Annotated in this window: 50 protein-coding genes and 3 tRNA genes (2 of these 53 cut by a window edge); 19 read left to right on the top strand and 34 right to left on the bottom strand. The window is 49.0% G+C overall.

Features of this window, described 5'->3' with window-relative positions; translation table 11 throughout:
* Window positions 1–503 carry the 3' portion of an L-fucose operon activator gene (fucR, locus tag ACJHX7_RS08985; RefSeq protein ID WP_001308912.1) on the top strand. The gene continues 229 nt to the left of window position 1, outside the view, so the window shows 503 of its 732 coding nt (coding positions 230–732); its start codon lies off the left edge, out of view; it ends in the stop codon at window positions 501–503.
* Window positions 504–546: 43 nt separating this feature from the next.
* Here fucR and rlmM read toward each other — a convergent pair whose 3' ends face one another.
* From rlmM to ACJHX7_RS09005, 4 genes are all read right to left on the bottom strand, one after another.
* Window positions 547–1,647 carry a 23S rRNA (cytidine(2498)-2'-O)-methyltransferase RlmM gene (gene rlmM, locus ACJHX7_RS08990; protein ID WP_001045520.1) on the bottom strand — a complete coding sequence of 367 codons (1,101 nt, stop codon included), beginning with the start codon at window positions 1,645–1,647 and terminating at the stop codon, window positions 547–549.
* On the bottom strand, window positions 1,640–2,035 hold the full coding sequence (locus tag ACJHX7_RS08995) for a DUF423 domain-containing protein (RefSeq protein ID WP_000203905.1): 396 nt from the start codon (window positions 2,033–2,035) through the stop codon (window positions 1,640–1,642). The genes rlmM and ACJHX7_RS08995 overlap by 8 nt, the downstream gene beginning before the upstream one ends.
* Before the next feature lie 18 nt (window positions 2,036–2,053).
* Entirely contained in the window at window positions 2,054–2,971 is a 918-nt protein-coding gene (gcvA, locus tag ACJHX7_RS09000) for a glycine cleavage system transcriptional regulator GcvA (RefSeq protein WP_000044401.1), read from the bottom strand.
* A gap of 350 nt (window positions 2,972–3,321) precedes the next feature.
* Window positions 3,322–3,549: a YgdI/YgdR family lipoprotein gene (locus ACJHX7_RS09005; RefSeq protein ID WP_000750398.1), complete on the bottom strand. Its 228-nt coding sequence runs from the start codon at window positions 3,547–3,549 to the stop codon at window positions 3,322–3,324.
* Between the two features lie 191 nt (window positions 3,550–3,740).
* On the opposite strand from ACJHX7_RS09005, the gene csdA reads away from it, so the two are divergent.
* Window positions 3,741–4,946: a cysteine desulfurase CsdA gene (gene csdA / locus ACJHX7_RS09010; RefSeq protein WP_094030478.1), complete on the top strand. Its 1,206-nt coding sequence runs from the start codon at window positions 3,741–3,743 to the stop codon at window positions 4,944–4,946.
* Window positions 4,946–5,389, top strand: a complete 444-nt coding sequence (csdE, locus tag ACJHX7_RS09015) for a cysteine desulfurase sulfur acceptor subunit CsdE (RefSeq protein WP_410231555.1) — start codon at window positions 4,946–4,948, stop codon at window positions 5,387–5,389. The genes csdA and csdE overlap by 1 nt, the downstream gene beginning before the upstream one ends.
* 50 nt (window positions 5,390–5,439) lie before the next feature.
* Here csdE and tcdA read toward each other — a convergent pair whose 3' ends face one another.
* Both tcdA and mltA read right to left on the bottom strand, forming a co-directional pair.
* A complete protein-coding gene (gene tcdA, locus ACJHX7_RS09020) occupies window positions 5,440–6,246 on the bottom strand; it encodes a tRNA cyclic N6-threonylcarbamoyladenosine(37) synthase TcdA (RefSeq protein WP_094030480.1) in 807 nt (268 codons plus the stop codon).
* A gap of 75 nt (window positions 6,247–6,321) precedes the next feature.
* On the bottom strand, window positions 6,322–7,419 hold the full coding sequence (gene mltA / locus ACJHX7_RS09025) for a murein transglycosylase A (protein WP_000678646.1): 1,098 nt from the start codon (window positions 7,417–7,419) through the stop codon (window positions 6,322–6,324).
* A 208-nt stretch (window positions 7,420–7,627) separates the two neighbouring features.
* Here mltA and ACJHX7_RS09030 point away from each other — a divergent pair.
* From ACJHX7_RS09030 to ACJHX7_RS09040, 3 genes are all read left to right on the top strand, one after another.
* Window positions 7,628–7,704: transfer RNA gene (locus ACJHX7_RS09030), tRNA-Met, on the top strand.
* A gap of 33 nt (window positions 7,705–7,737) precedes the next feature.
* A tRNA-Met gene (locus ACJHX7_RS09035) sits at window positions 7,738–7,814 on the top strand.
* A gap of 33 nt (window positions 7,815–7,847) precedes the next feature.
* Window positions 7,848–7,924 (top strand) — tRNA-Met (locus ACJHX7_RS09040).
* Window positions 7,925–8,002: 78 nt separating this feature from the next.
* Here the strand turns inward: ACJHX7_RS09040 and ACJHX7_RS09045 are convergent.
* The 6 genes from ACJHX7_RS09045 to amiC form a co-directional block, all read right to left on the bottom strand.
* Window positions 8,003–8,950 carry a phosphoglycerate dehydrogenase gene (locus ACJHX7_RS09045; RefSeq protein WP_016237483.1) on the bottom strand — a complete coding sequence of 316 codons (948 nt, stop codon included), beginning with the start codon at window positions 8,948–8,950 and terminating at the stop codon, window positions 8,003–8,005.
* Window positions 8,951–9,021: 71 nt separating this feature from the next.
* The gene (locus ACJHX7_RS09050) at window positions 9,022–9,618 is read right to left on the bottom strand and encodes an SIS domain-containing protein (protein WP_001066236.1); all 597 of its coding nucleotides are present in this window, start codon (window positions 9,616–9,618) and stop codon (window positions 9,022–9,024) included.
* A 2-nt stretch (window positions 9,619–9,620) separates the two neighbouring features.
* On the bottom strand, window positions 9,621–10,796 hold the full coding sequence (locus tag ACJHX7_RS09055; RefSeq protein ID WP_094030015.1) for a MalY/PatB family protein: 1,176 nt from the start codon (window positions 10,794–10,796) through the stop codon (window positions 9,621–9,623).
* On the bottom strand, window positions 10,796–12,376 hold the full coding sequence (locus tag ACJHX7_RS09060) for a PTS transporter subunit EIIC (RefSeq protein WP_094030016.1): 1,581 nt from the start codon (window positions 12,374–12,376) through the stop codon (window positions 10,796–10,798). Before ACJHX7_RS09060 ends, ACJHX7_RS09055 begins: the two co-directional genes overlap by 1 nt.
* A 31-nt stretch (window positions 12,377–12,407) precedes the next feature.
* Window positions 12,408–13,232 carry a PRD domain-containing protein gene (locus ACJHX7_RS09065; protein WP_001361321.1) on the bottom strand — a complete coding sequence of 275 codons (825 nt, stop codon included), beginning with the start codon at window positions 13,230–13,232 and terminating at the stop codon, window positions 12,408–12,410.
* A 257-nt stretch (window positions 13,233–13,489) separates the two neighbouring features.
* On the bottom strand, window positions 13,490–14,743 hold the full coding sequence (gene amiC, locus ACJHX7_RS09070; protein ID WP_000016907.1) for an N-acetylmuramoyl-L-alanine amidase AmiC: 1,254 nt from the start codon (window positions 14,741–14,743) through the stop codon (window positions 13,490–13,492).
* A 231-nt stretch (window positions 14,744–14,974) separates the two neighbouring features.
* Between amiC and argA the strand changes: the two genes are divergently transcribed.
* Window positions 14,975–16,306, top strand: coding sequence for an amino-acid N-acetyltransferase (argA, locus tag ACJHX7_RS09075; protein ID WP_000237947.1), 1,332 nt, complete (start codon window positions 14,975–14,977; stop codon window positions 16,304–16,306).
* Window positions 16,307–16,367: 61 nt separating this feature from the next.
* Here argA and recD read toward each other — a convergent pair whose 3' ends face one another.
* The 13 genes from recD to ygdT all read right to left on the bottom strand — a co-directional run bounded on the left by recD (window position 16,368) and on the right by ygdT (window position 35,210).
* Window positions 16,368–18,194, bottom strand: coding sequence for an exodeoxyribonuclease V subunit alpha (gene recD / locus ACJHX7_RS09080; protein WP_094030017.1), 1,827 nt, complete (start codon window positions 18,192–18,194; stop codon window positions 16,368–16,370).
* Entirely contained in the window at window positions 18,194–21,736 is a 3,543-nt protein-coding gene (recB, locus tag ACJHX7_RS09085; RefSeq protein ID WP_094030018.1) for an exodeoxyribonuclease V subunit beta, read from the bottom strand. The genes recD and recB overlap by 1 nt, the downstream gene beginning before the upstream one ends.
* A complete protein-coding gene (ptrA, locus tag ACJHX7_RS09090) occupies window positions 21,729–24,617 on the bottom strand; it encodes a pitrilysin (protein WP_094030019.1) in 2,889 nt (962 codons plus the stop codon). The genes recB and ptrA overlap by 8 nt, the downstream gene beginning before the upstream one ends.
* 175 nt (window positions 24,618–24,792) lie before the next feature.
* Entirely contained in the window at window positions 24,793–28,161 is a 3,369-nt protein-coding gene (gene recC, locus ACJHX7_RS09095) for an exodeoxyribonuclease V subunit gamma (protein ID WP_094030020.1), read from the bottom strand.
* A gap of 12 nt (window positions 28,162–28,173) precedes the next feature.
* Window positions 28,174–28,497, bottom strand: a complete 324-nt coding sequence (locus ACJHX7_RS09100) for a prepilin-type N-terminal cleavage/methylation domain-containing protein (protein ID WP_001276460.1) — start codon at window positions 28,495–28,497, stop codon at window positions 28,174–28,176.
* Window positions 28,482–28,889: a DUF2509 family protein gene (locus ACJHX7_RS09105; protein WP_022646060.1), complete on the bottom strand. Its 408-nt coding sequence runs from the start codon at window positions 28,887–28,889 to the stop codon at window positions 28,482–28,484. Before ACJHX7_RS09105 ends, ACJHX7_RS09100 begins: the two co-directional genes overlap by 16 nt.
* Window positions 28,886–29,449, bottom strand: coding sequence for a prepilin peptidase-dependent protein (locus ACJHX7_RS09110; RefSeq protein WP_022646061.1), 564 nt, complete (start codon window positions 29,447–29,449; stop codon window positions 28,886–28,888). The genes ACJHX7_RS09105 and ACJHX7_RS09110 overlap by 4 nt, the downstream gene beginning before the upstream one ends.
* Window positions 29,440–29,910, bottom strand: a complete 471-nt coding sequence (locus ACJHX7_RS09115) for a prepilin peptidase-dependent protein (RefSeq protein WP_000857051.1) — start codon at window positions 29,908–29,910, stop codon at window positions 29,440–29,442. Before ACJHX7_RS09115 ends, ACJHX7_RS09110 begins: the two co-directional genes overlap by 10 nt.
* A gap of 184 nt (window positions 29,911–30,094) precedes the next feature.
* Complete coding sequence (gene thyA, locus ACJHX7_RS09120; RefSeq protein ID WP_000816232.1) at window positions 30,095–30,889, bottom strand: thymidylate synthase; 795 nt, start codon at window positions 30,887–30,889, stop codon at window positions 30,095–30,097.
* Window positions 30,890–30,895: 6 nt separating this feature from the next.
* Window positions 30,896–31,771 (bottom strand): prolipoprotein diacylglyceryl transferase, encoded by an 876-nt coding sequence (gene lgt / locus ACJHX7_RS09125; protein ID WP_000204658.1) that lies wholly within the window; start codon window positions 31,769–31,771, stop codon window positions 30,896–30,898.
* A gap of 150 nt (window positions 31,772–31,921) precedes the next feature.
* Window positions 31,922–34,168, bottom strand: coding sequence for a phosphoenolpyruvate--protein phosphotransferase (gene ptsP, locus ACJHX7_RS09130; protein WP_000957936.1), 2,247 nt, complete (start codon window positions 34,166–34,168; stop codon window positions 31,922–31,924).
* A 12-nt stretch (window positions 34,169–34,180) separates the two neighbouring features.
* Complete coding sequence (rppH, locus tag ACJHX7_RS09135; RefSeq protein WP_000564489.1) at window positions 34,181–34,711, bottom strand: RNA pyrophosphohydrolase; 531 nt, start codon at window positions 34,709–34,711, stop codon at window positions 34,181–34,183.
* A gap of 352 nt (window positions 34,712–35,063) precedes the next feature.
* Window positions 35,064–35,210, bottom strand: coding sequence for a protein YgdT (gene ygdT / locus ACJHX7_RS09140; protein WP_000953278.1), 147 nt, complete (start codon window positions 35,208–35,210; stop codon window positions 35,064–35,066).
* Between the two features lie 185 nt (window positions 35,211–35,395).
* Between ygdT and mutH the strand changes: the two genes are divergently transcribed.
* The 4 genes from mutH (at window position 35,396) to ACJHX7_RS09160 (ending at window position 38,371) form a co-directional block, all read left to right on the top strand.
* Window positions 35,396–36,085, top strand: a complete 690-nt coding sequence (gene mutH, locus ACJHX7_RS09145; RefSeq protein WP_000082188.1) for a DNA mismatch repair endonuclease MutH — start codon at window positions 35,396–35,398, stop codon at window positions 36,083–36,085.
* Window positions 36,086–36,153: 68 nt separating this feature from the next.
* Window positions 36,154–36,867 carry a TerC family protein gene (locus ACJHX7_RS09150; protein WP_094030021.1) on the top strand — a complete coding sequence of 238 codons (714 nt, stop codon included), beginning with the start codon at window positions 36,154–36,156 and terminating at the stop codon, window positions 36,865–36,867.
* 137 nt (window positions 36,868–37,004) lie between these two features.
* A complete protein-coding gene (ygdR, locus tag ACJHX7_RS09155) occupies window positions 37,005–37,223 on the top strand; it encodes a lipoprotein YgdR (protein WP_000758655.1) in 219 nt (72 codons plus the stop codon).
* A gap of 107 nt (window positions 37,224–37,330) precedes the next feature.
* Window positions 37,331–38,371: an NADP(H)-dependent aldo-keto reductase gene (locus tag ACJHX7_RS09160; protein ID WP_094030022.1), complete on the top strand. Its 1,041-nt coding sequence runs from the start codon at window positions 37,331–37,333 to the stop codon at window positions 38,369–38,371.
* Window positions 38,372–38,402: 31 nt separating this feature from the next.
* Here ACJHX7_RS09160 and lplT read toward each other — a convergent pair whose 3' ends face one another.
* The gene (gene lplT / locus ACJHX7_RS09165) at window positions 38,403–39,596 is read right to left on the bottom strand and encodes a lysophospholipid transporter LplT (protein ID WP_094030023.1); all 1,194 of its coding nucleotides are present in this window, start codon (window positions 39,594–39,596) and stop codon (window positions 38,403–38,405) included.
* A complete protein-coding gene (gene aas, locus ACJHX7_RS09170) occupies window positions 39,589–41,748 on the bottom strand; it encodes a bifunctional acyl-ACP--phospholipid O-acyltransferase/long-chain-fatty-acid--ACP ligase (protein WP_023141692.1) in 2,160 nt (719 codons plus the stop codon). Before aas ends, lplT begins: the two co-directional genes overlap by 8 nt.
* Window positions 41,749–42,333: 585 nt before the next feature.
* Here aas and galR point away from each other — a divergent pair.
* Entirely contained in the window at window positions 42,334–43,365 is a 1,032-nt protein-coding gene (galR, locus tag ACJHX7_RS09175; protein WP_001571839.1) for an HTH-type transcriptional regulator GalR, read from the top strand.
* A 6-nt stretch (window positions 43,366–43,371) separates the two neighbouring features.
* Here the strand turns inward: galR and lysA are convergent, their stop codons facing one another.
* Window positions 43,372–44,634 (bottom strand): diaminopimelate decarboxylase, encoded by a 1,263-nt coding sequence (gene lysA, locus ACJHX7_RS09180; protein ID WP_001120723.1) that lies wholly within the window; start codon window positions 44,632–44,634, stop codon window positions 43,372–43,374.
* A gap of 121 nt (window positions 44,635–44,755) precedes the next feature.
* On the opposite strand from lysA, the gene lysR reads away from it, so the two are divergent.
* Window positions 44,756–45,691, top strand: a complete 936-nt coding sequence (lysR, locus tag ACJHX7_RS09185) for a DNA-binding transcriptional regulator LysR (protein WP_000741810.1) — start codon at window positions 44,756–44,758, stop codon at window positions 45,689–45,691.
* Here the strand turns inward: lysR and ygeA are convergent.
* From ygeA to ACJHX7_RS09210, 5 genes are all read right to left on the bottom strand, one after another.
* Window positions 45,678–46,370, bottom strand: a complete 693-nt coding sequence (gene ygeA / locus ACJHX7_RS09190) for an amino acid racemase (RefSeq protein ID WP_000848649.1) — start codon at window positions 46,368–46,370, stop codon at window positions 45,678–45,680. The genes lysR and ygeA overlap by 14 nt on opposite strands.
* 128 nt (window positions 46,371–46,498) lie before the next feature.
* Window positions 46,499–47,917: an arabinose-proton symporter AraE gene (araE, locus tag ACJHX7_RS09195; protein ID WP_000256438.1), complete on the bottom strand. Its 1,419-nt coding sequence runs from the start codon at window positions 47,915–47,917 to the stop codon at window positions 46,499–46,501.
* 314 nt (window positions 47,918–48,231) lie between these two features.
* On the bottom strand, window positions 48,232–48,993 hold the full coding sequence (kduD, locus tag ACJHX7_RS09200; RefSeq protein ID WP_094030024.1) for a 2-dehydro-3-deoxy-D-gluconate 5-dehydrogenase KduD: 762 nt from the start codon (window positions 48,991–48,993) through the stop codon (window positions 48,232–48,234).
* Window positions 48,994–49,022: 29 nt separating this feature from the next.
* Window positions 49,023–49,859: a 5-dehydro-4-deoxy-D-glucuronate isomerase gene (kduI, locus tag ACJHX7_RS09205; protein ID WP_094030025.1), complete on the bottom strand. Its 837-nt coding sequence runs from the start codon at window positions 49,857–49,859 to the stop codon at window positions 49,023–49,025.
* Between the two features lie 286 nt (window positions 49,860–50,145).
* On the bottom strand, window positions 50,146–51,327 hold the full coding sequence (locus tag ACJHX7_RS09210; RefSeq protein WP_000656025.1) for an acetyl-CoA C-acetyltransferase: 1,182 nt from the start codon (window positions 51,325–51,327) through the stop codon (window positions 50,146–50,148).
* A gap of 254 nt (window positions 51,328–51,581) precedes the next feature.
* Here ACJHX7_RS09210 and ACJHX7_RS09215 point away from each other — a divergent pair, with 254 nt between their 5' ends.
* The 4 genes from ACJHX7_RS09215 (at window position 51,582) to yqeJ (ending at window position 55,521) form a co-directional block, all read left to right on the top strand.
* The gene (locus ACJHX7_RS09215) at window positions 51,582–52,811 is read left to right on the top strand and encodes an amino acid permease (protein WP_000065955.1); all 1,230 of its coding nucleotides are present in this window, start codon (window positions 51,582–51,584) and stop codon (window positions 52,809–52,811) included.
* A 459-nt stretch (window positions 52,812–53,270) separates the two neighbouring features.
* Window positions 53,271–53,903 (top strand): helix-turn-helix transcriptional regulator, encoded by a 633-nt coding sequence (locus ACJHX7_RS09220; RefSeq protein WP_001571840.1) that lies wholly within the window; start codon window positions 53,271–53,273, stop codon window positions 53,901–53,903.
* A 333-nt stretch (window positions 53,904–54,236) separates the two neighbouring features.
* Entirely contained in the window at window positions 54,237–55,046 is an 810-nt protein-coding gene (locus ACJHX7_RS09225; protein ID WP_001328926.1) for a transcriptional regulator, read from the top strand.
* Window positions 55,039–55,521: a protein YqeJ gene (gene yqeJ / locus ACJHX7_RS09230; protein WP_410231556.1), complete on the top strand. Its 483-nt coding sequence runs from the start codon at window positions 55,039–55,041 to the stop codon at window positions 55,519–55,521. Before ACJHX7_RS09225 ends, yqeJ begins: the two co-directional genes overlap by 8 nt.
* A 148-nt stretch (window positions 55,522–55,669) precedes the next feature.
* Here the strand turns inward: yqeJ and yqeK are convergent, their stop codons facing one another.
* Window positions 55,670–56,095, bottom strand: coding sequence for a protein YqeK (yqeK, locus tag ACJHX7_RS09235; protein WP_032171957.1), 426 nt, complete (start codon window positions 56,093–56,095; stop codon window positions 55,670–55,672).
* A gap of 429 nt (window positions 56,096–56,524) precedes the next feature.
* Here yqeK and ACJHX7_RS09240 point away from each other — a divergent pair, with 429 nt between their 5' ends.
* Window positions 56,525–57,016, top strand: a complete 492-nt coding sequence (locus ACJHX7_RS09240) for a hypothetical protein (RefSeq protein WP_077516630.1) — start codon at window positions 56,525–56,527, stop codon at window positions 57,014–57,016.
* 227 nt (window positions 57,017–57,243) lie between these two features.
* Window positions 57,244–57,671, top strand: the 5' portion of a protein-coding gene (locus tag ACJHX7_RS09245; RefSeq protein WP_094030030.1) for a tetratricopeptide repeat protein. It continues 64 nt past the right edge of the window; 428 of the gene's 492 nt are visible here — the first part of the coding sequence; the start codon lies at window positions 57,244–57,246; the stop codon falls past the right edge of the window.

Consider the following 57,671-nt stretch of genomic DNA (forward strand, 5'->3'; position numbering starts at 1 on the left):
ATGCGCATAAAGCAGATATCGCGCGCGAGGCGCTCGCGTGGATTGAAGAAGGGATGGTAATAGCATTAGACGCCAGTTCAACCTGCTGGTATCTGGCACGCCAGTTGCCTGACATCAACATCCAGGTCTTCACCAATAGCCATCCGATTTGCCATGAACTCGGTAAACGCGAACGCATTCAACTGATCAGTTCCGGCGGCACACTTGAGCGCAAATATGGTTGTTACGTCAATCCCTCGCTGATTTCCCAGCTTAAATCGCTGGAAATCGATCTGTTTATTTTTTCTTGTGAAGGGATCGATAGCAGCGGCGCACTGTGGGACTCCAATGCCATCAACGCTGATTACAAATCAATGCTATTAAAACGCGCCGCGCAATCGTTGTTATTGATTGATAAAAGTAAATTTAATCGTTCAGGGGAAGCCCGCATCGGGCATCTGGATGAGGTCACGCACATTATTTCTGATGAGCGCCAGGTTGCGGCTTCTTTGGTAACAGCCTGACGGAAAGGGTAGCAGGCCGGAGACGACGCCCCGGCCTTGCCTGTTATCGCTCGTCGCGACGACCACCCACCGCAGCCCAGATACGGCGGACGTGCACCGTCACTTCTTCGCGATCGTGATACAACTGCCGCGCCTGGATCTGAGCATTTATGCCATGTTCATCAAGCTGTGCCTGAATATACGCCAGATTGTGTGACACTTCTTCGTAGCGTTTTTTCATCGGCAGTTTGAGGTTGAAAATGGTTTCACGGCACCAGCCATTAACCAGCCACTGCGCCATCAATGCCGCAACTTTCGCCGGTTTTTCAACCATATCGCATACCATCCAGGAGATATTGCTGCGTGTCGGACGGAATTTGAAACCGTCTTCCCGCAGCCACGTTACCTGCCCGGTATCCATCAGACTTTGCGCCATCGGGCCGTTGTCGACGGAATAAACCCACATGTTGCGCTTCACCAGTTGGTAGGTCCAGCCGCCTGGGCAAGCGCCCAAATCCACCGCCCACATCCCGTTCGCCAGGCGTTCATCCCACTCATCCGCGGGAATAAACACATGAAATGCCTCTTCCAGTTTGAGCGTGGAACGACTCGGCGCATCTGCCGGAAATTTCAGGCGCGGAATGCCCATATAGAACGGCGAATTATTGTTGCTGTATGAGTAACCGGTATAGCAACAGCCTGGTGCAATAAAGAATACATGCACAACCGGACGCTTCGGCGTTTCATAGTTCGCCAGCACACCCGCATCACGCAAGGCAGCGCGTAGCGGCACGGTGAATTTACGGCAGAATTTCAGCAACTCTTTGCTTTCGTTGGTATCGGCAACTTCAACACGCAGTTCACCGCCCTTCTCTACTACGCCCTGTAACATACCGACAATGGGGGTAATACGATCTTCAGGCGGCAAATGCTGCAGGAGTTCCCCCACCACAAACCACTGGCGGGCAAAAATTAATGAACTGAACGGCAGCTCACGGATTAACTTATCGCCATCATCAGGTTGATAACATTCATAAATGACATAACCCGCATTCTCTTTCACGCGGGCAAAACCGAAAATTTCCCGCTGGCCGGCTTTATCGGTAATTTCTGCGGCGCACTCTTTTTCAAAGCCCGGACGGCACAGCAATACAACCTTATTCATGACTTACGCCCTTGCGCTTTAAACGGATAGCACCAACTAACATTAACGCCCAGCCCGCAAGGAAGCTCACACCGCCAACCGGTGTGACAAACGCCCACAAACGCAGATGGGACAGCGCCAGGCAATAAAGGCTGCCGCTGAACAGCACCGTGCCTAACGCGAGGAAAACGCTACTCCAGTAAAACCAGATACTGATGCGACGCTGCATTGCCACCGCCAGACCTAAGATCGCCAGCGTGTGGAACGCCTGGTATTCGAGACCGGTCTGGATCCAGCCCATCTCAACGGCCCCCATGGTTTTACTTAACACATGCGCGCCAAAAGCGCCCAGAGCCACAAAAATGAAGCCGCTAATGGCGGCGAAAATCAGCATAAAACGGCTGGTCATGGTCGTACCCTACGTAAATTATTGTTCATAACGAAAGCGGAATTTTTCTTGTTCAGCAGCGGCTTTCGCCAGGATCCATTGACGAAAGGCGGCTATTTTACCCAGTTCTGCCTGGCTGTCATGACAAACCAGATAAAAAGCGTTTTTACTGACCAGAACATCATTAAACGGGCAAACAAGACGTCCGGCCTCGATTTCAGATTGCGCCATCACGTTATTTGCCAGCGCCACTCCCTGCCCGTGAATAGCCGCTTGCAGCACCATGGCGCTATGGCTAAAAATTGGCCCTTGCTGAACGTTGATATGATTTAACCCCAACTGTCGGGTATATGTCTGCCAGTCACGGCGTGACGCATCATGTAATAACGTATGTTTAGCCAGATCTTCCGGGGTCTTCAAGGGTTTTTCGCCAGTCAGCAGTAGCGGCGAGCACACCGGCAATAAATATTCGGCGTACAGTTTTTCCACCCGTAGCCCCGGCCAGTTGCCCCGACCATAAAATATCGCCACATCAACATCATCCGCCAGCTTATCTTCCTGACGATCAACCGCCTGGATTCGAACGTCAATTCCCGGATAAGCTGAATTAAAGCTGGAAAGTCGCGGAACCAACCAATGAATGGCGAAACTGGGGAGTAAACTGACCGTCAACGCCCCCTTAGCGCTACGGGCCTGGAGTTTACGCGTCGCTTCGGTTAATTGCGAAAATATCTCTTTGATATCGAGGAAATAGCTTTGCCCTTCCTCGGTCAGCAGGAGTGAACGATTACGGCGGCGGAACAGTTTTAGCCCCAAAAAATCCTCAAGAGACTTGATTTGATGACTTACTGCGGCCTGGGTCACAAAAAGCTCTTCTGCTGCGCGAGTGAAACTTAAATGGCGTGCTGCGGCATCAAAAACTCGTAAGGCATTTAGCGGTGGTAATCGTTTAGACATGGCTTTTAAACTTTGATGTTAAATGAATTTAACAATTAGATCACACTGTGTAACCTATTAGTTTTTTTAATCTGAGCCATTATAAATTGTCCGTTGAGCTTCTACCAGCAAATACCTATAGTGGCGGCACTTCCTGAGCCGGAACGAAAAGTTTTATCGGAATGCGTGTTCTGGTGAACTTTTGGCTTACGGTTGTGATGTTGTGTTGTTGTGTTTGCAATTGGTCTGCGATTCAGACCATGGTAGCAAAGCTACCTTTTTTCACTTCCTGTACATTTACCCTGTCTGTCCATAGTGATTAATGTAGCACCGCCTAATTGCGGTGCTTTTTTTTACCTTGCGATCGCGAATTACTGATCCAGTTCGACCATCTCTTTCACGTCAGTACGGTTGATCTGCTGTTTGTTGCCATTAGCGTCTTTATACGAAATCATACCGGTATCGTTATCAGTCTGTGGTTTGCCGTCAGAGACGATGGTACGTCCGTCATTGGTGTGCATCACATAGTTCGAACCGGAACAGGCGCTCAGGGCAAAAGTCAGCATACAGGCAGAAATAATTGCGGCAGTCTTTTTCATCATCTTCTCCTTAAAGCGATTAATAAATCTTAATAGTATTGATTAACAGGCTAAAATTAACGCCTAACACTATTCAGCATATGTTACTGACGCGGCTTCGCCAGGATATCCAGATAATTCTGATGGTTAGCACTCTCCTTGTATCAAAGTGAATTTTGCGTCACGATCGGTGCATCAAGCCGAGGAGTACCATGAACGTTTTTAATCCCGCGCAGTTTCGCGCCCAGTTTCCCGCGCTACAGGATGCGGGCGTCTATCTCGACAGCGCCGCGACCGCGCTTAAACCTGAAGCCGTGGTTGAAGCCACCCGACAGTTTTATAGCCTGAGCGCCGGAAACGTCCATCGCAGCCAGTTTGCCGAAGCCCAACGCCTGACCGCGCGTTACGAAGCTGCGCGGGAAAAAGTGGCACAATTACTGAATGCACCGGATGATAAAACTATCGTCTGGACGCGCGGCACCACTGAATCCATCAACATGGTGGCGCAATGCTATGCCCGTCCGCGTCTGCAACCGGGCGATGTAATTATTGTCAGTGTGGCAGAACACCACGCCAACCTCGTCCCCTGGCTGATGGTCGCCCAACAAACGGGGGCCAAAGTGGTGAAATTGCCGCTTAATGCGCAGCGACTGCCGGATGTCGATTTGTTGCCAGAACTGATTACTCCCCGTAGTCGGATTCTGGCGTTGGGCCAGATGTCGAACGTCACTGGCGGTTGCCCGGATCTGGCGAGAGCGATTACTTTTGCTCATTCAGCCGGGATGGTGGTGATGGTTGATGGTGCTCAGGGGGCGGTGCATTTCCCCGCGGATGTTCAGCAACTGGATATTGATTTCTATGCTTTTTCAGGTCACAAACTGTATGGCCCGACAGGCATCGGCGTGCTGTATGGCAAACCAGAACTGCTGGAAGCGATGTCGCCCTGGCTGGGCGGCGGCAAAATGGTTCACGAAGTGAGTTTTGACGGCTTCACGACTCAATCTGCGCCGTGGAAACTGGAAGCAGGAACGCCAAATGTCGCTGGCGTCATAGGATTAAGCGCGGCGCTGGAATGGCTGACAGATTACGATATCAACCAGGCCGAAAGCTGGAGCCGTAGCTTAGCAACGCTTGCAGAAGAAGCGCTGGCGAAACGTCCAGGCTTTCGTTCATTCCGCTGCCAGGATTCCAGCCTGCTGGCCTTTGATTTTGCTGGCGTTCATCACAGCGATATGGTGACGCTGCTGGCGGAGTACGGTATTGCCCTGCGCGCCGGGCAGCATTGCGCTCAGCCGCTACTGGCAGAATTAGGCGTAACCGGCACACTGCGCGCCTCTTTTGCGCCATATAATACAAAGAGTGATGTGGATGCGCTGGTGAATGCCGTTGACCGCGCGCTGGAATTATTGGTGGATTAATGACAAACCCGCAATTCGCCGGACATCCGTTCGGCACAACCGTTACCATAGAGACGTTACGCGATACTTTCGCGCCACTGACGCAATGGGAAGACAAATATCGCCAGTTGATCATGCTGGGGAAACAGCTTCCTGCTTTGCCAGACGAATTAAAAGCACAGGCTAAAGAGATTGCCGGATGCGAAAACCGCGTCTGGCTGGGATATACCATGGCTGAAAACGGCAAGATGCATTTCTTTGGCGACAGCGAAGGACGCATTGTGCGCGGCCTGCTTGCGGTGTTGTTGACTGCCGTTGAGGGCAAAACCGCCGCCGAATTGCAGGCACAGTCGCCGCTGGCATTGTTTGATGAGCTGGGATTGCGTGCGCAACTTAGCGCCTCACGCAGCCAGGGGTTGAATGCGTTAAGCGAGGCGATTATCGCTGCGAAGAAGCAGGTTTAAGCACAGTACCAGGTCGGATAAGACGTTCGCGTCGCATCCGACCTGATTGTTTACCCCTGACGCGCCGCTTTCGCCATCATCTTCTTCAGCGCATGAGAAACCGCAACAAAACCAAAGGTGGCGGTCACCATCGTCGCGGCACCAAATCCAGATGCACAATCCATCCGCTTTGGCCCTTCCGCCGTAGCTTTCATTGCACAGACCGAGCCATCTGACTGCGGGTACACCAGCGCTTCGGTAGAGAACACGCAATCCACGCCGAGCTTACCTTTGCTGTTTTTCACTACGCCAAAATCGCTTTTCAGGCGCTCGCGCAACTTCGCCGCCAGCGGGTCCTGAATCGTTTTCGCCAGATCGGTAACCTGAATCTGCGTCGGGTCAATCTGCCCACCCGCGCCACCAGTCGTGACCAGCGGGATTTTATTGCGCCGACAATAAGCAATCAGCGCCGCTTTGGGCCGTACGCTATCAATGGCATCAATCACGTACGAATAACCGGCATTCATATATTGCGCTACGTTATCCGGCGTCACGAAATCATCCACCACCGTTACACGGCACTCCGGGTTAATCTGGCGAATACGCTCCGCCATAACTTCCGCTTTTGCCAGCCCAACGTTATCGCGCAGGGCATGAATTTGCCGATTGGTATTGGTGACGCACACATCATCCATATCGATAAGCGTGATTGCGCCAATCCCTGTGCGCGCCAGCGCTTCCGCCGCCCAGGAACCGACACCGCCAATACCAACCACACAAATATGCGCGTCAGCAAACAGTTGCAACGCTTTTTCACCATACAGACGCGCTGTGCCACCAAAACGCTGACGCCATGCATCACTAATTACCACAGACATAGCACCTCAGAATAAAAAGGGCGAGGTTATCCCTCACCCTGTCGTATCCGTCAAAACGGTATACAGAATAACACATCAGCCGCTAAAGACGTTACCTGCGCCCGGGGCGGTTTTCAGCACCCAGACACGTCCATAGTGGTTGTACCAACCTGCGCGGTGTCCGGCTTCCGGCCCGATCCCTTGATAGATATCGAAGTGTTGGCCTTTGATTGCGCCACCGACATCCAGCGCCACCATCAGACGCAATTCGTACTGACCGTTAAATTTGCCGTTATTATCCAGCAGCGGCACTTCTGCCAGCAAGGTAGTACCTGGTGGAATAATTGAACGATCGGAGGCAACAGAAGCACGGCCAACCAGCGGCACCGCACTTGCCCCTTTCACCGGTGCAAAAGATTGCGGTTTAAAGAAGACGAAAGACGGGTTCTGTTCCAGCAGCTCGCGAACCTCAGCTTCACTGTGTGTTTCGCCCCAGTGACGAATCGCCTGCATCGACATATCTTCTTTTTTCACTTCGCCACGGTCGATCAACACCTTACCAATGCTGCGATAGGCATGACCGTTTTTCCCTGCATAGCTGAAAAAGTTAAGCGGACTGCCATCACCAAAGTCGATATACCCGCTACCCTGCACATCCATAATGAAGTTATCCATCAGGGAGTTACTGTAAGCGAGAATATATTTATCACTCAGCGCTCCTGCGTAGATCTCCGCACGAGACGGCAGACGACCACGTTTTGGCGGCATACGGTAAATAGGATACTGGAACTCGCCCTGGCGGGTATGGCGCGCCTGAATTACCGGCGTGTAATAGCCTGTAAACTGCACGTTACCATAGTTGTCGGCACCTTCCATCTGCCAGGCATCAATGCCGAACTGGCGCATATTGCGGGTATCACCGCCTGCGCGCAGCCACTCTTGCACCGCGTTATAAACATTACTCTGGTTGCCATACAGACGCGGTGACGAATTACGGATATGGTTAATTTGCTCGGCAAAATCACCGGCGTTAATCGGCGCGCCAACGGCATCTGGCTGGTTCACCAGAGAGAAAGGCTGGGTAAATTTCCCGTCTTTATATTGCTGTCCGCGATCGGTTGGTTTGGAAGAGCAGGCGGCAAGCATTGCCACAACCGTGCCCATAAGAAGGTACTTTACCCAACGTCCTTTCATTGTTCTCTTCTTCAGGTTAAAAAATAAGGCGCAACGAAGATAACAAACCGCCGCGTTTAATGAAATGAGCAGCCTCTCCCTGACGCAAATTTTGCACAAAAAACAGGCTTTAGTGATTTGTTTTTGCTCAAAATCATACCAAATCCGTGATCTGGGTAAAAAAAAGGTTGCATGAAAACGCGAGCGGAGTATAGTGCGCATCCACGGACGCGGGGTGGAGCAGCCTGGTAGCTCGTCGGGCTCATAACCCGAAGGTCGTCGGTTCAAATCCGGCCCCCGCAACCAATTAAAATTTGATGAAGTAAAGCAGTACGGTGACGCGGGGTGGAGCAGCCTGGTAGCTCGTCGGGCTCATAACCCGAAGGTCGTCGGTTCAAATCCGGCCCCCGCAACCAATCAAAATTTAATGAAGTAAAGTAGTACGGTGACGCGGGGTGGAGCAGCCTGGTAGCTCGTCGGGCTCATAACCCGAAGGTCGTCGGTTCAAATCCGGCCCCCGCAACCAACACTTATGATGCTGATAAACCGCAATGTGTTTCACAGATTGCGGTTTTTTTGTATTTAAAATCTTTGTTCGCTGAACTCACAACACGTTTTTTATCTCCCTTCCTGCGAAGTAATCAATTATCGACTGGGCAACGTGTATCCCGGTTTGCTGGTATGACTCAACGGTGGCGGCCGCGATATGCGGCGTTGTAATGATATTTTTGGCATGTAGCAGTGGGCTAAATTGCGCCAACGGTTCAGAGCTAAACACATCCAGCGCCGCAAACACATTTCGTTCTTCAATCACCTGAAGTAAAGCGCCCTCATCCAGCAACTTTCCCCTTGCGGCATTGATGATCAGAGCACCATTGCGCATCATCGACAAATATTTATGACTAATAAAGTTCTCCAGCTCAGAAGAAAAAGGCAAAAGAACAATGATGACATGCGACTGCATAAAGATATCTTCAATTGATACAAACTGAACTCCAGCTTTGTCAGCAACCTGATAGTCGGGTTGTTTGTCAAAAGCTAAAAGCTCAACATCAAAACCGGATAACCTTTTCGCCAGAGTTTTACCTATATTACCGTAGCCAACCAGGCCAATCCGTTTCCCTTGTAATTCACAACCATGCGACTCACCCCAGTAGCCATTTTGCATCGCATGATAGCTGCCAGGGATATTTCTCATGCTCGCGAAGATAAGTCCAATGATAAATTCCGCAACCGCATTTGAATTAATCCCAACCGCATTATTGACAACAATACCGGATTGCTGTGCCGCACGAAGATCAATATTGTCTATCCCCGTCCCGAATCTCGATATTATTTTCACACCAGACAGCAATGATAGCGTGTCCGCCTGATAACAATCTTTTCCGGCGATGACCGCGCAAATAGATTCTCGTAATGCAGTGGATTCTGATTTAAGCAGATGCTCCACATTATTCTTAATAATAAGATTAAAATTATTCTCTCTTAGCAACTTGCTGGCGGAAACACAGCGTGCTGAAAAGCTGGGGACGGTGACCAGAACATTTTTCATAGCTGACACTCACTTCAAAGAACGCCACCCCAAAAGATGGCGTGACCGGTTACTGTATTTATATTTTGAAATTATGAATTTGCTTTAATGCCGAGTGCACCTCCTGGATGATATAAGCCGAAATCAGCACGAGTAAACTTTTTCAATTCGGAGAGCGCAAGCGCCACCGCATCACCAACAACCAGAACGACTGTTGATGAGCATGACGGCGCTAAACCTAAATTATCCGCCTCACTTTTTACGGGAATTTCAACGGATAAATCACAACTTATCGCAAGCGATGAGTGATGACTGCGTGTAAAAGAGATCAAATAATTACCCATTTTTTTCAGACTAGGCAGTGTCGCCAGGATTTCCGCCGTCTCACCACTGTTTGAAATAAGAATAACAACATCGTCTTTCGCCACCATTCCAAGGTCGCCGTGTACCGCTTCCGTACCGTGAACAAAAAACGAGGGAGTTCCGGTACTGGCAAAAGTTGCTGCGAGTTTTCTGGCAATAATACCGGACTTACCAACACCAATAAAAACAACTTTTCCCTGACAAGATTGTAATACTTTAATTAAATTAGCGAATTCAGAAAGTGGGGAATCAATAACCTCTTCTACTGCTTTAAGTTCGTTATGCATAAAATGTTTAATGAGATAGATAAGATCCGTGTTATTCATTTTTATTCTCCCTGATTAATATTTTTAATTACACTCACAAGACGCGTAAGCCCCATATATAATTTTTCTCGACCGCAGGCCAGGTTCAGACGAAGGTAGCCCTCCCCCTCCGTTCCATAGACATGCCCCGCCATAATGCCCACTTTGCCTTCATGAATTAATCGACTGTAAAATTCATCAAAAGGATAACCAATAGCAGAACAATCTATCCAGGAAAAATAGCAACCATCAGCTGGCCTTACGATCAATTCTGGAATATTTTCATTCAGATACTGCTGGGTGAATTGAATGTTAGAGGCAATATGTGCCTTTAATGACTTTAACCATCCCTCACATTCGTTATAGGCAATAATAGTTGCAATTATATTCAGTACTGATGGGGAGTTTACAAAATCGCGATACCTCGATATCGTTCTGAACTTATGATTAAAATTATCGTCAGTTGAAATCATATACGATCCTGTTAGTGCAGGAACATTAAATGTTTTCGATATCGAGTTAAATACTACTACTTTTTCTTTTTTTATTTTAAGCGCGGATGTAAAGCTACGATTAAAAACAAAATCACTATGGATTTCATCTGAACATAACCAGACATTATGCCTTGTACAGCTTGCAGCGATTTTATGCAGTTCTTCTTCCGACCAGACTGTTCCTGTCGGGTTATGAGGATTACATAATAACACCATCTTTGCGCTTTTAATCTTAAGATCAAAATCTTGCCAGTTGATAGCGTAGCCCCCCTCATTTTTTATAATCAAAGAGGCTGTCAGAATATTTCGCTCGCTATGTTTAATTACATCAAAAAATGCATTATAGACAGGTGTAAAAACGAGAATATTATCACCATGCGATGTCAATAACTCTATTGCTTTTGCAATAGAGTACATCACACTGGGGCTATAGGTTATCCATTCAGGTTTAATATCTGTTTGATATTGTTGATAATACCAGTTTACTATCGCATTCAGATATTCACCATGTTGCCAACGACTGTACCCTAAAATCGGGTGTTCCAGACGTTTTCTTAATGCCCTGATGATAACTTCCGGTATCGGAAGATCCATATCTGAAATAGAGAATGGTAATACATCTTTTACACCAAATCTGTCCTCGCAAAAGTCCCATTGGGTACAATATGTTCCTTTGCGGGAAACAGGAGTATTAAAAACATCCATCAGCATATCCCCATGTAGTTATCCATATCCCGACGCAAGGCGATGACTTTAGTACCGATAATGACTTGTAGGGTATTTTGATCAAGTTTAACAACCGCAATTCCGCCAGCTCTTTTTATTGCTGCCTCGTCAATCAATCCCATATCTGCGATTGTTAAACGTAAACGAGTTACGCAATTATCCAGGGATTTAATATTCTCTTTACCACCAAGTGCCTTAACCATCTGCTCCGCTGCTTGCAGCTCTGATTTATCAAGCGTTGGGATATCCGCTATAGCCGTATCCTCATGAGCGTTCAGCGTGACAGGACTGGACTCTTCACGGCCTACGGTCATCAGGTTAAATTTAAGAATAGTCCAACGGAACACAAAGTAATAAATAAAGAAATAGGCCACTTCGACACACACCGCTATTGGCCAACCTGTTCTTGTGCCACGCAATACGCCAAAGCTAATAAATTGAATCAGATCGCCAGTAAATCCCATCTTCACGCCCATATATGGCAAGACCATGTTGGCGAATCCATTCATAAATGCATGGAAGACAAACAGCAGTGGACTGACAAATAAGAACAGAAACTCAATCGGTTCGCTGACGCCGCCAATAATGACTGTAAGCACCCCGGAAATAAGCAATGCTTTGATAGCTTTTCTGTTTTGAGCATGAGCAGTGCGATACATCGCCAGCGCGGCACCAGCCAGACCATACTGAATCATCAGTTTGCCCTGCTCCATTTTCCCCGCCAAATCCAGCGGAATGACCGCATTCTCTTTAACGTATGCCATAAACATGTTCAGGGTGCCGTAATATTCTTCTCCGCCAATCACAGCCGAACCGCCGATTGGCGTAAAGCGGAAAACTGACGTCACCAGATGGTTTAAGCCAAAAGGAATCGTCACGCGTTCGGCAACTGCATAGAAGAAATAACCAACAGGACCGGAAGTTGATATCCAGTGGCCAATGAGCATGAAGAGATTGAAAAACGGCGGCCAGATAAAAGGAATGATCAGACCAAATCCACTCATCACAATCAGTGTAATGATAGGCACCAGACGTGGGCCGCTATAAAAACCTAATGATTCTGGAATGCGTAAATTAACGATCTTTTTATACATGCTGGCGACTAATAACCCAGCAACAATTCCCCCTAACACGCTGGTATTGTAGGACTGGATCCCCAGAATGATGGTTTGCCCATGTGTCGACATTTGGTCAGCAGCGACCAATAAGTCGTGCTGTTTAAGATAAAAGTTCGTTCCCAGATGCATCGCCATAAAACCAATTAAGCCAGAAAAAGCGCCATAGGCTTTATCCTCTTTCTCTTTTAATAATCCTAAGGGAATTGCTATCGCAAACAATACAGGTAAATTAACAAAGGCAAACAAACCAAGGCTAACAATAAAATCAAGAATGGTTTTAATTACGGGAATAGCCAGTAGTGGAATTAATTTTGCCATATCATCGCTGGCTAAACCACTTCCCAGCCCTAACATCATGCCACATACACTTAGCAGAGCGATGGGATACATAAATGCCTTCCCCAGGCTCTGAAAAAAACTCCAGGCTTTCTTTTGTTTCATGCGGGTTATCTCATATAAATGTTATATATAATTAGTCCATTAATACTTTGGTGCGAATAGAGAGATATAGTTTTTCTTCCAAAATCAATTCATATTTAAAAGTGGCGTACAAATACCTTTCGATTTCATGAATTGCGCGCTGTAACAGAATGTCTTTCTCAAGAAACTGCTCATAGATGTCACCAATATCTTTCTGTTTTATCTTTTCATTACATAAAACTCGATTAGAAAAATACTTAAGGTGCATCATAAATCTTGAATAGTTAAATGAACTTCTGTCCACCTTTCGGTTATAAATACCCTCGATAATCTCCGTGATTTTTTGAGATAATTCAATAATCCGTACCGATTCATAATCAGATGAATTTTCATAGTTATTTAAAATATGCAATGCAATAAAACCAATCTCATCATCCGGAAGTTGAAAGCTAAATTGCTCATTGATGATGGTTAATGCATCCCGGCTTATTGCATATTCTGCTTTGTACAACGCTTTGATTTCCTCAAGAAAAAAATTATTGATTTGTATTCCGGAGGAGACTCTGGATATTGCATTTGAAATGTGATCGGCAAGAATAAGCAATAGCGATGGATTTAACTTTCTTTCAAGATTACACTCCGCGTAGTACACTATCTTTTCGGCAACAAACACATACTCAATATCCACATGTTCGATCAATTTATAGAGTTTGTTTTTTTGTTCATTTCTGACATAAAAAACTCTGTTAGCCGGATGCTCAGGGACCGACATTCCATATTTTTTGTTGTAACCGACGCCAGGCCCAGAAATGATAACCTCCTGTCCATTCATCGATGCCTGTACACAATTATTGTTCATGACTTTTTCGATGATCATTCCATAGCTCCAAAAAAAAAGGCAAGGCACGTCAGAAGTAATAATTACTTCAAACATTGCCTTGCCTGATTTAACAGTTACAAGATGATTAACTAATGCATATACATTACACGGAATTGTGCTTAATTAAAGAGATGGTCGGCTTATTTTTCAAGCCGACATTCAAATATCCGACATCAGTCACAAAACCAGCGTCTAATATTCAGGTAAATGTTATCTATTCAACGAAATATAAATTCATTGAATAAATAAAAACATTATCCCCTTCTCGCCAGCGTCGCCCCATCGGCAAAATACGCTTTAATTCCCGCAAGAATAGACTCCGCAACTTCCTGCTGGAAAGTCGCCGTTTTCAGTTTACGCTCTTCCTCAACGTTACTGATAAACGCCGTTTCGACCAGAATGGAGGGAATATCTGGTGCCTTTAGTACGGCAAACCCGGCCTGTTCAACTTGATTTTTATGCAGCTTGTTGATTTTACCGAGCTTATTCAGCACCGCTTTACCAAACTTCAGGCTGTCGGCAATGGTCAGCGACTGCACCATATCGAACATGGTGTGGTCGACATAGCGGTCACCGCTTTTGCTCACGCCACCAATCAAGTCCGAGGCGTTCTGGGTTTGTGCCAGATATTTTGCCGCAGTACTGGTTGCACCTTTGGTTGAGAGCGCAAACACAGAGGAACCGCTCGGCTGACGACTGGTAAAGGCGTCGGCATGGATAGAGACAAACAGGTCAGCACGCTGTTTCTGGGCTTTTGCTACGCGTACTTGCAACGGAATGAAGATGTCTTCATTGCGCGTCATGTACACCTTCATATTGCCCTCTTTCTCGATCAGAGAGCGCAGACGGCGAGCTATTTGCAATACCACGTCTTTTTCGCGCGTTTTGTATTTCCCCACCGCACCGGAGTCTTCGCCACCGTGGCCAGGGTCAAGCATAATGACAATCGGACGATCCCGCCCAGCTTTACCCGGTTGTGGACCACTTTGTGCTGGCGGCACCTGCTTTTCGAGGTCGCCTTTGTTGTAATCCTCCAGCAGCGCCAGCAGCGGGTCCTGCATATCCTGTGCATTGGCCGGATAGAGGTCCATCACCAGACGCTCTTTAAACCCGGCAACCGGCGCAAGGGCAAACAGCTGCGGTTTTACGTTTTGCTTTAATTCAAAAACCATGCGTACGGTTTGCGGGTCAAATTGCCCGACGCGCGCCGACTTGATGAACGGGTCGTCTGCACGAATTTGTGCCGCCATCCCCTTGAGTACCGAGTTCAGGTTTACATCTTCGATATCCACCACCACGCGTTCCGGGTTACTCAACGCGAACTGCTTATATTTCAGCTGACGATTTGATTCTACCGTCACGCGGGTGTAGCTGGACGCAGGCCAGACGCGCACCGCCACGACCTGGCTGACCGCAGCCAGACTGACCTGACTTACGCTCAATAGCCACATGGCACCCGCGCCTTGCAGTAAACGACGACGGCTGATTGCAGTGTTGGATCCTGACATGCCTCTCCCGAGCAAAAGAAATCTAAGCTGTGTAACAAGTAAACGACCAATTTGACCGGAAACTTTAGCGAAAGACGCATAATCTGTCATCTATAAAACGGTAAACATTCTTTTTATATTCACGGTATTACTGATAAAAAACTCGCTCCCGCATAAAATTTACACTTGCACCCTGCGAAAAAACAGAATAAAAATACAATAATTTCGAATAATCATGCAAAGAGGTGTACCGTGGTAAAGGAACGTAAAACCGAGCTGGTCGAGGGATTCCGCCATTCGGTTCCCTATATCAATACCCACCGGGGAAAAACGTTTGTCATCATGCTCGGCGGTGAAGCCATTGAGCATGAGAATTTCTCCAGTATCGTTAATGATATCGGGTTGTTGCACAGCCTCGGCATCCGTCTGGTGGTGGTCTATGGCGCACGTCCGCAGATCGACGCAAATCTGGCTGCGCATCACCACGAACCGCTGTATCACAAGAATATACGTGTGACCGACGCCAAAACACTGGAACTGGTGAAGCAGGCTGCGGGAACATTGCAACTGGATATTACTGCTCGCCTGTCGATGAGTCTCAATAACACGCCGCTGCAGGGCGCGCATATCAACGTCGTCAGTGGCAATTTTATTATTGCCCAGCCGCTGGGCGTCGATGACGGCGTGGATTACTGCCATAGCGGGCGTATCCGGCGGATTGATGAAGACGCGATCCATCGTCAACTGGACAGCGGTGCAATAGTGCTAATGGGGCCGGTCGCTGTTTCAGTCACTGGCGAGAGCTTTAATCTGACCTCGGAAGAGATTGCCACTCAACTGGCCATCAAACTGAAAGCTGAAAAGATGATTGGTTTTTGCTCTTCCCAGGGCGTCACTAATGACGACGGTGATATTGTCTCCGAACTTTTCCCTAACGAAGCGCAAGCACGGGTAGAAGCCCAGGAAGAGAAAGGTGATTACAACTCCGGTACGGTGCGCTTTTTGCGTGGCGCAGTGAAAGCCTGCCGCAGCGGCGTGCGTCGCTGTCATTTAATCAGTTATCAGGAAGATGGCGCGCTGTTGCAAGAGTTGTTCTCACGCGACGGTATCGGTACGCAGATTGTGATGGAAAGCGCCGAGCAGATTCGTCGCGCAACAATCAACGATATTGGCGGTATTCTGGAGTTGATTCGCCCGCTGGAGCAACAAGGTATTCTGGTACGCCGTTCTCGCGAGCAGCTGGAGATGGAAATCGACAAATTCACCATTATTCAGCGCGATAACACGACTATTGCCTGCGCCGCGCTCTATCCGTTCCCGGAAGAAAAGATTGGGGAAATGGCCTGTGTGGCAGTTCACCCGGATTACCGCAGCTCATCACGGGGCGAGGTTCTGCTGGAACGCATTGCCGCTCAGGCGAAGCAGAGCGGCTTAAGCAAATTGTTTGTGCTGACCACGCGCAGTATTCACTGGTTCCAGGAACGTGGATTTACCCCAGTGGATATTGATTTACTGCCCGAGAGCAAAAAGCAGTTGTACAACTACCAGCGTAAATCCAAAGTGCTGATGGCGGATTTGGGGTAAGCGATGAAAATCGTCGGATGCGACATGCGTAACACTCGTGCGTCGCATCCGGCAATTACGTTTATCCCCGTGAACTAAACAACGCCGCCAGACCACTGCGCCGCTCAGTACGAGTGGCGATTGCCGCACTTAAAATGCGCTCATCGGCATACAGCGACAGACGGCGACGCGCGCGGGTCACCGCGGTGTAAACCAGCTCTCGCGTTACTACCGGCGTGCGTTGGCTCGGTAAAATCAACGCCGCATGGTCGAACTCCGATCCCTGCGATTTATGTACCGTCATCGCCCACGTCGTTTCGTGCTCTGGCAGGCGACTCGGTTGCACAGACTTAATATTGCCGTCCGGCATCGCAAACCAGACGCGCGTCCCCTGCCCACGATCCAGCGCAATACCGATATCGCCATTAAACAACCCAAGCGCGCTGTCATTACGGGCAATCATCACCGGTCGGCCTTCGTACCAACGAGAGTGCGGATTACGATGAATTTTGCGCTTCTGTTGCATAAACTGCTCAATTCGCTCATTCAGTCCAGCCACGCCAAACGGCCCTTCCCGCAGGGCGCACAAAAGCTGGTACTCATTGAACGCCTGAATGATTAAATCCGGCTCGGCACGCGCTTGCAGCAGATCCAGATAACGTCCGTAACCCGCAAGAGCTTCCTCAAGCATCGCAATATAATCTTCGCCGCTCTGTAAAAGCCGTTTTTCGATATCAGAAAAATCCTGCTGAAAAACGGTTTTCACTGCCGTTTTATCACCACGGTTGATCGCCGCAGCTAACTGACCAATGCCAGAATCGCTGCCGAAACGATAGCTTTTTTGCAGCAGGCAGAGACTGTCGCGTAAAGATGCCGCGTCTGTGCCAGTTCCTGCCGGAACGTGAGTTCCCGTCAGGCGGCTTAGCTGCCCGGCACGCTCGGCGGTAAAGCCGGCATTGGCATAAGCACAAATATCGCCCAGCACAGCCCCAGCCTCAACCGAGGCCAGTTGATCACGATCGCCGAGAAAGATCACTCGCGCATGATCGGGCAAGGCGTCTATCAGTCTCGACATCATCGGCAGATCGATCATTGACGCTTCATCTACTACCAGCACATCAAGATGCAGCGGGTTACCGGCATGATGACGTAAACGCTGGCTACCCGGCTGTGCGCCCAGCAATCGGTGCAAAGTACTGGCATCTTCCGGAATGCGTTTCTTTTGTTCATCGGTCAGCGGTAACTGGCGCAAAGCCTTGCCGAGAGATTCGGTTAAGCGCGCGGCAGCTTTACCCGTTGGTGCAGCCAGACGGATACGGCAGCGTTCTCCGTCGGCCATTTGAATTAAGGCTGCCAGCAACTTCGCTACGGTGGTCGTTTTACCGGTGCCAGGACCGCCGGAAATCACCGAAATCCGCCGCGTCAGCGCCACTGCTGCCGCCACTTTTTGCCAGTTAATGTCATCGCTTACTGGAAAAAGTTTGTCCAGGGTTTGCGCCAGTAGAGCTTCATCAACCTCAATGGCATGATTCACTTCGTTGAAAAAGCGTGCCACTGTGCGCTCGTTACACCACATGCGATTCAAATAAAGACGATCGCCACAGAGGATCATCGGCGTTGGTTCATCTCCCCGGCTGACCGCTTGTGAAGCCAGCAAGCATTCTTCCCAATTTTGTAGCTCACCGATTTCACTGACACAGGTCGCCAACAGCGGATGCGATGCCTCGTTATTTTCCAGTCGTGAAAGCGGCAAACAAACGTGTCCCTCTCCGGCATCATGACTTAACAGTGCCGCCGCGAGGGTGACGGCAGGATGTTCATCTCCCGCCACGGTCAGGGCAAACTGCACGTCCAGCGGGCGTAGCTGTTTGTGCTCCACAGCTTCCAGTAATTGCTTTTGCAATTTCATTACGCCTCCTCCAGGGTCATACCGGCAAACATCTCATCCATCAGGGCAATCAACCCGGCGTTGGGTCGGGTCTCGTAGATCCCTTGTTGCGGATGTTCTTTATCAACGCCACGCAGGAACAGATAAATAACGCCGCCAAAGTGGCGCTCATAGTCATAATCAGCAATACGATGGCGCAGATAACGGTGCAGCGCCAGGGTATAAAGCTGATATTGCAGATCATAGCGGTGTGCCTGCATTGCCGCTGCCATAGCCTGTTGGGTGTAAGCCGAACTGTCTTCACCCAACCAGTTGGATTTATAGTCGAGCAGGTAATAACGCCCTTCGTGGCGGAACACCAGGTCAATAAAGCCTTTTAACATTCCACGTACCTGCATGAACTCCAGCGGCGGGCAGCCAGCGGATAGCGGGTCAAACTGGCGAATTAGTGCATCAAGCTGGCTGGCGATAAGCGGTTCACTAATCGGCAGGTAAAACTCCATCTCCACCTGTTTATCGCGATCGGAAAGCTGATTCAGGCTAACACCCGTTTCATTGAGAGGTGCCTGGAGGACAGCCGTGATCCACTCAGTCAACACCGGTTCCCACTGCGGTTCAAAGCCGCCGAGCTCCAGTTTTTCCTGTACCCAGTTCGGGTCAACCGGCTGGGTAAAATCGAGGTCTTCAAACAAACTGTGCAAGAATGTCCCCGGTGACGCACCGCGCGGGAACTGATGCGGTGTTAACGTCGGTTCTTCAACGACGCTGACCACGCCTGCGGCATCAACATCCAACCGTGGCATCAGATCCTGAGCGATACCGTGACCACGCTGCTGCAAACCGGAGTAGCTGGTGACACGCCAGTTATCGCCGGGCAATCGTTGTAGCGTCCTCGCATTCAGTTCTGCAGTTAATGCATCATTAACCTGCCAGGGCTGGTTATCACCAGTTTGTGCCGTTTGCCAGGCAATATCATCATCGCATAACGCTTCAATACAGGTGCGAAGCCCTGCCGCATCTTGCGGTTCCCCTTTTTGCAGCAAACGCCCGAGCGCACTTTGGTGGACGTCGGTATCACCTTTTTTATCGCCACGACGGCGCACCAGCGGTGCAACGCCGAGACTGCAATGCCAAACCGAACGCGTCAGCGCCACGTAAAGCAAACGCAGATCTTCCGCCAGACGTTCGGCCTCCGCGAGGTCGACGCTTTCTGGCGCAGCATTAAGATCCAGAACAGCCTCAAACGAGTGGCGATCGTGATAAAACGCCTGATCCTGGACGCGGAAATTGGTGATAAACGGCAGCCAGACCAATGGATATTCCAGCCCTTTCGATTTGTGGATCGTGACAATCTGCACGAGATGTTTATCACTTTCGAGACGCATTTGTTGGCTGGAGGCATTACTGTCTGGCTCGAGGATATGTTGCGATAACCAGCGTACCAGCGCATGTTCACTTTCCAGCTGCGTGCCGGCTTCTTGTAGCAATTCGCTGATATGCAAGATATCGGTAAGACGCCGCTCACCGCCTGCTGTTGCCAGCAAGTTTTCTGCAATGTTACGCGCCGACATCAGCGCCCGCAGCATCGGCATAACGCCACGTTTGCGCCAGATTTGCCGATAACCATCGAACTCTTCGACTACTGCATCCCACGCATGTTCGTCATTATTCAGCGTTTCAATATCCAGCGCATTCAGCCCCATCATTGACGTTGCCAGCGCACTGCGCAGGGTGTTCTCACGTTCGGGTGTCATCACCGCCTGCAACAGCCAAAGCATCTCCTGTGCTTCCAGAGTTTCAAAAACACTGTCGCGGTTCGAAAGGTAAACGGAAGGGATTTCCAGCAGCGTTAAGGCATCGCGCACCTGAGCGGCCTCCTGGCGGCTGCGCACCAGCACACTGATGTCCGAAGCACGTACCGGACGTGCATCATCGCCGTTCATCAGCAACGCTTCCCCGCGCTGCCCAGCCTGTAACCAGTCGCGGATTTGCGCAGCACATACCTGCGCCATGGTACTTTGATAGTCGCCAACGCCGCAGCTTTCGCCTTCCATCAGCCACATTTTCATCGCAGGCTGCGTTTCACCTTTAAACACAAAACGTAACGCCTGATTTTTCCCGGCTGATTTCACTGGAATAAACGGTATTTCGCGAAACATGAACGCGTCATCAGTCTGGCTGAAAAGCTTGTTCACACTATTCACCATTCCCGGTGCGGAACGCCAGTTGGTGTCTAAAGTGTAGTGGGCGTGAACTTCGCTACGCGCCTTCATATAAGTGAAGATATCCGCACCCCGGAATGCATATATGGCCTGCTTCGGGTCGCCAATCAGCAACAATGCGGTTTCCGGCTGATGGTGCCAGATACGGCGAAAAATTCGGTACTGCTGGGGGTCGGTATCCTGAAATTCATCGATCATTGCCACCGGGAATCGCGTACGGATCGCCGCTGCCAATACCTCGCCGCTTTCACTACGCAGCGCGGAATCGAGCCGACTTAACATGTCATCAAAACCCAATTCGCCACGGCGGCGTTTTTCACGCGCTACTGTTTCGCGGATCTCAGCCAATGCGCGGGTGATCACCAGATCGCGGATCGACAATGGTTCTGCAAGCAGTTGATCGATCGCCTCAAACAGTGGATGTCGCGGGGTTTCCCCCCCGGCTTTCGTGCGATCTTCTAAGAAACGCTGAGAGAATTTTTCCAGCGACTCCGGTAACTGATAACTGTTGGTCTCTTCTTCTGCCCAGACGCTGATCTTGTCGATCCATTTAGCCTGATTGCTACGGTTAAACTTACGTCGATCAATACCAGAAGATTCGATCAGCGCATCCAGTTCACCCACTGCGTCGCGCCACTGCTGTTTTACCGTATCAATACGCGCCACAATTTGCGCGTGGCGGGAAGCCAACGTTTCATCATCGGGCGGCGGCGCTTTGATAACCGGCGCTTCGCCTTGCAGATAACGATTAATATCGCGCAGCAACGCCTGCGGCCCTTTCCAGGTTTCAAAGACCACCTGGGCAATTTCACGCGTCAGCGGGTAGCAGTGGCGACGCCAGAAATCGGCGCAGGCCTGGTAGCGTAGCAGAGACTCATCTTCAATCAGCTGCTGCTCAAACAGCATGCCGGATTCAAAGGCATTCAGGTTGAGCATGCGCTGGCAAAAACCGTGAATAGTAAAGACTGCCGCTTCATCCATCTGCCGTTCGGCTAACAACAACCACTGCGCGGCTTGCGCTTTATCGTCGATCTCTTCCAGCAGACGTGCATACAGCGGATTGTCAGTGGTTTCACGCAGACAGGCGATACGCAACTCGTGAATATTGCTACGGATACGACCGCGCAATTCTGCCGTGGCAGCCTCGGTAAAGGTGACCACCAGCAGTTCTTCAACGGTCAGCGGGCGGGGAAAGGCGGCGGAACCGCCTAGCCCAAGTAACAGGCGCAAATAGAGCGCTGCAATCGTAAAGGTTTTGCCTGTGCCGGCAGAGGCTTCAATCAGGCGCTCGCCCTGTAAGGGCAAGCGCAAAGGATCTAGTGTCTCGGCGACATCACTCATTCTTTTCACTCATCAGGGGCATTGTTTGCTGCAACGCGCTGACGTTCTCCCACACTTTCCAGCCTTCAGGATGCACATATTCGGCTTTCCCGTTCTGGCTGCCGGAAATCTGCGACAGAATAGCCATGCCTTGCGGCTCGACCACCGCCTGATGGAAGAAATCAGCAAGTTTTTGCGGCGTCAGCAGTTTTATCTGGGCCACGATTTTATCACGCGAATCGAAGCGCATATTGCCGCGATCGAAATCTTTACTTAACTTCGATGCTTCTTCGCCGAGCGTTTGCGGTGCCTGCAGCATCTGGGTTATTACCGCCTGCTGGATTTGCGCAAACTCTTCTGGCTTCATCGTCCGCAATTTTGCCTCTGCGGTTGGGAAAAACGCCTTGTAACGCTCCCACAAGAATGAAGGCTGTTTATCATTGCTTTGCAAAAGGAAGCCCATGCCCCACTGACGTCCCACGCTCATTGGAAACGCAAACACGGCATAGCCCAACTGTTCTTCGGTACGCAACTGATTGTAGAACCACGGCTGTACGATCTGCCCCAACAGAGAGCTATAGGCTGAGCTGGTGTATTCATCGTAGCCAGTCGGTACAAATACCGCTGCCAGTGCGGAGTCGGTGCTGTTACCGGCTTTTTCAAAGATGACGGATTGTTTTTTATCGACCACGACATCTTTGTTACGACACCACTCTGAACCATCAGCGCCCAACTGTTTTTGCACATCGCGTGCCAGCGTTGTTGCCTGAGCTTCGGTCATGTTGCCGATAACCATAAACTCTGGTCGAGCCCCTGATTTTAAGGCGTCGCGATAGGCCAGCACCTCTTTCAGAGTAATGGAGGGCAAAATTTTGCGCCGTTCATCTCGCGAGAAGTACGGCACTTGCGAGAGCATCTGCGCGGGCATAATCGCCTGCTCGAACGCCTTGCCCTTTTCTGCGGAATCCATCATCTGGTTATACCAGGACTTCGCCTGCTCAAGCTGATCTTCCGTAGCGGTATAGCTAAAGTAGCCCTCCAGCAAAGCCTGGAAAAGCTGCGGCAGACGCTGGGTGTAACCATTAGCATTAACCATAAGGCCGTTGTTAGCGTTGGTGGAAAAACTTATGCCACCAACCGACGCCTGGTTGCTTAACTGATCAAGCGCCAGCCCTGCGAGATAATCATTGAGCGCAAACATCACCTGATTGCGGGCGCTGTCCATGGCTTTCGGATTACGCAAAATCAGGCTGACATCAGCTTTGGGCTCACTGGCAAAATAACGGCTTGGCGCATACACCACGCGCAGATTCGACTCATCAACAATCAACTCTGGATGGTCGTATTTCTTCTCTGACTTAATCAGCGAGAAATCGTCAGGAATATAGGGGTTAAGCTCCGGTAAGGAGAGCGCAATATTGGCGGCTTTTTTCTGCCAGTCCGCGAAAGTTTGTTCGCTGATTTTATCGACTTGATACGGCGCATCGACAAAATAAGCCGTTTTATTGTGCGGCTCTTTCGGGCTGATATACCAGATACGCGCATTCTGCGGCGTCATCATCGCCAGACGTTCTTTTACTGCTTTAGCATCGTACCGATCAGCAATATTGACTGCATCCAGCGTATGCTCAACAGGAACGCGAATCATGGTATCTGCCAGCCATTCGACGTAATCCATATCACGGGTGATTGACGGATAACGGAAGTCGATATCCAGCACATTCGCCAGTTCATCGAAGTATTGTTTATCGATCCCTTTTTCACGTAACAGATTGAGGTAGCTAAAAATGGCCGCCACAACCTGATCGCGATTCGCCAGACCTTTATCGGTTAAAGACGCAGAGATCGCTAATACGCCGCTGTTGCCGTTGACGATAGGATCGGAATTGGCGCTAATGCCCTCAACTAATCCCTGCTTTTGCAGCCAGTCAGAAAGTGTACCTGGGCTGCGATTGCCAATCAGATAGGTAATCAATTCATCCGTTTTACTACGGAACTTCGCTGAGTTGTTCTCGATGCGAAACTCAACGCGCAGAACTTTACGCGGCAGCGCCGGGACGTAATGAATGATAATGCCCTTTTGCGCGTCGGTGACTACCGGCACGGTGATTTCCGGTTTTTTGCTCTCTTTGTTCGGCACGCGACCAAAGGTGTCCGCCGCCATTTTCGCCAACTCCGGCAACGGTTTATTGCTGTAAATAACCGCCTTCATCAGATTGGCGGAATAGTACTTCTCGTGGAAATCTTTCAGCGCCTGCTGTACCGGATTACCTGGTTTGTCGCTTAAAGTTTCGAGGTTACCACCAGAAAACTTTGAACCGGGGTGTGCCGGGTTAATGGTTTCTGCGCTGACCTGTGCCATGCGCATCCCGTCACGCGTACGCGCCATGGTTAATTCGGCATTCACTGCATTACGTTCACGTTCGGCGTATTTCTTGTCGAGCAAGGGTTCTGCAATAGCATCGGCCAGGCGGTCTACCGCACCGGGTAAGGCATCGTTCTCAACTTCCAGATAGAAAGCCGTGCGATACGGTGCCGTGCTGGCATTGTGACTGCCGCCGTGCATTTTGAGATATTCGGCCAGACTGTCAGCCTGCGGGTACTTTTTCGACCCCATCAGACTCATGTGTTCAAGGTAATGCGCCAGCCCCTGATACGCCTCGGGATCTTCCAGCGACCCAACGGGCACCACCAGCGCCGAGAGCGATTTAACCGCCTGCGGATCAGAAACCAGCAAGACCACCATACCGTTATCCAGACGTATAGCCTGATACTGGCGGTTATCTTTATCACTTTTACGGATGGTTTCCTGAATCGGCTGCCATCCCGTTTCTGCCTGACTTAAGGGTGCCCAAAGGGCAACAAACAACAATAATGCTTTGAACCAGATGCTGCGGGGCATTCACGGACCTCATAATCAACTTTATTTTCTGGCCAGATTCAACAGGTTAACGCAAATCATCTGCCAGAATTTAATCTTGTGCTGCACGAGTCAGCCTATGTCTATATATCCATCAGTCCGTGACTGGTGCGCATCATAAAGCAAGCAGATATATTGCGCAATTTTTATACAGCACTCATGACTGATTAAAGCGAAACAGCGGTAACAGGAAACGTTGCGACTGTTCAACGATGGCCTCCATTGTCTCTGGTGTTAATTGCCGCCAGAGCCGTTGATACCAGATATCATCACCTTCGCCACGCACCATCATGTTGCCTTCGTAAGCCTGAAGGAATTTCGTACGGGCTTTTTGTAACGTGGAATCGTCATCCAGCATGGCATCGTTTTGCGCGTCATAACAGGTTTTTAGCCACGCGCCGCCACTTTCAGGTAACACCAGCAATGGCGCGGACATTCCTTCACGATACCCCTCAATCAGTTGTGAGAGGTAATGCAAAGCCTGTTCGGCTGCAAGCGGCGGAAAACGCCACTCGCCGTCTTTGCGTAGAAAAAGGCGACTTTCACCATTACCACCGCTGGCACAGTAGACAAGGTGTTCCAGCCAAAGTTGCATTCCCTGCGCCACACTTAATAAAGAGGGACGCCAGCGCAACAGGCCATCCGGCTGCACCTGCGGCAACCAGCCAGCTATCTGCACACCGTTGCAGGCGAGATCAATTTCCATACTCTGCCCCGGCTGGCGACAGGCAATGACTCTGTCGGCAAGCTGCTGCATCTCCTGGCACTGTGTTTCCCAGAAAATTTCACCAAAAGCGCCATACGGTAAATCCCCTGCCGCCCGGAAGCGACGGAACAAGCGTTCGGCATCATCTTGCTCGACCAGAGCATTCAATAACTGCTGATTGATTTGATAACGGCTAAGCCCTTCCAGAATAAATGGCTCGGTGTCGGGGATTTCGCTGTCTTCGGTACGGAAGTTCACCTGCAAACGCATCTGGAAAAATGCCCGCACCGGATGTGCCCAGAATCGTTGTAGCGTTTCCAGCGGCACGGTTTCCGGTAAGGTAAACGGCAGCGGCTGAACAAATTCAGAATGTGCTTTACCAGCCTGGCTGGCCGCAGGTAGCCATTCACGAGCATAGCTTTGTCGTTCGCCTGGCTGGTAGTTTTGCGGATCAAACGGCATCCGGGTATGGAGGCAAGTAAGATGCGCTTTTACCCTTGCCTCGCTTTCATCACAGTTGAGCGCTTCATCGCCCGGTAGATAATGGCTTTGCCCGATGTAGTCGATCAGTTCCTGCACCAGTACCGACGGGAAACGTTCACTGTTATCCTGAATAGAACGCCCGATATAGCTGATATAGAGTTTTTGCTGCGCGGAAATTAACGCTTCCAGGAACAGATAGCGGTCGTCATCGCGACGGCTACGGTCGCCACGCTTCGGTTTCTGGCTCATCAGGTCAAAGCCCAATGGCGCAAGCTGGCGTGGATAAACGCCGTCGTTCATTCCCAGCAGGCAAACCACTTTGAATGGGATGGAACGCATTGGCATCAGAGTACAAATGTTAACCGGTCCGGCGAGAAAACGCTGGCTGATACGTTCCTGATCCAGGCGCTGTGCCAGTTCATCACGCAATAGTGACAGCGGCACCGCGTCGCCATACTGCGCACCTAAACCTTCGGCGATAATCGCCTGCCATTGTTGTTCGATCAGCGTCATCGCCGCTTCGGTTTCCGCATCCGGCAGGAAGAAGGCGTTGAGCATATCGCGACAAACCGGCAACCACTCTTCCAGCGGACGCTCCTGCGCCAGCCCGCGACGCCAGATGTTTAGCTGCATTAGCAGTGAAGCCAGATGCCCCACCAGTTCTGCAATTAAGCCGCTCGATTCATCATAAGGTAGAACCGATTGCCACTCGCCCTGCGCGCTCTCCATCGCGTAGCCCAGCAACATGCGCGTCAGGCCAAACCGCCAGGTGTGTTGACCGGTAGCGGGGAGTTCCAGCTCGCGAACGTTGTCGTCATCTATCCCCCAACGAATGCCAGACTCGTTGACCCACTGGCGTAAATAACGCAGCCCTTCTTCGGTGATGTCAAACCGCGCCGCCAGCACCGGCACATCCAGTAATGCCAGAACGTCCTCCGACACAAAGCGGCTGTCTGGCAACGATAACAGGCTGATAAACGCTTCAAGTACAGGATGCGACTGCCGCGCCCGACGGTCGGAAATGGCGTAAGGTAGGTAACGATCCGCAGGTGCGCTACCAAACACAGCCTGAATAAACGGACTGTAGCTGTCGATGTCGGCCACCATCACAATGATGTCGCGCGGAGTGAGTGTCGGATCTTCTTCCAACATCGCCAGCAGGCGATCGTGTAAAACTTCAACTTCACGCTGTGGGCTATGGCAAACGTGGAAGGTGATACTGCTATCCAGTGGATCAAGCGGGCGTTTGTTATCGCTACGGGAAAACTCTTCGATGTTCACACCAGCAACGGCGCGGTTTTCCAGTTCCAGAATGTCAGACTGAATGTTATGCAGCAGGTTATCTGGCGTCACATCGACAAAAGCGTCCAGCTCCTGGCTGCTCTCCAGATCAGAAAGGAGATAAATGTAGTCGCGTCCAAGCTTGCCCCATGAGGCCAGCAGCGGGTTGCCGACATCCTGTTCACCATCGCTGTTAAAGAGCTGCCCGGCATTTTCGCTGTCGCGAAATAGCGGTAATTCGCGATCTTCAAAACTGTGTCGGCGCTGGCGAGTCAGCAGTTTCGCCAGATAAGCAGGATCTTTAATGTCGCCCCAGTAATAACGGCAGGGGTTGGTAAACAGGAGATGGATTTCAATATGTTTACCCAGCGCCTGTAGCGCCTGGAGATAAACAGGCGGTAACGCGGAAATACCGCATATAAAGACGCGCGAAGGTAGCCCCGGCGGGCAGGTCGTCGCGGACTCCAGCGTTTCGATAAAGCGCTGATAGAGATTGGCGCGGTGCCAGCGCGGTTGCCCGAGTTGATGGGTATATTCCACCAACGCCTTCCACAACGGCGCTTGCCAGGCCTGTGCTTCTCCCAGCCCTTCAACCAAATGTCCTGTTTCCCACTGTGCCAGCCAGTCCGGACGATAGACCAGATACTGGTCAAACAGGTCCGCCGCTTTTGAAGAAAGCTGGAACAGTTTTCGCTTGTCGCTATCGTCAGTCAGATAATGCCGCAACAGGGTAAAGTCTTCGCGATCCAGCAATTGCGGCAACAGAGTCATCAGTTTCCAGCTCATGCTCTGTTTGTTAAAGGCGCTCTCTTTGGGGATCTCCGGTAACACCCGGACGAACATATCCCAGATAAAGCTCGCAGGCAGCGGAAAATCAATGTTTGCCGCAATACCAAACTTTTGCGACAGGGTCATTTGCAGCCACTGCGCCATACCGGTACTTTGCACCAGAATCATCTCTGGTTCGAAAGGATCGTCCAGCCGTTCGCGTTCGACAATAAACTCCATCAACGCTTCCAGCACGTCCAGACGATTGGAATGGTAGACCCTTAACATAGCGGCTCCTGACTACTGACGATTCGGGCAATGCAGGCGGGTCATCTCGCCTTCTCTGCCCCCGGGTGAAACTAGCGTAACGCTGATGCTGACACATCCCGCCTGCGATGTCTGCATTCGGTTGACCTGCCAGTTGGCAGGTGGCGAAATCGCACGCAGTTGCGTTTGCTGCCAGCCATGCCGCCAGAGCTGTTGGTACTGGTTTCTGCTGGCAAGACTGTTCATTAATGTTCGCTGGAAACCCGATAACGCAGTGACAATCATCACCATCAACACCATCGCCAACATTACCTCCGGCAGGCTAAAGCCTTGTTGATTCTTCAGGGAAGCTGACATAACGCCCTCTCTTTCAGCGGACAAAAATCGCTCCAGCCGCGTGGCGAAAAAACAATGTTTCCATCGATGACTTCGCCTGTTCGCCACAACGAAACGCCTTCATAACCGGCAATCAATAAAGCCTCATTATCTGCCAATAAACGCAGACAAACCCGGGCACCGGTGGCAGCGTACAGTAAGCACTGAACTGCTGGCTGCGTCTGCCAGGAGTGCATTTTTCCCCACTCCAGCGCCGACTGAACGATGGCATGGCGGCGCAATGACTGACTTTCCATGCTCACGCGAGAGGCAAAACTGCGATCCTGTTGGCTCATTCCTTGTAATAGCAAGCTACCCAAAATCAGCAGCATCAGGACCAGAGCCAGTGACGAGACACCCTTTTCGCGGTTCACAGGTTGGATCCTGTCACGCTATAGCTGGCATCCACCACGGTTTGCGGATCAGCCTTGCTGGCAGCGTGCATATTAACCGTCAACACCGGCGAGAAGCCGCTGACATCCTGACGTACGACCTGAAAAGTGTCGATAATGATGGCATCCGGATTAGTGACTTTATCCCAGCCCTTACCTTCACAGGATGTCGCACCGCGTAGCGTTTCCAGCACATGCTCCTTCAGACGAAATCCAATCTGGTCGGACTCTTTTACCGGTTCGCGATCCCAGATACCGTTACTGTTCGCATCCCACTGCACAATGACACAGTCACCCTGTCCGACAATTTCCAGCCCTTCGCCGGTACAGCTGCCATGACAATAACCCGCCCTCTGGAGATGCTTCGCAACGGTAAATACCCGCAGCCAGATTTCATCTTCCAGCGCCAGCTTACGGGTGCTCGTTAAACTGTCACGCTGTAACGCAGGCAGAAAGCGTGCAGCCCCCAGCAACAATACGCTACTGATCGCCATAGCAATCAACACTTCCAGCAGAGAAAAACCTTGCTCTTTTACAGGCATCCTTCTGTTTCTCCTTGCTGACAAAGCCGGAGTCTTCCCCACGGCGAAACCACCAGCCACCACTCGCCCGTTGAGTTTTTGAAGCGAATATGCCCGGCCCATGCGGTATTGCGCAGGCCAAAGAAAGCAAGCGAAGGTGTCAGATCGCTCATTTCGACTTCGGGCCAGCGTGGCACAAAGACCAATGGTGAACTGCCATGACAGGTATTGGCCCCAGCAGCGGAACTCACAAGGCACCATAACGTCCCCTCCCTGATAACACTGATACTGTGGTCGCGGTTATGCCAGTTGGCATCTTCACGTAAATAGAGCAAATAGTCCCGCGCCTGGCTGGCGGTTTGCCAAAGCCGTTGCGACTGCTGCCAATATTGCCAGCCATAGAGCCCACTTGCGCTTAGCATGACCAGAATCAGCATCGCGACCAGCGTTTCAATCAGCGTATAACCACGTTGTGTTTTCATGCCGGCAGTATGGAGCGAGGAGAAAAAAAGACGAGGGCCAGTTTCTATTTCTTCGGCGCATCTTCCGGACTATTTACGCCGTTGCAGGACATTGCAAAATTTCGGGAAGGCGTCTCGAAGAATTTAACGGAGGGTAAAAAAAACCGACGCACACTGGCGTCGGCTCTGGCAGGATGTTTCGTAATTAGATAGCCACCGGCGCTTTAATGCCCGGATGCGGATCGTAGCCTTCAATCTCAAAGTCTTCGAAACGGTAGTCGAAGATGGATTCGGGTTTACGTTTGATAATCAACTTCGGCAGCGGACGCGGTTCGCGGCTTAATTGCAGATGAGTTTGATCCATATGATTGCTGTACAGGTGCGTATCGCCACCGGTCCAGACAAAATCACCCACTTCCAGATCGCACTGCTGCGCCATCATATGCACCAGTAACGCGTAGCTGGCAATGTTGAACGGCAGGCCGAGGAAGACGTCACAGGAGCGCTGATAAAGCTGGCAAGAGAGTTTGCCGTCTGCCACATAGAACTGGAAGAATGCATGGCACGGTGCCAGCGCCATTTTATCCAGTTCGCCTACGTTCCACGCTGAAACAATAATGCGGCGCGAATCCGGGTCGTTTTTCAGCTGGTTCAGTACCGTAGTGATCTGGTCAATATGACGACCATCTGGCGTTGGCCAGGCGCGCCACTGTTTACCATACACTGGCCCGAGGTCGCCGTTTTCATCGGCCCATTCGTCCCAGATGGTGACATTGTTTTCGTGTAGATAAGCAATGTTAGTGTCGCCCTGCAGAAACCACAGCAGTTCATGGATGATGGAACGCAGGTGGCAACGTTTAGTTGTCACCAGCGGGAATCCATCCTGCAGGTTAAAACGCATCTGATGACCAAAAATGGAAAGCGTTCCGGTTCCGGTACGGTCGTTTTTCTGTGTGCCTTCGTCGAGCACTTTTTGCATCAGTTCTAAATACTGTTTCATGGTTCCTCAGGAAACGTGTTGCTGTGGGCTGCGACGATATGCCCAGACCATCATGATCACACCCGCGACAATCATCGGGATGGAAAGAATTTGCCCCATGCTAATGTACTGCACCCAGGCACCAGTAAACTGCGCGTCGGGCTGGCGGAAAAACTCAACAATGATGCGAAACGCGCCGTAACCAATCAGGAACAAACCTGAGACAGCTCCCATTGGGCGCGGTTTACGAATATACAGGTTGAGGATAATAAACAGCACCACACCTTCCAGCAGCAGCTCGTAAAGCTGTGATGGGTGGCGCGGCAGCACACCGTAAGTGTCGAAAATGGATTGCCACTGCGGGTTGGTTTGCAGCAGCAAAATATCTTCTGTACGGGAGCCAGGGAACAGCATGGCAAACGGGAAGTTCGGGTCAACGCGGCCCCACAATTCACCGTTAATAAAGTTGCCCAGACGCCCGGCACCAAGACCAAACGGAATGAGTGGTGCGATAAAATCAGAAACCTGGAAGAAGGAACGTTTAGTACGACGGGCGAAGATAATCATCACCACGATAACGCCAATCAGGCCGCCGTGGAAGGACATGCCGCCGTCCCAGACACGGAACAGATACAGCGGATCGGCCATAAACTGCGGGAAATTGTAGAACAGAACATAACCAATACGTCCACCGAGGAAGACGCCGAGGAAGCCCGCATAGAGTAAGTTTTCAACTTCATTTTTGGTCCAGCCGCTGCCCGGACGATTCGCCCGACGTGTTGCCAGCCACATTGCAAAAATGAAACCCACCAGATACATCAGGCCGTACCAGTGAAGCGCCACGGGTCCTATTGAGAAAATGACCGGATCAAACTCCGGAAAATGCAGATAGCTACTGGTCATCTGTCACCACAAGTTCTTGTTATTTCGCTGAAAGAGAACAGCGATTGAAATGCGCGCCGCAGGTTTCAGGCGCTCCAAAGGTGCGAATAATAGCACAAGGGGACCAGGCTGGTTGCCGGATACCGTTAAAAGATATGTATATGATCCGCGCTATAACCCTCCGCGAATCAGCCCGCCCATGCCGCGACGCTCCATAAAGGCTGCAACCTGATGGCGAACTTCGGTCGCCAGTTGCGCTTCCAGACTACGCTGCGCAAGATTTTCTGCTTCAGCAAAATCAATGCGCCGCAGCAGGTATTTTACGCGCGCTACAGAACGTCCGTTCATAGACAGATGGCGATACCCAAGCCCAATGAGGATTGCCACGCACATGGGATCGCCCGCCATTTCACCGCACAAACGGAGATCGATTCCATGTATTTCCGCTTCCCGGGCGATCATCGCCAGAGCTCGTAACATTGCAGGATGAAGACTGTCATAAATGTTCGCCACCCGGGTATTGTTGCGATCAACGGCCAGGATGTATTGCGTCAGATCGTTGGTGCCAACAGAGATGAAATCGACCCGCTTTGCCAGATGCGGCAGCATAAATACCATTGACGGCACTTCCAGCATGATGCCGATACGTGGTTTGGGAATTTCGTAACCGATCATCTCCTCGACTTCACGTCCGGCACGTTCAATCAGGCGGCGTGCTTCGTCAACTTCATCGAGGCTTGTGACCATCGGCAACAGAATATTCAGGTTGCCCGTAGCGGCATTAGCACGCAGCATCGCCCGCACCTGGATCAAGAAGATCTCCGGCTGATCGAGCGTAATGCGAATCCCACGCCAACCCAGGCATGGATTCTCTTCGCTGATCGGCATGTAAGGCAGCTGCTTATCTGCTCCGACATCCAGCGTACGCAAGGTGACGGGTTTATCATTAAACATTTGCAGCATCCCCTGATACTGCGCCACCTGTTCTTCTTCCGACGGAAAACCACTTTGCAGCATGAATGGGATTTCAGTGCGATAAAGTCCTATGCCATCAATACGGCTGCCCAGTTTTTCTTCATGTTCCGGGCTTAAACCGGCATTGAGCATGACTTTAATGCGCTCGCCGCTTTTTAACTGGGCGGGTAAATTGACGTCATCTTCCGCCAGACGGCTAAGCTCAATCTCTTCACTAATTAGCCGCTGATATTCTTGCAGCAGTACCGGCTCCGGATCGACCAGCAATTCACCGCGATAACCATCGACGATCAGCGTCCGACGATGCAGCACCGAAGGCTGAATATCCGCGCCCATCACGGTAGGGATCCCCAGCGCACGTACCATGATCGCAGCATGGGAGTTGGCAGCGCCATCGCGCACGACAACACCGACTAAGCGATCCTGGGGCAGCTCAGCAAGCGTTGTCGCTGACAGTTCATCTGCCACCAGAATGAAACGTTCCGGCCAGGCGTTCGGCCCTTGATTAGCGTCATCAAGATGAAACAGCAATCGCTGGCCCAGCGCACGTAAATCGCCAGCCCGCTCTTTGAGATAGTTATCGCTTAGCGCGGCAAACTGTTCGGCAAATTTTTCAATGACCGTTTTTACCGCCCACTCTGCCACCGAGCCTTTATCAACCTCGGCAAACAATTCGCGACGCAGCCGGGTATCCGAAAGCAGGTGTGAGTAAAGATCGAAAATAGCCGCCGTTTCTTTTTGTGCACCGGCAGCAAAGCGTTTGCTATAACGGCGAAACTCGTTTGCCGCTTCTTCCAGCGCCCCGGTCAGTCGTTCGCGTTCCAGAGCCGGATCCAGCGTTGATGCCTGATACACCTGTTCCATTAAAGGTAACGTGGCATCCTGCCAGCCTTCGGCAATCGCCACACCAGGTGCTGCCGGTAATGCGCGGATTCGCGTCTGGCGATATTGCCCAAACAAGGCAGTCAACTGCGACTGAGAAAGAATAGCTGCCATCTGGGTGGCAAGCGTCACCAGGAAGGATTCTTCACTTTCGTCATACTGGCGCAACTCTCGTTGCTGTACCACCAGTACACCAAGCAACTGGCGACGTTGAATAATTGGTACGCCTAAAAATGCGCGGAAACGTTCTTCTTTTACGGAGGGGACGTATTTGAAGCTGGGGTGCTTTTGCGCATCTGCAAGGTTTATCGGTTCCGCCAGCCTGCCAACCAGGCCGACGATCCCTTCATCAAACGCGAGCGTTACAGTGCGACCGCGTGGTTTTTTCAGCCCCCGGGTCGCCATCAGGTAGTAACAACGTCGATCATGATCGGCAAGGTAAACCGAACAGACCTCGGTATCCATCGCAAGACAGATGTCGGTAACCAGAATATTTAACGCCTCATTCAGGCGTGGTGCGCTGGCTACCTTTTCGACTATTTCGCGCAGGCGAGTGAGCATAATTGGCGTGACTTAACCTCTTTTACGTCGATAAGCAGATGCGTTTTGTGGTTTTGGCGTATTTTCCTGCAGTGACATCACCACACTCGCGAACTCTTTCATTACCCTACGGTAGACATCACGTTTAAATGACACCACCTGTCTGACCGGATACCAGTAACTTACCCATCGCCAGCCGTCAAACTCTGGTGTACTGCTGGTTTGCATATTGATTTCTGCATCGCCGCTCACCAGCTGCAAGAGAAACCATTTTTGTTTTTGGCCGATACAAACCGGCTTCGTGTCCCAACGCACCAAACGTTTCGGTAATTTGTAGCGCAACCAGTTACGCGTTGAAGCAAGGATTCGAACGTCTTTACGGCTTAATCCTACTTCTTCAAACAATTCACGGTACATCGCCTGCTCTGCGGATTCTCCGGGGTTGATTCCGCCTTGCGGAAATTGCCAGGAGTGCTGACCAAATCGCCGGGCCCACATTACCTGCCCCTGGCGATTACAAATCACGATACCTACGTTTGGGCGGTAGCCATCGTCATCAATCACCGGACTACCTCAAAATAAAGCTTTATATACGAATGATTGTTTCATACTCCAGGAAGACGGTAAACCACTCTCTGCAGGGCATTACACACTAATAACAATTGAATAACTCACAGTTATGTGCAGAGTTATAAACAGAGGAAGGGGTGGATAGCCGTTTTTATTCACCTTTTCTGTGGATAGAGTTGTGAAGAACTACGGAATTACTACGGGAAAACCCGGAGCATTCTGAATAAGCCCGATATAGACATTTTAAAATATTCATTATCAGTCAATGCATTACATGTAATTTTAGTAATAAAAAAGAGTAATTCGTGACCCAGGTCACACCTCTCATTTACGGGTTGGCGAAAGATCAACCAATGCCGTATTTATCCACAGAATGTGCCACTAAGTTAAGCACTGAACCACTAAAAACTGGAGTTTCGTCGCACGTCAAGGCTGTAAATGGAAACAGTAGTGGAGGTTTTTCACAGTTATCCCAGCTTTCTGTGGATAACATGGTGTAAGATCCTGTTTATTTTCAGTGACCAGATTTGGAAAACCCATTGCAGTGTTGCGCAACTCGATTACCGGCAACCTAAAAAGCAATATAAATCAGAGAATTGAACAACGCCTGTGGAAAAAGTTACACTGCGAATATTCGGCACATAATTGCTGTTTGTTTTTTAACCAAGGTATCGTGACATGTCCCAACCTCGCCCACTGCTCTCTCCTCCCGAAACTGAAGAACAGTTGTTAGCGCAAGCACAGCAACTTTCTGGTTATACATTGGGAGAACTGGCGGCACTTGCCGGGCTGGTTACGCCAGAGAATTTAAAACGCGATAAGGGCTGGATTGGCGTGTTACTGGAGATCTGGCTAGGTGCCAGCGCAGGGAGTAAACCTGAGCAAGATTTTGCTGCTCTGGGCGTGGAACTTAAAACTATCCCTGTGGATAGTCTTGGTCGTCCGCTGGAAACAACATTCGTTTGTGTTGCCCCGTTAACGGGTAATAGCGGGGTGACCTGGGAAACCAGCCACGTGCGCCACAAGCTCAAACGCGTACTGTGGATACCGGTTGAAGGCGAGCGCAGCATCCCGCTGGCGCAGCGTCGCGTAGGATCACCGTTACTGTGGAGCCCGAATGAAGAGGAAGACCGGCAACTGCGCGAAGACTGGGAAGAATTAATGGATATGATTGTTCTCGGTCAGGTTGAGCGGATCACCGCTCGTCACGGGGAATATTTACAGATACGACCGAAAGCAGCGAATGCGAAAGCGCTTACCGAAGCCATTGGTGCCCGGGGCGAACGGATTCTGACGCTGCCACGCGGCTTTTATTTGAAGAAGAATTTCACCAGTGCACTACTGGCCCGTCATTTTCTGATCCAGTAGCCATCGCTTTGACCTGCCGCTTTCCGGGCATATAATTACCGCTTCATTTTTTTGGCAGGGCTTTTTAGATGTTATTTGCATGGATAACCGATCCTAACGCCTGGCTTGCGCTCGGTACGCTGACGCTGCTGGAGATCGTTCTTGGGATCGACAATATTATTTTCCTTTCTCTGGTGGTGGCAAAGCTTCCCACAGCACAACGTGCTCATGCGCGCCGTCTGGGGTTGGCGGGAGCCATGGTTATGCGTCTGGCGCTGCTGGCATCAATCGCCTGGGTTACGCGCCTGACGAATCCGCTTTTTACAATATTCAGCCAGGAAATTTCCGCCCGTGATTTGATTCTGCTTCTGGGTGGCTTGTTCCTTATCTGGAAAGCCAGCAAGGAAATCCACGAATCCATTGAAGGTGAAGAAGAAGAGCTGAAAACACGCGTTTCATCATTCCTCGGCGCTATCGTGCAGATTATGCTGCTGGATATTATCTTCAGCCTCGACTCGGTGATTACCGCTGTGGGTCTGTCAGATCACCTGTTTATTATGATGGCCGCCGTGGTGATTGCCGTAGGCGTGATGATGTTCGCCGCACGCTCGATTGGTGATTTTGTCGAACGCCATCCTTCGGTAAAAATGCTGGCGCTCTCTTTCCTGATTCTGGTGGGCTTTACCCTGATTCTTGAAAGTTTCGACATCCACGTACCGAAAGGTTACATCTACTTCGCGATGTTCTTCTCTATTGCGGTTGAAAGCCTCAACCTGATTCGCAACAAAAAGAATCCGCTCTGATACTCCGTACGCTCTCCTGCGGGAGGGCGTACTCACTCCTGTTACCCTCACAGTTTAAGATTTTCCTGCTTTCAAGATATATAACGTCGGTTTATAAAAAGACTATTATCATAGGTGGGCCAAATGAGGATAACCGGATGAAAAAATGGGCAGTAATAATTTCTGCAGTCGGACTGGCGTTTGCTGTTTCCGGGTGTTCCAGTGATTACGTCATGGCGACCAAAGATGGCCGTATGATTTTGACCGATGGAAAACCTGAAATTGATGATGATACCGGGCTGGTGAGTTATCACGATCAGCAAGGTAACGCGATGCAAATTAACCGTGATGATGTTTCGCAAATTATTGAACGTTAACAAATAAGGTCAGCATCCGGCTGGCCTTAAGATTTTTCTCTTTCCCTTTTCCCTTCCCTCTGCCATTTTTATATTCCTTATGTCGTGATTATAAAAAGGAAACGGCTATGCAATATCACCGTATACCCCACAGTTCGCTGGAAGTCAGCACGCTGGGGCTTGGCACGATGACGTTTGGTGAACAGAACAGCGAAGCCGACGCCCACGCACAACTCGACTATGCCGTCGCTCAGGGCATTAACCTTATCGACGTTGCCGAAATGTACCCAGTACCTCCGCGCCCCGAAACGCAAGGGCTAACCGAAACCTACGTCGGCAACTGGCTGGCGAAACATGGCAGCCGCGAAAAGTTAATTATCGCCTCCAAAGTGAGCGGACCGTCGCGCAATAATGACAAAGGCATCCGCCCAGATCAGGCGCTGGATCGGAAGAATATCCGCGAAGCGCTGCATGACAGCCTCAAGCGTCTGCAGACAGATTACCTCGATCTTTATCAGGTGCACTGGCCGCAGCGCCCAACCAACTGCTTCGGCAAACTCGGTTATAGCTGGACAGATTCTGCGCCTGCGGTTTCGCTGCTGGATACACTGGACGCACTGGCAGAGTACCACCGCGCGGGAAAAATTCGTTATATCGGCGTGTCGAACGAAACTGCATTTGGCGTAATGCGCTACCTGCATCTGGCGGACAAACACGATCTGCCGCGTATTGTCACCATTCAGAACCCCTACAGCCTGTTAAACCGCAGTTTTGAAGTAGGTCTGGCAGAAGTCAGCCAGTATGAAGGGGTCGAACTGCTGGCCTATTCGTGCCTGGGTTTCGGCACACTGACCGGGAAATATCTCAATGGTGCAAAACCCGCTGGCGCACGTAATACGCTCTTTAGTCGGTTCACCCGCTATAGCAGTGAGCAAACGCAAAAAGCCGTCGCGGCGTATGTTGATATCGCCAGACGTCATGGCCTGGACCCTGCTCAGATGGCGCTCGCATTTGTACGCCGTCAACCGTTTGTTGCCAGCACTCTGCTGGGCGCAACCACGATGGAGCAGCTGAAAACTAACGTCGAAAGTTTGCATCTAGAGTTAAGCGAAGACGTATTAGCTGAAATTGAAGCGGTGCATCAGGTTTACACTTATCCGGCACCATAAGATTAACGCCGGTTAAAACCGGCGTTAAATATTAATGACGGCGCTGCCAGATCCACAGCGCCGTTATTGCCAGCGCAAACAGCGCACCGAAGCCAATGCCAATGGGCACGACCGGGACGCCTACCATTACCGCCAGCGAGTAAATGCCCAGCATCAACAACATGGCGCTGTTTTCGCCAAGGTTTTGTACTGCAATCGCATTCCCCGCCCCGACGCTTTTTTTACCCCGCTCCTGTAGCAACGCATTGAGCGGTACTACAAAAAAGCCCCCCAGCACGCCAATCAGCATCAACAAGGCATAGGCTGGCAACAGCTCGTGTTGCAGGGAGAAAATCAGTACCACCACGCCAATCAAAATCCCGGCTGGCATACAGCGTGACACGGTTTCCAGCGTAACCAGCTTCGCTGCCGCACCTGCGCCAACCACGATACCAATCGCTACCATCGCGTTGAGATAGGTCGGCGTAGCGTTATCGGTAATGCCCAGCGCCACCGGTACCCACAGCACCAACAGGAAACGCAGCGTGACACCTGCTCCCCAGAATAAACTGGTGCCCACCAGCGAAAAACGCGTTTCACCATTGCGCCATAGCGAGGTGCAGGCATTCAGGAAACTGCGGGTCATGTTGATGAGATTCCAGGACTGCCCCGGACGCGCCGCCGCCAGTTTGGGAATGTAGATATTGGCAACGACCGCACCACCGTAGGCCAGTGCGCATGCGGCCAGGGAGACCAGGACATGCCAGTCAGCCAGCACACCACCGGCTACGGAACCGAGCAAAATCGCCGCTATGGTAGAAGCTTCCATTAAACCGTTAGCTTTTACTAACTTACTACCCGTGGTTAATTCGCCGAGAATACCGTATTTCGCCGGTGAATAGGCTGCAGCACCAACACCCACCAGCGTATAGCCGAGAAACGGATTGATGCCAAAGCAGATACTGGCTGCGCCCAGCAGCTTCAGGCCGTTGGCAAACATCATCACCCGGCCTTTGGCGAAGCTATCCGCCACCTGTCCGACAAACGGCGCAAAAAGAATGTAAGCACCTACAAACACCATCTGCAGGATGGGCTGGCTCCACTCCGGATAGAACTGCGCTTTCAGTAACGCCAAAGTGGCAAACAGCAGCGCGTTATCGCCAAACGCAGAGAGAAACTGCGCCACGATAACCGCTTTCATCCCCTTCGACCACAACGAAGTGTTAGTGTGCACTGACTCACTCATCGTGTTGTTCCGCTTCGTCTACCCAGCTTTTCAACGTGACAAAGTCAGGTTTGCCGCTGCCAAGTAATGGCATCTGTTTCAGATAGCGAATATCGCGCGGTACAGCAAGCTCCGGCACGCCGTGCTCGCGGGCATACTGTTGTAACTTATCGCGCGTCAGTTCGTTATCTGTGGTGAAAAGCACCAGTGCCTCGCCTTTGCTGGCATCGCTCTTAATCGCAGTGGCATGGACTTTATCTGGCGAAACACCAAGTGCCAGTTGTTCCACCATTTCCAGCGACACCATTTCGCCTGCAATTTTGGCAAAGCGTTTTGCGCGGCCCTGAATCTGCACAAAGCCCTGCTCGTCAAAACGCACGATATCGCCAGTGTCATACCAGCCGCGCTCCATTTCGCCGCGAACATTCTCGGCGGTGGGCACTTCCAGTACACCAGGCTTCTCCACCCGCAGATAGCCGTTCATTATGTTCGGCCCTTTCAGTTGCAGGCGTCCGCCCTCTTCGATACCAGGAACCGACAACAGGCGCGCATCCATTCCTGGTAGAATACGCCCTACCGTACCGGGTTTCGCCGCCATCGGTACGTTGATGGAAACGACAGGCGCGCACTCGGTCACACCGTAGCCTTCAAGGATGCGCAGGCCAAATTTATCCTGCCAAAGCTGTTTGGTACTTTCTTGTAGTTTTTCTGCGCCTGCCACCACATAGCGTAGACGATAGAAGTCATACGGGTTGGCGAAACGCGCGTAGTGACCGAGGAAAGTCGAGGTACCGAACAACACGGTGCAACTGCGGTCATACACCAACTCCGGCACAATGCGGTAATGCAGCGGGCTTGGATAAAGGAACACTTCTGCACCTGTGAGCAGTGGCGTAAACAGGCCTACTGTCAGCCCAAAGGAGTGAAACAGCGGTAACGCCGACATAAAGCGATCGTTGGTAGTGAAGTCGGCAATCGTTTTAATCTGCTCGACGTTCGCCAGAATGCTTTTATGGCTATGGACGACGCCTTTCGGATGGCCTTCAGAACCGGAGGTAAAAAGGATCAGCGCCTCTTCTTCCGGCTGCTGTTTAACCTGTGCCAGACGCGGCATCAGCAAATGAGCGAAGATCCACACTTTGTCGGCAGTGGTGACATCTGCTTTTAAATCTTCCAGATAGACCCAGCGTACCTGAGTAAGTTGCTCCGGCAGATGCCAGAGTTTGCCTTTATCGAGAAACTGGCGGGAAGTGAAGATGGTTTTGATTTCAGCCGCCGTAATAGCACTGGTCAGCCCTTTTACCCCAGCGGTGTAGTTCATCATTGCCGGAATGCGCCGACGGGCGATGGCCCCAAAAATCACTGCCGCACTGATGCCTGCATTTGGCAGCATTAAGCCGATGCGTTCGCCTTCAACACTGTATTTTTCAAGGATGCGTCCAACAAACAGCGTTTTAGTAAGCAATTTGCGATAGGAGTCTGGGGTAAAGTTGACGTCTTCGACACATTTCTTCCCGGCTCCGAAGCGGTACATTGCGCTCAGTAAAGATTCGTACAGCGTTTCACGCGGGCGCACCGCCATACGCGCTTCCATCATTATTTGATGCAGCATTTCGCCAGCGATTTTGCGACGGTCACGGGCACGCGGCGCATCCGGCATCTCCACCTGCGTTGGTGGCAAAATATGCAGCGTAATTTGCGGGAACAGGCGACGTTTAACCAGACCTTTCAGGCGGCTGAAGTGCGTAAGTTCCGCCCCTTCAATACGCACAGGAATAACCGTTGCACCAGACTTCGCCGCGACAAATCCCGCGCCATCGTAGATTTTCATCAGCGAGCCAGTGGTGGTGATTCGTCCTTCAGGGAAAATCACCACTGGTCGGCCCTGTTCCACCAGACGTACCAGATGTTTAATCGCCATAGGCTGCGTCGGGTCGAGAGGAACAAAGTCGATAAATGATTTCAGCCAACGCATATACCACTGTTGGCTTATTGAGGTGTAAACGGCAAATACCGGACGCACGGGTAAAAACAATGCCAGCAGTATGCCATCAATAAAAGAGACGTGATTAGGCGTGATTAGAACGCGCTCGCCCTTCAGTGCCTGGTTGTCACCCGTAACGCGAACGCGATACAAAACACGGCACACATTTCGAAAAAAGCTAAAAAGCATTCCAACTCCCTTTGCTCTGATTCAGTAAAAGCGAATGGAGGGAGATTACACGAGATAAAGAACGCGAGCGACAGTAAATTAGGTGCGAAAAAAAACCTGCGCATCCGCGCAGGTTGGTGCAAGAGACAGGGTACGAAGAGCGTACCGAATAATCTCACCAATCAATACCTCTGGGATCTTGATTGTGGTCTGCACAACGACTCTTCGCCAGCGAGAAAACGCAAAGGAATGAAGGGAAATGCAACGAGGTGTGTAAATTGTCGGTTACTGTTACAGATTGATGACCGGCAAAAAAAAACCTGCGCATCTGCGCAGGCTGGTGTAATTCATGTGCTCAACCCGAAGTTGACTTCACCTATCAATACCTCTGGGATCACCACTTTAGCAACCTGAAGCCAAACGCCACCAGCGGTCAATCGCAACAGCGTTTCGCAAAGTGTAACCAAAGGTTTGCAATCTCTTTTTTTGTCTTACTTATTTGCGTTTGGCTCACATTCCCACGATGAAAACACGCCCCCCCTTGAACCAACGGGCGTTTTCCGTAACACTGAAAGAATGTAAGCGTTTACCCACTAAGGTATTTTCATGGCGACCATAAAGGATGTAGCCCGACTGGCAGGCGTTTCAGTCGCCACCGTTTCCCGCGTCATTAATAATTCACCCAAAGCCAGCGAAGCTTCCCGGCTTGCTGTGCATAGTGCAATGGAGTCTCTTAGCTATCACCCGAACGCCAACGCCCGTGCGCTGGCGCAGCAGACCACTGAAACGGTCGGTCTGGTCGTTGGTGATGTTTCCGATCCGTTTTTCGGTGCAATGGTGAAAGCGGTCGAACAGGTGGCTTATCACACTGGTAATTTTTTATTGATTGGCAACGGTTACCACAACGAACAAAAAGAGCGTCAGGCCATTGAGCAACTGATCCGCCATCGCTGTGCTGCGCTGGTTGTCCATGCCAAAATGATCCCGGATGCCGATTTAGCCTCATTAATGAAACAAATGCCCGGTATGGTGCTGATCAACCGTATCCTGCCTGGCTTTGAAAACCGTTGTATTGCTCTGGACGATCGTTACGGTGCCTGGCTGGCAACGCGTCATTTAATTCAGCAAGGTCATACCCGCATTGGTTATCTGTGCTCTAACCACTCTATTTCTGACGCCGAAGATCGTCTGCAAGGGTATTACGATGCCCTTGCTGAAAGTGGTATTCCGACCAATGATCGGCTGGTGACATTTGGCGAACCAGACGAAAGCGGCGGTGAACAGGCAATGACCGAGCTTTTGGGACGAGGAAGAAATTTCACTGCGGTAGCCTGTTATAACGATTCAATGGCGGCGGGCGCGATGGGCGTGCTCAATGATAATGGTATTGATGTACCGGGTGAGATTTCGTTAATTGGCTTTGATGATGTGCTGGTGTCACGCTATGTGCGTCCGCGCCTGACCACCGTGCGTTACCCAATCGTGACGATGGCGACCCAGGCTGCCGAACTGGCTTTGGCGCTGGCGGATAATCGCCCTCTCCCGGAAATCACTAATGTCTTTAGTCCGACGCTGGTACGTCGCCATTCAGTGTCAACTCCGTCGCTGGAGGCAAGTCATCATGCAACCAGCGACTAACCGCAGTTAAAGCAATTCCAGCGCCAGTAATTCTTCAATGGTCTGGCGACGGCGAATCAACCGCGCCTGACCATTATCAAACAGAACTTCTGGTAACAGCGGACGACTGTTGTAGTTGGATGACATTGATGCGCCATATGCCCCCGTATCATGCAGTACCAGATAATCACCCGCCTTCACTTCCGGCAAGGCGCGGGTTTCGACATTTCCCCCTTCCTGCTGGGTAAAGACATCGCCCGATTCACATAACGGCCCGGCGACGACGGTTTCCACCGTTGGCGCGTGTTCCAGAGAACGACCATCAGCTGCCAGGGCACTGATATGGTGGTAACTACCGTACATTGCCGGGCGCATCAGATCGTTGAACCCGGCATCAACCAGCACAAAGTGGCGGCTACCCATTTGTTTGACGCTCCGCACCTGAGTAATTAACACGCCAGACTGCGCTACCAGGAAGCGACCTGGTTCAATTTCCAGTTTCACAGGGTGGCCCAAATGGCGGGCGATTTGCTCACGCGCGGCATTCCACAGACCATAATAATGTTCGGTATCAACCGCCTCTTCACCCTGTTGATAAGGAATAGAAAGCCCACCACCCGCAGAAATAGCCTGTAAATCCTGACCGAATTCGAGGACCTGACGCACCATAGCACCACACACTTGCTCCAGATGGGCATAATCAACGCCAGAACCAATGTGCATGTGAATGCCGACCAGCTGTAGATGATGACGTTGTATCACGTCCAGTGCGGCGGGCAGATCGGTGTACCAGATACCGTGCTTGCTGTTTTCGCCACCGGTATTGGTTTTTTGGCTATGCCCGTGACCAAACCCCGGATTAACACGCAGCCATACCCGATGCCCTGGCGAAACCTGACCCAGTTGGTCGAGCATATCAACAGAACCCGCATTCACCGGAATTTGCAATTCACTGACGCGTTCAAGCGTCGCCTGATCGATAACATCTGCCGTAAAAACAATATCATCGGGGTGCGTTTGCGGATTGTAACCCGCCGCCAGTGCACGCTCTATTTCGCCTAACGAGACGGAATCCACTTTTACGCCCTGCTCACGCATTAAGCGCAAAATATGAATATTGGAACAGGCTTTCTGTGCAAAGCGCACCACATCAAACTGTTTCAGCGCTGCAATCTGCCGACGAATAATTTGCGCATCGTAGACCCACACCGGGCAGCCAAATTCTGCGGGCAAACGCAGCAGATTTTCGGCGGTGAGATCGGTATCAGTGCTGAACAGTGAATGTGGCATAACAAACTCCAGATAAGTGCTTTTTTATGATTACGCCACATCATAAAAAGAATAAAAAATATCGATTTATGTCGAGTCTATGCAAAAATGATATGGATTACCGGATTGCGAGAGAGCGCTAATGGCCGCCGTTAACTTACGTCATATTGAAATTTTTCATGCGGTAATGACCGCCGGAAGCCTGACTGAGGCGGCACACCTGCTACACACCTCACAGCCAACCGTCAGCCGCGAACTGGCGCGCTTTGAGAAGGTTATCGGGCTGAAATTGTTTGAGCGCATACGTGGACGATTACATCCTACCGTGCAAGGACTGCGTCTGTTTGAAGAAGTGCAACGATCCTGGTACGGACTGGATCGCATTGTCAGTGCCGCAGAAAGTCTGCGCGAGTTTCGCCAGGGAGAACTGTCTATTGCCTGCCTGCCGGTCTTTTCGCAATCTTTTTTACCGCAGCTCCTGCAACCCTTTCTGGCACGTTATCCCGATGTCAGCTTAAACATCGTGCCCCAGGAATCACCGCTACTTGAAGAGTGGCTCTCGGCCCAGCGTCATGATTTAGGACTCACTGAGACACTCCATACGCCTGCGGGAACAGAACGTACCGAATTACTCTCTTTAGATGAAGTGTGTGTGTTACCTCCGGGCCATCCGCTGGCGGTAAAAAAGGTATTAACGCCGGATGATTTTCACGGTGAAAACTACATCAGCCTTTCCCGTACTGACAGCTATCGCCAGTTGCTGGATCAATTGTTTACTGAGAATCAGGTTAAACGACGCATGATCGTAGAAACCCACAGCGCCGCGTCAGTCTGCGCAATGGTACGGGCGGGGGTAGGCGTTTCGGTGGTTAACCCGCTCACCGCACTGGATTATGCGGCAAGCGGTTTAGTGGTGCGGCGGTTCAGCATTGCGGTTCCATTCACCGTCAGCCTGATCCGCCCCCTGCACCGCCCGTCATCAGCGCTGGTGCAGGCGTTTAGTGAGCATTTACAAGCGGGATTACCGAAACTGGTCACTTCTCTTGACGCTATTTTGTCGTCAGCTACGACAGCATAAAAGCGACAGCATCCTCGGCATGGATCGCCGCGGTATCAAACACAGGCAGAACACTGCGCTCTTCTGGCACCAGTAAACCAATTTCTGTGCAGCCAAAAATAACGCCCTGTGCGCCCTGTTCTGCAAGGCGAGCAATCACTTGCGCATAATAAGCGCGTGACGCTTCGGTAAATTGCCCCAGACACAGTTCTTCAAAAATAATCTGATTAATTTTCGCCCGTTCATCCGCTTCAGGAATAAGACAGTTGATGGAAAATTGTTCCGTCAGCCGCCCGCGATAAAAATCCTGTTCCATGGTGTAACGCGTACCCAGCAGCGCCACACGAGTCATTCCAGCCCGGATAATTGCACGTCCAGTGGCATCCGCTATGTGTAAGAAAGGCAGAGAGCAACGAGACTCAATGGCATCCGCCACTTTGTGCATCGTATTGGTGCATAACACAATACCTTCTGCGCCCGCCCGCTGTAAGCCAAGCGCCGCCTCAGCCAGAATATCCCCGGTTTTGTCCCACTCACCGCGACGCTGGCACTCTTCTATTTCATGAAAATCGACGCTATGTAGCAGCACTTGCGCAGAGTGAAGCCCACCAAGCCGCTGTTTAATGCCTTCATTTATCAGACGATAGTAAGGAATAGTGGATTCCCAGCTCATTCCTCCCAGCAAACCAATTGTTTTCATTCCTCTCTCCTGATGTGTGTTACCGCAACAAGGCTGAATAAGGAACGAGACAAACGCCTCAACGGCCAGGTGCCTAATCTCTATTAACGAAAAAAGGGCCGGATGTACAGCACATCCGGCCCGTGAAATCAGACGCCGATATTTCTCAACTTTTCGCCTGCCATCAGTTTGCGCTCGATATGTTCCAGCGTGACATTTTTGGTTTCCGGAATGAGCCAGAAAGTAATGCCCACAAACGCAATGTTCAACGCAGTGTAGAGCCAGAACGTACCGGCAGCGCCAATGCTATCAAGCAGTGTCAGGAAGGTCGCGCCGATAATCATATTCGACACCCAGTTTGTCGTCGTCGAACAGGTGATGCCAAAATCGCGGCATTTCAGCGGCTGAATTTCAGAGCACAAGATCCACACCACTGGCGCGGCGCTCATCGCATAACCGGCAATACACATCATCGTCATGCCAACAGAGAGCCAGGACAAGCCACTGGAAGCCGTACCGTTATCAAACTGCATCAGGCAATAGCCCAGCACCAGAGTGCCTAACGCCATCACGCTGAAACCAATTTTCAGAGCCGGTTTACGCCCTGCTTTATCTACCGTAAAGACCGCAATGAAGGTGGCGAACATAAAGGTCAGCCCCACGACCAGAGTCGCAATCATCTGTTGTTCTGTGGTCGTAAAGCCCGCCATTTTGAAGATACGCGGCGCGTAGTACATGATGATGTTCATACCGGTAAACTGCTGCATCGCCTGCAACAACATACCGAGAAACACAGCACGACGGACGTTACGGTTGATCTTAAACAGTGCCCAACCGCCCTGTTTTAACTTCAGGCTTTCACGAATTTCGTTGAGTTCTTCTCGCGCTTTTTCCGACGTATCGCGCAGCATACGCAACACTTCTTCCGCCTCAATATGACGCCCCTTTTCCGCCAGCCAGCGCGGGCTATTTGGCAGGAAGACCACCAGAATAATCAGCAGGACTGCTGGTAAAGCAAGAACCCCCAACATTGCGCGCCAGTTACCGCTATAACTGAACGCTGTATCGGATAAAAACGCCAGCACGATGCCGAGTGTGACCATCAACTGGTACATACTGATCATCTTACCGCGAACGTTTTCACTTGCCATTTCAGAAAGATACAGAGGAGCGGTGTAAGACGCGATCCCGACAGCAATGCCCAGCACCACACGAGCGGCGATTAACATCTCTACGCTGGTCGCAAAAGCGGACCCTATCGAACCGAGCACAAAAAGGATAGCCCCCGCCATCAGGCTGTATTTACGCCCCAGGCGGAACGACAGCCACCCATTAAACAGCGCACCAATTGCTGCGCCGAGCATCATGCTACTAACCACCCATTCCTGCAAACGGCTGGTCAGCACAAAGTGATCGGTAATGAACGGCAAGGCTCCGGCGATTACGCCGATATCAAGACCAAATAACAATCCTGCGACCGCAGCAGCTACCGAAACAAACATATTCATACGCCGCGTATCCCGCAAAGAACGTGGCGTTAAAGCAGATTCCGTATTGATAGTAACCATTTTTTCCTGCCAGCAGAGAGTAAGACATAGTGAAAAAATACGTGAACAATTCACACAGGTGTCAGGTCGGAAATAGCATAAATATGGATTAAATTGCTGCGACATGTCGTTATGTGATGGATATTCCAATTTTCAAATTAAGTTGAATTATTGAGATTATTATTAACCACCTAATTTTAAAGCAGATAAAATTCATAAAGTTCATTAATTGATAATTGATATGGATTATTTCATAACCATGATATGGATTATGATGATCTACAGGTATAAAAAACCCTACCATGCGGCAGGGTCATAAAAGTAAGAAGAATGGATTAACGAGCCAGCCAACCGCCATCCACGGCAATGGTATAACCATTCACATAGTCTGAAGCACTGGAGGCAAGAAACACTACCGGCCCCATCAGGTCACTCGGCAGTCCCCAACGGCCAGCTGGAATGCGGTCGAGAATTTCCGTGCTACGTTGTTCATCTGCCCGTAGTTGTTGAGTATTGTTGGTTGCCATGTAACCCGGAGCTATCGCATTAACATTAATGTTGTGTTTAGCCCATTCATTCGCCATCAATCGCGTCACGCCCATCACGCCGCTTTTTGATGCGGTATAAGAAGGCACACGGATCCCGCCCTGGAAGGAGAGCATTGACGCGATATTGATAATCTTGCCGCCATTGCCTTGCGCGATAAAGTGTTTCGCCGCTGCCTGAGACATGAAGAATACGCTCTTGATATTCAGGTTCATGACATCGTCCCAGTCTTTTTCGCTGAACTCGAGAGCATCTTCGCGCCGAATCAATCCGGCGTTATTCACTAGGATATCAATATGACCAAACTCAGCTACCGCGCGATCCAGCAGTCCAGGAATACCATCAATCTTTCGCAGATCGGCGGTCAGGCTTAAAAAACGACGCCCCAGCGCCGTGACCTGCTTGATGGTTTCAGTCGGTTCAACGATGTTAATGCCAACAATGTCACAGCCCGCTTGCGCCAGCCCCAACGCCATCCCCTGACCCAGTCCAGTATCACAACCAGTGACGACCGCAACTTTACCTTCGAGAGAAAATGCACTTAAAATCATAACAATACCTTATTCGTTTATGCCGACAACTAGCGCAAATCTTTAACGGCCACATGGTCCATATCATCAAAGACCTGGTTTTCACCGACCATGCCCCAGATAAAGGTATAAGCTTTGGTTCCGACACCGGAATGGATCGACCAGCTCGGGGAGATCACCGCCTGCTCGTTATGCATCACAATATGACGCGTTTCTTGCGGCTGCCCCATCATGTGGAAAACGCAGGCGTCATCATCCATATTGAAATAGAAATAAACTTCCATCCGGCGCTCGTGGGTGTGACACGGCATGGTGTTCCACAAGTTACCCGGAGCCAGCTCCGTCAGCCCCATACTCAATTGGCAGGTTTCCAGCACATCCGGGACAAAATATTTGTTAATCGTGCGACGGTTGCTGGTGAGGTTATCGCCTAACGTGACTGGAGATACTTCGTCCGGTGTGACTTTTTGGGTGGGATACGTCGTATGCGCAGGTGCGCAATTGTAATAAAACTTCGCCGGAGTAGCGGTATCAATACTGGCAAAGACAACTTCTTTTGCGCCTTTACCAACATACAGGGCGTCGCGGTGACCGATTTCATAGCATTGACCATCGACGGTAATCGTACCGGCACCGCCAATATTGATAACACCTAACTCGCGACGTTCCAGGAAATAGCTTACCCCGAGTTGTTTACCAACTTCCCCGCCAACGGAAACCGTTTTAGTTACCGGCATAATGCCGCCAACAATAATACGGTCAATGTGGCTGTAAACCATGGTGTACTCATCGGCGACAAATACCTTTTCAACCAAAAATTCATTGCGCAACCCCTGGGTATCCAGCGTTTTTGCATGCGCACTGTGGATGCTCTGTCTTACGTCCACATCAACCTCCGATAATCAGTGAAGCGTGAAAATAGAAAACGATAGTGAAACGCTGTTTCGTTTTCTCTATAAGGGGATGATATGCCCACGGGATAGGGTTTTCAATTAAAAATAAAACAATGTTTCATTTTTAAGGTAAGGACTGAAAAAAGTGCAGTGTCGATCACGAATATGTCATGAGAATGGAAAAATCAGGGAGCCCTGAAAATGTATGTCGACTCGCCAGCCACCATTATTCAACAGATTAATGACGGCTGATATTTATCGGTAAGGAGGAAATGCAGAGCTATTCGTCACGTTCAATGGTCAATGCCACGCCCTGGCCCCCGCCGATACAAAGCGTAGCCAGTCCTTTGCGGGCATTACGTTTCACCATTTCATGAACCAGAGAAACCAGGATTCGGCAACCGGACGCACCTATTGGGTGACCGAGCGCGATCGCACCACCATTAACATTGACCCGACGCTCATCCCATTCAAGCATCTTGCCAACCGAAAGCGCCTGAGCAGCAAACGCTTCATTAGCCTCAATAAGATCGACATCAGCCAACTGCCAGCCGACACGTTCCAGGCAACGGCGTGTCGCATACACCGGCGCAATTCCCATTAATGCCGGATCTACACCAACGCTGGCAAATGCGCGAATGCGGGCAAGCACGGGTAAATTCAACGCTCGCGCTTTGGCTTCGCTCATCATCATTACCGCAGCTGCGCCATCGTTTATGGATGATGCATTACCCGCTGTCACAGAACCGAGACTATCAAATGAAGGATTTAAACGGGCCAATCCTTCTGCACTGGCGTCAGTGCGTGGCTGTTCATCGGTATCAACAACCAACGCCTGACCGTTACTTTGGGTCATTACCGGGACGATTTCATCTTTAAATCGTCCGGCGTCAATCGCCGCTCGCGCTTTTTGTTGCGAGCTAAGTGCGTAAGCATCCTGCAACTGACGGCTGATGCCATATTCGCGAGCCAGATTTTCGGCGGTGACACCAATATGATAATCATTGAAGGCATCCCACAAGCCGTCATGCACCAGACTATCAACCAACTGGCTATTGCCAAGCTGTGCACCGGTGCGGCTATCAGTCAGAACATGTGGTGCGCGACTCATGTTTTCCTGACCACCGGCGATGACAATATCCGCCTCGCCACACTGTATCGCCTGAGTAGCCAGATGCAGTGCTTTAAGCCCGGAACCGCAAACGTCATTAATAGTGATTGCAGAAACGCTGTTAGGAAGACCACCTTTAATAGCCGATTGCCTTGCCGGATTCTGCCCTGCCCCTGCAGTCAACACCTGACCAAGAATTACTTCATCCACCGCATATGCAGGAACGCCGGTACGTTCTATTAACGCTTTCACGACCAGACTACCAAGTTCCACAGCGGAATGACCCGCTAACGCACCACGAAAGCAGCCGATAGGTGTCCGTAACGCCCCGACAATCACAACGTCTTTCATCACAACCTCGCACCAATTAACAGTGCAATAGTAAATGATTGTTAATTACAGTTATCTTAATTGTTTAAAAAAAGTGATTTTTATCACAAAGGAAATACGCCTGACCAGCAGTCAGAGACATAACTGGCACGTAAGGTTTGCAACCACTAACCCACCAATAGAGGGGTAGAAAGGGCGTTAATCTCCCATAATTAACCTGGTTTATGGTAAATTGCCCTCCATTTTGTTTAATTTGTAGATGATACGTTCAGATAATGTCTAATATTTGGTCAAAAGAAGAAACTCTGTGGAGTTTCGCGCTCTACGGCACAGCCGTTGGTGCAGGCACGCTCTTCCTTCCTATTCAGTTAGGTTCGGCAGGGGCTGTGGTCCTGTTTATTACTGCTCTGGTCGCCTGGCCTTTAACATATTGGCCACATAAAGCCTTATGCCAGTTCATCCTCTCATCAAAAACATCAGCAGGTGAAGGGATAACGGGCGCGGTAACACACTACTATGGCAAGAAGATTGGTAATCTGATTACCACGCTGTACTTCATCGCCTTTTTTGTCGTCGTGTTGATATATGCCGTGGCAATTACCAACTCACTTACAGAACAGCTGGCAAAGCATATGGTTATTGATCTTCGCATCCGTATGTTGGTGAGCCTGGGGGTTGTATTAATCCTGAATCTCATTTTTCTGATGGGACGCCATGCCACTATTCGGGTAATGGGATTTTTGGTATTCCCATTGATTGCCTATTTCTTATTTCTATCTATTTACCTGGTCGGTAGTTGGCAACCTGAACTATTAACTACCCAGGTAGAGTTCAATCAGAATACCCTTCACCAGATATGGATATCGATTCCCGTGATGGTTTTCGCCTTTAGCCATACGCCCATTATTTCTACGTTTGCCATAGACAGACGTGAAAAATATGGCGAACATGCTATGGATAAATGCAAAAAAATTATGAAAGTCGCTTATCTCATCATCTGCATAAGTGTATTGTTCTTTGTCTTTAGCTGCCTGCTTTCTATTCCACCTTCGTATATTGAAGCGGCTAAAGAAGAAGGGGTTACCATTTTATCGGCGCTTTCTATGCTGCCGAACGCCCCAGCATGGCTGTCAATTTCCGGGATTATTGTCGCAGTAGTTGCGATGTCGAAATCATTCCTGGGTACGTACTTTGGCGTTATTGAAGGTGCCACAGAGGTCGTCAAAACAACATTACAGCAGGTTGGTGTAAAGAAAAGTCGTGCATTTAACCGCGCACTATCAATTATGTTGGTATCGCTGATTACCTTCATTGTTTGTTGCATTAACCCGAACGCGATTTCGATGATTTACGCGATCAGCGGCCCGCTCATTGCCATGATACTTTTCATCATGCCTACGCTGTCAACGTATCTCATCCCAGCGCTTAAACCCTGGCGTTCCATCGGAAATCTGATTACGCTGATCGTGGGTATCCTGTGCGTATCGGTAATGTTCTTTAGCTAATATCCGTTGTGGATGGTTCAAAATTGCTTCAATTTTGAACCATCCCAGTTTTCATAATGTTCATTTGTTATTATTCCTCTCTATCACTTCTCTCGTCATATCCTAGTATTATCAGTTAGTTAAACACACAAAGAGATCTGAACATCTTAAATAAGACTATTTAAGATGCATAACTTAGATTCGCAAGATATCTTCTGGTCATTCAAAAACAATTTGCGATATAGATATTCTCATACCATGAGATAGTTATCTGGACCACGTTCGACCATGCAAGATTAAATCAGTGAAACATAATCATATTTAATAACGAGAAATGCATTTTTAAATGTCTTAATCAGAATTATAGCAAATTCAGATTAATCGCAATTTTTCCCAGCAAAATTACAAAATCATGGTGTATTGACATCATCAATAACCAATGAAATTATGCAATTATATACGGATAGGGAGGTTCTTAACATGGGGCTTTGTAGTCGTTATAAAAGTCTTACATGCAATAGTTGCTCAATGCATTGCCAAATAATGCCAGAAGAGTCACCGCGTTTGCAGTATTGCGCAAACTCGTGTTTTTGTATGTGGCCCGAAGAAAGTTCATATTTTAATCGTGGTGTGGTGGAAGGTATCTTAACAAAAAACCACAATGCGAGATTAAGCGGATATATTTTTGTCGATTTTTCAGTAAGTTTTTTACGTCTATTCCTTGAAAAAGACTGGATTGACTATCTTGCAAGTACTGACATGGGGATTGTTTTAATCAGCGACCGCAATATGCAATCGTTAGCTAACTACTGGCGAAAACACAACTCTGCAATATCTGCTGTCATATATAATGATGATGGTCTTGATGTTGCCAATGAAAAGATCAGACAACTATTTATTGGTCGTTATTTATCATTTACCAGAGGTAACACATTAACTCAGATGGAATTCACCATAATGGGGTATATGGTTTCTGGTTATAATCCATATCAGATTGCTGAAGTTCTGGATATGGATATCCGTAGCATCTACGCGTACAAGCAACGAATCGAAAAGAGAATGGGTGGCAAAATCAACGAGTTATTTATTCGTTCACATTCGGTCCAACATTGATACTCAACAATCTGCCAGAATCATACTCTGCTTATACGGGCATCTATTGAAATGCCCGTATTTTACAAATAAGCAGTAACCCCAAGAGTAAACAACATGGTATTTAAAACCATCACACGAAAAATTCAGAAGCATTACGAAATATGAATTTACAAACAATAGTGGCATAAATGTTAATCATGTTAATTTGCGTAAAGTTTTACGTTGCGACATTAAAGCCTCATTTCAATCATTATGATAAATATAAAATTAATATATATTTATGTCGTAAATACCAATATACTTAGCAAACTATGTGATTTCCATTTCGATTGATTTAGTGTCTATTGACGTATGTACTGGATTATTAACGATAATATCGAGTTCTGGCCTGAGCACCGAAAATTAATATCGGTACATAACGCCGACCTTAACGTCGTTCTGACAACGCCAGCCAGTCGTTGTTTATCACTTCTACTTGAAGCTTTTCCTGATGTGGTTGCACAACAAGATTTTTTCACCAGAGTCTGGGAAGAAGAAGGTATGCGTGTGCCAACTAACACGTTATATCAGAACATATCCATTATCAGACGCGGATTTCGCGCTGTTGGTGATACAACCCACTCGCTTATTGCAACCGTGCCGAGAAGAGGATTCAAGATTCATAATGACATTAACATACAAAATCATGCAATAAACTCTTCAACAGACGCACATACACACAATGCCCCACCTGCCGTAAAAGGTAATGCGGGGTACAAAGAGAGCATTGGTAGCGCAAACAATTTCAATAACAAAATCCTCAAACATATAAAAAGTTATCTAATTATGTTGAGCATATTTGCTATAGGCGTATATTCTGCACATTGGCTATGGAATAATAATCAACCGAAACCATTCTTCAAGGATTACAAGACTGTTGCGGAAATTAATGGCTGCCATTTTAATGTGACAGAAGATACAATTGATGGGTTGAAAGAGTTCGATAAATATAAGACACGGATACTGGATTCGGGGATTAACTGTAAAAAATATCCGTGGTTATACTTCCCTCTTGCAAAATCCTCACCAGGGATGATTGTTATGGCATGCAATAAAAACTATAACCAACATGAAGTGGCAGGCTGTTTAACCCTGTCTTACCGTGAGGTTAATCGTGATTGATTATAAAAAAAACTTATTATTTATTTTAGTTTTTATCAGTGGGTTTATTCTCTTCATTGTTTACTCTTATTCTGCAGAAAAAATTATATATAATGAAACATGCACTGCAAATTGGGTAATTTTTAATGACCAGGGGCGAGCAAATCTTACCATCGACTTTATGTATAACAAAAAAAATAAAACAGGAACTGTTGCGTTGAGCGGAACCTGGCAACAAGGTAACAGAGAAAGTAAATCAATACGGCGAAATATTGAATACACATGGATTGAAAACTATGACACAGCCCATTTAACATCAAAGAAAGTTAATAAATTTGAGATCATGGATCAAGTCGATGATGATAGACTTGCAGAACTTATTCCTGATTTTTATGTCTTTCCAGAAAAAAGTGTAAGCTATAATATACTAAAGCAAGGTAAGCATGCTTTTATTTTGAGTATTAGTAACAGAGCAATAATGCATTGTGCAAGGTAAACTTAAATAGATAACAAAAAGATGGAACCTCGTTAATCATAAAACAATAAAATTAAATATGCTTGTAGTATATGCCAGTATAAAGCATCAAAGTTTTGATCAGCATCTTTCATTTTAGATATCACCTTGCAATGTAAAATATCATGTATCAACAACATCTGGTGCAAACCCATGAGTCGAACTCAACATTCATCTTAGCTCTATTATTATTCCTTCGTACAGTCGATGTAAACAATACAGAAAGAGGATTATTAAGAACCAGTTTACTTAGTGAATCAATAGAGGAAAGGACTAACGTTTCTTTAAAAGAATTGATTTCATCATCTGTTAAACTAAACTCATCATTGACAGATCGTGATATATAACTGTTTTTAACTTTACTCTTTACGTTGACTTTACTGACAGAATTAACATTCACATATCTTGAATTTAGTACCCATGATGTTGTTTGCGTGAGAACCTTCTCAGCATTAAGGAATTTTTTTAACGGAATCCTTGGTTTCTTTTTCGAGTCCGAATTTACAATATCATGCATATAGACCATTTCATGAATCTGCGAAAACTCAATGTCCATTATATACCTCACATTTTTACCGTGACTCGATGTTACTGTTCAATAATCACCTTCCATCAATACTAAATTTAATACCCCTAATGTGCCGATAACAAATATAGTCATTCTACGTAACGTCTCCATAAGGTGATAACCTTGATCAAATGAATTTCGAAAATAATAAAGGAAATCTTTTGAGATGTTTGTCACGAATAAAGCTATTTATGTTACCAATATCATTTCGAGTGTGCACACTATCTAACTGTTTTTTCAGGATATAAAAAACAACATGTAAGTTATGTAAATTGCCGATGCTACTAAGTAACATTATGGTAAAAAAAGTAAAAATGAGCGATTTTTGATAGAATAAAGCATGAGAAAAGGTGATATTTGACATTATCAGAAGCTGCGAATTCGGATTTTGCTCTAATCAAATGAGAGAAATGTAAAATGAAGCCACGAAATATTAATAATAGCCTACCACTGCAACCATTAGTTCCTGATCAGGAGAACAAAAATAAGAAAAATGAAGAGAAATACGTGAATCCAGTTAAAATTACGATGAGGTCTGGTTTAAATTATATTGAACAAGATTTTCTTGGAGGAAAATATCTAACACATGATTTGTCAATAAAGATAGCGGATATTTCTGAAGAAATAATTCAGCAAGCAATATTATCGGCTATGAGCATATATAAATTTCCGATAACAGATGATTTAATGAGTATGGCTACAAATGAACTCATAAAACTGGCCAAAATAGAGAATAATTTAGACCTGAATAAATTCTCTACTATATGTACCGACGTTCTATCCCCCCTCGTCACCAGACATAATAAAGAAAAAAAACCAGACGACTTACTACCCTTCGCAAAAATCCCTTTTTTAATTTTCATCGAAAAAATGGAAATTGATAATATGAATCCAGGCCATGCACATTAAGGCATTTATGAAATGTCGTAATTAAGATAACTAATAAGGTGAATATTAGCAAAACAACTAATGACATTATTGGTTTATAGTGGTCAGTATTTTTACTAATAATGAACAAATATACCCATAAGCAATGCAAGCTTAAAACTCATAATTCAAAAAGATAAATGCAAATAAAAATTAATGAGTCAATCAATAATAATTTAGCATCACGAAACACATCACAGAGGAATATTATGAGCACAGATACACTTGAAATATTCAATAACAGTGATGAATGGGCAAGTCAACTAAAACACGCATTATCGCAAGGAGAAAATCTGGCATTACTACATGGATTGACTCCTGATATCCTTGATAGAATATATGCATATGCATTCGACTACCATGAAAAAGGTAATATAACGGACGCAGAAATTTATTATAAATTTCTGTGCATTTATGCGTTCGAAAATCATGAATATCTAAAAGGTTTTGCATCAGTATGCCAGTCAAAAAAGAAATATCAACAAGCATATGACCTTTACAAACTAAGTTACAATTACTCCCCGTATGATGACTATTCAGTTATTTATCGTATGGGTCAATGTCAAATTGGGGCTAAAAATATCGATAACGCAATGCAATGTTTCTATCATATTATTAACAATTGTGAGGATGAAAG

It is taken from the genome of Escherichia sp. WS1451 (assembly GCF_046487365.1).
GTDB classification, from domain to species: domain Bacteria; phylum Pseudomonadota; class Gammaproteobacteria; order Enterobacterales; family Enterobacteriaceae; genus Escherichia; species Escherichia coli.

Coding starts and splice junctions, on each gene's coding strand:
- rlmM (WP_001045520.1), bottom strand. CDS start 1,647: ATGAATAAGGTTGTATTGCTGTGCCGTCCGGGCTTTGAAAAAGAGTGC.
- ACJHX7_RS08995 (WP_000203905.1), bottom strand. CDS start 2,035: ATGACCAGCCGTTTTATGCTGATTTTCGCCGCCATTAGCGGCTTCATT.
- gcvA (WP_000044401.1), bottom strand. CDS start 2,971: ATGTCTAAACGATTACCACCGCTAAATGCCTTACGAGTTTTTGATGCC.
- ACJHX7_RS09005 (WP_000750398.1), bottom strand. CDS start 3,549: ATGAAAAAGACTGCCGCAATTATTTCTGCCTGTATGCTGACTTTTGCC.
- csdA (WP_094030478.1), top strand. CDS start 3,741: ATGAACGTTTTTAATCCCGCGCAGTTTCGCGCCCAGTTTCCCGCGCTA.
- csdE (WP_410231555.1), top strand. CDS start 4,946: ATGACAAACCCGCAATTCGCCGGACATCCGTTCGGCACAACCGTTACC.
- tcdA (WP_094030480.1), bottom strand. CDS start 6,246: ATGTCTGTGGTAATTAGTGATGCATGGCGTCAGCGTTTTGGTGGCACA.
- mltA (WP_000678646.1), bottom strand. CDS start 7,419: ATGAAAGGACGTTGGGTAAAGTACCTTCTTATGGGCACGGTTGTGGCA.
- ACJHX7_RS09045 (WP_016237483.1), bottom strand. CDS start 8,950: ATGAAAAATGTTCTGGTCACCGTCCCCAGCTTTTCAGCACGCTGTGTT.
- ACJHX7_RS09050 (WP_001066236.1), bottom strand. CDS start 9,618: ATGAATAACACGGATCTTATCTATCTCATTAAACATTTTATGCATAAC.
- ACJHX7_RS09055 (WP_094030015.1), bottom strand. CDS start 10,796: ATGGATGTTTTTAATACTCCTGTTTCCCGCAAAGGAACATATTGTACC.
- ACJHX7_RS09060 (WP_094030016.1), bottom strand. CDS start 12,376: ATGAAACAAAAGAAAGCCTGGAGTTTTTTTCAGAGCCTGGGGAAGGCA.
- ACJHX7_RS09065 (WP_001361321.1), bottom strand. CDS start 13,232: ATGATCATCGAAAAAGTCATGAACAATAATTGTGTACAGGCATCGATG.
- amiC (WP_000016907.1), bottom strand. CDS start 14,743: ATGTCAGGATCCAACACTGCAATCAGCCGTCGTCGTTTACTGCAAGGC.
- recD (WP_094030017.1), bottom strand. CDS start 18,194: ATGAAATTGCAAAAGCAATTACTGGAAGCTGTGGAGCACAAACAGCTA.
- recB (WP_094030018.1), bottom strand. CDS start 21,736: ATGAGTGATGTCGCCGAGACACTAGATCCTTTGCGCTTGCCCTTACAG.
- ptrA (WP_094030019.1), bottom strand. CDS start 24,617: ATGCCCCGCAGCATCTGGTTCAAAGCATTATTGTTGTTTGTTGCCCTT.
- recC (WP_094030020.1), bottom strand. CDS start 28,161: ATGTTAAGGGTCTACCATTCCAATCGTCTGGACGTGCTGGAAGCGTTG.
- ACJHX7_RS09100 (WP_001276460.1), bottom strand. CDS start 28,497: ATGTCAGCTTCCCTGAAGAATCAACAAGGCTTTAGCCTGCCGGAGGTA.
- ACJHX7_RS09110 (WP_022646061.1), bottom strand. CDS start 29,449: ATGCCTGTAAAAGAGCAAGGTTTTTCTCTGCTGGAAGTGTTGATTGCT.
- ACJHX7_RS09115 (WP_000857051.1), bottom strand. CDS start 29,910: ATGAAAACACAACGTGGTTATACGCTGATTGAAACGCTGGTCGCGATG.
- thyA (WP_000816232.1), bottom strand. CDS start 30,889: ATGAAACAGTATTTAGAACTGATGCAAAAAGTGCTCGACGAAGGCACA.
- lgt (WP_000204658.1), bottom strand. CDS start 31,771: ATGACCAGTAGCTATCTGCATTTTCCGGAGTTTGATCCGGTCATTTTC.
- ptsP (WP_000957936.1), bottom strand. CDS start 34,168: ATGCTCACTCGCCTGCGCGAAATAGTCGAAAAGGTAGCCAGCGCACCA.
- ygdT (WP_000953278.1), bottom strand. CDS start 35,210: ATGTTATCCACAGAAAGCTGGGATAACTGTGAAAAACCTCCACTACTG.
- mutH (WP_000082188.1), top strand. CDS start 35,396: ATGTCCCAACCTCGCCCACTGCTCTCTCCTCCCGAAACTGAAGAACAG.
- ACJHX7_RS09150 (WP_094030021.1), top strand. CDS start 36,154: ATGTTATTTGCATGGATAACCGATCCTAACGCCTGGCTTGCGCTCGGT.
- ygdR (WP_000758655.1), top strand. CDS start 37,005: ATGAAAAAATGGGCAGTAATAATTTCTGCAGTCGGACTGGCGTTTGCT.
- ACJHX7_RS09160 (WP_094030022.1), top strand. CDS start 37,331: ATGCAATATCACCGTATACCCCACAGTTCGCTGGAAGTCAGCACGCTG.
- lplT (WP_094030023.1), bottom strand. CDS start 39,596: ATGAGTGAGTCAGTGCACACTAACACTTCGTTGTGGTCGAAGGGGATG.
- aas (WP_023141692.1), bottom strand. CDS start 41,748: ATGCTTTTTAGCTTTTTTCGAAATGTGTGCCGTGTTTTGTATCGCGTT.
- galR (WP_001571839.1), top strand. CDS start 42,334: ATGGCGACCATAAAGGATGTAGCCCGACTGGCAGGCGTTTCAGTCGCC.
- lysA (WP_001120723.1), bottom strand. CDS start 44,634: ATGCCACATTCACTGTTCAGCACTGATACCGATCTCACCGCCGAAAAT.
- lysR (WP_000741810.1), top strand. CDS start 44,756: ATGGCCGCCGTTAACTTACGTCATATTGAAATTTTTCATGCGGTAATG.
- ygeA (WP_000848649.1), bottom strand. CDS start 46,370: ATGAAAACAATTGGTTTGCTGGGAGGAATGAGCTGGGAATCCACTATT.
- araE (WP_000256438.1), bottom strand. CDS start 47,917: ATGGTTACTATCAATACGGAATCTGCTTTAACGCCACGTTCTTTGCGG.
- kduD (WP_094030024.1), bottom strand. CDS start 48,993: ATGATTTTAAGTGCATTTTCTCTCGAAGGTAAAGTTGCGGTCGTCACT.
- ACJHX7_RS09210 (WP_000656025.1), bottom strand. CDS start 51,327: ATGAAAGACGTTGTGATTGTCGGGGCGTTACGGACACCTATCGGCTGC.
- ACJHX7_RS09215 (WP_000065955.1), top strand. CDS start 51,582: ATGTCTAATATTTGGTCAAAAGAAGAAACTCTGTGGAGTTTCGCGCTC.
- ACJHX7_RS09220 (WP_001571840.1), top strand. CDS start 53,271: ATGGGGCTTTGTAGTCGTTATAAAAGTCTTACATGCAATAGTTGCTCA.
- ACJHX7_RS09225 (WP_001328926.1), top strand. CDS start 54,237: ATGTACTGGATTATTAACGATAATATCGAGTTCTGGCCTGAGCACCGA.
- yqeK (WP_032171957.1), bottom strand. CDS start 56,095: ATGGACATTGAGTTTTCGCAGATTCATGAAATGGTCTATATGCATGAT.
- ACJHX7_RS09240 (WP_077516630.1), top strand. CDS start 56,525: ATGAAGCCACGAAATATTAATAATAGCCTACCACTGCAACCATTAGTT.